The 55,115-nt window shown below is 47.1% G+C and carries 45 protein-coding genes, 4 pseudogenes and 1 riboswitch; of the genes and pseudogenes, 16 read left to right on the top strand and 33 right to left on the bottom strand.

Annotated elements, in window-relative coordinates; all coding sequences use genetic code 11:
* A pseudogene (locus H583_RS37025) lies at positions 1 to 277 on the top strand (ISNCY family transposase); the annotation flags it as partial.
* 173 nt (positions 278 to 450) lie between these two features.
* On the opposite strand, the gene H583_RS0112905 reads toward H583_RS37025, so the two are convergent.
* The 5 genes from H583_RS0112905 to H583_RS35315 form a co-directional block, all read right to left on the bottom strand.
* On the bottom strand, positions 451 to 879 hold the full coding sequence (locus H583_RS0112905) for a hypothetical protein (protein ID WP_154665876.1): 429 nt from the start codon (positions 877 to 879) through the stop codon (positions 451 to 453).
* Between the two features lie 222 nt (positions 880 to 1,101).
* On the bottom strand, positions 1,102 to 1,347 hold the full coding sequence (locus H583_RS32775) for a GNAT family protein (RefSeq protein WP_051236398.1): 246 nt from the start codon (positions 1,345 to 1,347) through the stop codon (positions 1,102 to 1,104).
* 34 nt (positions 1,348 to 1,381) lie between these two features.
* Entirely contained in the window at positions 1,382 to 1,915 is a 534-nt protein-coding gene (gene pyrE, locus H583_RS0112895) for an orotate phosphoribosyltransferase (RefSeq protein WP_028560838.1), read from the bottom strand.
* 172 nt (positions 1,916 to 2,087) lie between these two features.
* The gene (locus H583_RS0112890) at positions 2,088 to 2,432 is read right to left on the bottom strand and encodes a hypothetical protein (protein WP_028560837.1); all 345 of its coding nucleotides are present in this window, start codon (positions 2,430 to 2,432) and stop codon (positions 2,088 to 2,090) included.
* Positions 2,425 to 3,039, bottom strand: a complete 615-nt coding sequence (locus H583_RS35315) for a hypothetical protein (protein WP_051236396.1) — start codon at positions 3,037 to 3,039, stop codon at positions 2,425 to 2,427. The genes H583_RS0112890 and H583_RS35315 overlap by 8 nt, the downstream gene beginning before the upstream one ends.
* 283 nt (positions 3,040 to 3,322) lie before the next feature.
* Here H583_RS35315 and H583_RS0112880 point away from each other — a divergent pair, with 283 nt between their 5' ends.
* Positions 3,323 to 3,973, top strand: coding sequence for an HAD family hydrolase (locus tag H583_RS0112880; protein ID WP_028560836.1), 651 nt, complete (start codon positions 3,323 to 3,325; stop codon positions 3,971 to 3,973).
* A 61-nt stretch (positions 3,974 to 4,034) separates the two neighbouring features.
* Here the strand turns inward: H583_RS0112880 and H583_RS0112875 are convergent, their stop codons facing one another.
* The gene (locus H583_RS0112875; RefSeq protein ID WP_081667193.1) at positions 4,035 to 4,454 is read right to left on the bottom strand and encodes a GNAT family N-acetyltransferase; all 420 of its coding nucleotides are present in this window, start codon (positions 4,452 to 4,454) and stop codon (positions 4,035 to 4,037) included.
* Positions 4,455 to 4,590: 136 nt separating this feature from the next.
* On the bottom strand, positions 4,591 to 6,672 hold the full coding sequence (locus H583_RS0112870; RefSeq protein ID WP_028560834.1) for a TerD family protein: 2,082 nt from the start codon (positions 6,670 to 6,672) through the stop codon (positions 4,591 to 4,593).
* 971 nt (positions 6,673 to 7,643) lie between these two features.
* On the opposite strand from H583_RS0112870, the gene H583_RS0112860 reads away from it, so the two are divergent.
* Positions 7,644 to 11,279, top strand: a complete 3,636-nt coding sequence (locus H583_RS0112860) for a glycosyl hydrolase family 18 protein (protein ID WP_028560833.1) — start codon at positions 7,644 to 7,646, stop codon at positions 11,277 to 11,279.
* 99 nt (positions 11,280 to 11,378) lie between these two features.
* On the opposite strand, the gene H583_RS0112855 is transcribed toward H583_RS0112860, so the two are convergent.
* Positions 11,379 to 11,906, bottom strand: coding sequence for a DinB family protein (locus tag H583_RS0112855; RefSeq protein ID WP_028560832.1), 528 nt, complete (start codon positions 11,904 to 11,906; stop codon positions 11,379 to 11,381).
* A 43-nt stretch (positions 11,907 to 11,949) separates the two neighbouring features.
* Complete coding sequence (locus H583_RS32765; protein WP_036709486.1) at positions 11,950 to 12,492, bottom strand: nucleoside-triphosphatase; 543 nt, start codon at positions 12,490 to 12,492, stop codon at positions 11,950 to 11,952.
* 260 nt (positions 12,493 to 12,752) lie between these two features.
* Here H583_RS32765 and H583_RS32760 point away from each other — a divergent pair, with 260 nt between their 5' ends.
* Positions 12,753 to 13,553, top strand: a complete 801-nt coding sequence (locus tag H583_RS32760) for a 2-phosphosulfolactate phosphatase (RefSeq protein WP_051236395.1) — start codon at positions 12,753 to 12,755, stop codon at positions 13,551 to 13,553.
* 88 nt (positions 13,554 to 13,641) lie between these two features.
* Here the strand turns inward: H583_RS32760 and H583_RS32755 are convergent, their stop codons facing one another.
* The 7 genes and pseudogenes from H583_RS32755 to H583_RS0112815 all read right to left on the bottom strand — a co-directional run bounded on the left by H583_RS32755 (position 13,642) and on the right by H583_RS0112815 (position 21,765).
* Positions 13,642 to 16,341, bottom strand: a complete 2,700-nt coding sequence (locus H583_RS32755; protein ID WP_051236393.1) for a carbohydrate-binding protein — start codon at positions 16,339 to 16,341, stop codon at positions 13,642 to 13,644.
* Positions 16,342 to 16,704: 363 nt separating this feature from the next.
* Positions 16,705 to 16,836 (bottom strand): annotated as a pseudogene (locus H583_RS36120) (ATP-binding protein); the annotation flags it as partial.
* Positions 16,835 to 17,338: a serine hydrolase domain-containing protein gene (locus H583_RS0112835; RefSeq protein WP_028560831.1), complete on the bottom strand. Its 504-nt coding sequence runs from the start codon at positions 17,336 to 17,338 to the stop codon at positions 16,835 to 16,837. The gene H583_RS0112835 and the pseudogene H583_RS36120, both read right to left, overlap by 2 nt.
* 122 nt (positions 17,339 to 17,460) lie before the next feature.
* Positions 17,461 to 18,897 carry an MFS transporter gene (locus tag H583_RS0112830; RefSeq protein WP_081667189.1) on the bottom strand — a complete coding sequence of 479 codons (1,437 nt, stop codon included), beginning with the start codon at positions 18,895 to 18,897 and terminating at the stop codon, positions 17,461 to 17,463.
* 67 nt (positions 18,898 to 18,964) lie between these two features.
* The gene (locus H583_RS0112825; RefSeq protein ID WP_028560829.1) at positions 18,965 to 19,849 is read right to left on the bottom strand and encodes an NAD-dependent epimerase/dehydratase family protein; all 885 of its coding nucleotides are present in this window, start codon (positions 19,847 to 19,849) and stop codon (positions 18,965 to 18,967) included.
* 31 nt (positions 19,850 to 19,880) lie between these two features.
* A complete protein-coding gene (locus H583_RS0112820) occupies positions 19,881 to 20,771 on the bottom strand; it encodes an alpha/beta fold hydrolase (RefSeq protein WP_245585908.1) in 891 nt (296 codons plus the stop codon).
* A 208-nt stretch (positions 20,772 to 20,979) separates the two neighbouring features.
* Positions 20,980 to 21,765: a VOC family protein gene (locus H583_RS0112815; RefSeq protein ID WP_028560827.1), complete on the bottom strand. Its 786-nt coding sequence runs from the start codon at positions 21,763 to 21,765 to the stop codon at positions 20,980 to 20,982.
* A 232-nt stretch (positions 21,766 to 21,997) separates the two neighbouring features.
* Here H583_RS0112815 and H583_RS0112810 point away from each other — a divergent pair, with 232 nt between their 5' ends.
* From H583_RS0112810 to H583_RS37590, 3 genes and pseudogenes are all read left to right on the top strand, one after another.
* Positions 21,998 to 22,606 carry a TetR/AcrR family transcriptional regulator gene (locus H583_RS0112810; protein ID WP_028560826.1) on the top strand — a complete coding sequence of 203 codons (609 nt, stop codon included), beginning with the start codon at positions 21,998 to 22,000 and terminating at the stop codon, positions 22,604 to 22,606.
* Positions 22,607 to 22,622: 16 nt separating this feature from the next.
* Entirely contained in the window at positions 22,623 to 23,372 is a 750-nt protein-coding gene (locus H583_RS0112805; RefSeq protein ID WP_028560825.1) for a (S)-benzoin forming benzil reductase, read from the top strand.
* A gap of 177 nt (positions 23,373 to 23,549) precedes the next feature.
* A pseudogene (locus H583_RS37590) lies at positions 23,550 to 23,713 on the top strand (transglutaminase-like domain-containing protein); the annotation flags it as partial.
* A gap of 50 nt (positions 23,714 to 23,763) precedes the next feature.
* On the opposite strand, the gene H583_RS0112795 reads toward H583_RS37590, so the two are convergent.
* Entirely contained in the window at positions 23,764 to 24,279 is a 516-nt protein-coding gene (locus H583_RS0112795) for an ankyrin repeat domain-containing protein (RefSeq protein WP_028560823.1), read from the bottom strand.
* A 108-nt stretch (positions 24,280 to 24,387) separates the two neighbouring features.
* Positions 24,388 to 25,314 carry a helix-turn-helix domain-containing protein gene (locus tag H583_RS0112790; protein ID WP_245585907.1) on the bottom strand — a complete coding sequence of 309 codons (927 nt, stop codon included), beginning with the start codon at positions 25,312 to 25,314 and terminating at the stop codon, positions 24,388 to 24,390.
* Between the two features lie 113 nt (positions 25,315 to 25,427).
* On the opposite strand from H583_RS0112790, the gene H583_RS0112780 reads away from it, so the two are divergent.
* Positions 25,428 to 26,405, top strand: a complete 978-nt coding sequence (locus tag H583_RS0112780) for a phosphotransferase enzyme family protein (protein ID WP_028560821.1) — start codon at positions 25,428 to 25,430, stop codon at positions 26,403 to 26,405.
* 538 nt (positions 26,406 to 26,943) lie between these two features.
* On the opposite strand, the gene H583_RS0112775 is transcribed toward H583_RS0112780, so the two are convergent.
* The 7 genes from H583_RS0112775 to H583_RS0112750 all read right to left on the bottom strand — a co-directional run bounded on the left by H583_RS0112775 (position 26,944) and on the right by H583_RS0112750 (position 37,900).
* Positions 26,944 to 27,612, bottom strand: coding sequence for a hypothetical protein (locus H583_RS0112775; RefSeq protein WP_028560820.1), 669 nt, complete (start codon positions 27,610 to 27,612; stop codon positions 26,944 to 26,946).
* 200 nt (positions 27,613 to 27,812) lie between these two features.
* Positions 27,813 to 28,109 carry an amidase domain-containing protein gene (locus tag H583_RS36110; RefSeq protein ID WP_281170123.1) on the bottom strand — a complete coding sequence of 99 codons (297 nt, stop codon included), beginning with the start codon at positions 28,107 to 28,109 and terminating at the stop codon, positions 27,813 to 27,815.
* A gap of 556 nt (positions 28,110 to 28,665) precedes the next feature.
* A complete protein-coding gene (locus H583_RS37585) occupies positions 28,666 to 30,759 on the bottom strand; it encodes a glycosyl hydrolase family 28-related protein (RefSeq protein WP_051236392.1) in 2,094 nt (697 codons plus the stop codon).
* 329 nt (positions 30,760 to 31,088) lie between these two features.
* Positions 31,089 to 32,840, bottom strand: a complete 1,752-nt coding sequence (gene atzF, locus H583_RS0112765; RefSeq protein ID WP_028560819.1) for an allophanate hydrolase — start codon at positions 32,838 to 32,840, stop codon at positions 31,089 to 31,091.
* The gene (gene uca, locus H583_RS0112760) at positions 32,837 to 36,514 is read right to left on the bottom strand and encodes an urea carboxylase (RefSeq protein ID WP_028560818.1); all 3,678 of its coding nucleotides are present in this window, start codon (positions 36,512 to 36,514) and stop codon (positions 32,837 to 32,839) included. The genes atzF and uca overlap by 4 nt, the downstream gene beginning before the upstream one ends.
* A complete protein-coding gene (locus H583_RS0112755; protein ID WP_051236390.1) occupies positions 36,507 to 37,181 on the bottom strand; it encodes an urea amidolyase associated protein UAAP2 in 675 nt (224 codons plus the stop codon). The genes uca and H583_RS0112755 overlap by 8 nt, the downstream gene beginning before the upstream one ends.
* The gene (locus tag H583_RS0112750; RefSeq protein WP_028560816.1) at positions 37,178 to 37,900 is read right to left on the bottom strand and encodes an urea amidolyase associated protein UAAP1; all 723 of its coding nucleotides are present in this window, start codon (positions 37,898 to 37,900) and stop codon (positions 37,178 to 37,180) included. Before H583_RS0112750 ends, H583_RS0112755 begins: the two co-directional genes overlap by 4 nt.
* Before the next feature lie 186 nt (positions 37,901 to 38,086).
* Positions 38,087 to 38,196, bottom strand: a riboswitch (guanidine-I (ykkC/yxkD leader).
* Positions 38,197 to 38,428: 232 nt separating this feature from the next.
* Between H583_RS0112750 and H583_RS0112745 the strand changes: the two genes are divergently transcribed.
* Positions 38,429 to 39,757, top strand: coding sequence for an APC family permease (locus tag H583_RS0112745; RefSeq protein WP_028560815.1), 1,329 nt, complete (start codon positions 38,429 to 38,431; stop codon positions 39,755 to 39,757).
* 64 nt (positions 39,758 to 39,821) lie between these two features.
* On the opposite strand, the gene H583_RS0112740 is transcribed toward H583_RS0112745, so the two are convergent.
* From H583_RS0112740 to H583_RS0112725, 3 genes are all read right to left on the bottom strand, one after another.
* Complete coding sequence (locus H583_RS0112740; RefSeq protein ID WP_028560814.1) at positions 39,822 to 40,349, bottom strand: hypothetical protein; 528 nt, start codon at positions 40,347 to 40,349, stop codon at positions 39,822 to 39,824.
* 348 nt (positions 40,350 to 40,697) lie between these two features.
* Positions 40,698 to 41,057, bottom strand: a complete 360-nt coding sequence (locus H583_RS37580) for a leucine-rich repeat domain-containing protein (protein WP_028560813.1) — start codon at positions 41,055 to 41,057, stop codon at positions 40,698 to 40,700.
* A 130-nt stretch (positions 41,058 to 41,187) separates the two neighbouring features.
* Complete coding sequence (locus H583_RS0112725; RefSeq protein WP_028560812.1) at positions 41,188 to 42,024, bottom strand: GNAT family N-acetyltransferase; 837 nt, start codon at positions 42,022 to 42,024, stop codon at positions 41,188 to 41,190.
* A 283-nt stretch (positions 42,025 to 42,307) separates the two neighbouring features.
* On the opposite strand from H583_RS0112725, the gene H583_RS0112720 reads away from it, so the two are divergent.
* Both H583_RS0112720 and H583_RS0112715 read left to right on the top strand, forming a co-directional pair.
* Positions 42,308 to 42,802, top strand: a complete 495-nt coding sequence (locus tag H583_RS0112720; protein WP_028560811.1) for an RNA polymerase sigma factor — start codon at positions 42,308 to 42,310, stop codon at positions 42,800 to 42,802.
* Positions 42,799 to 43,779, top strand: coding sequence for a hypothetical protein (locus H583_RS0112715; RefSeq protein ID WP_028560810.1), 981 nt, complete (start codon positions 42,799 to 42,801; stop codon positions 43,777 to 43,779). The genes H583_RS0112720 and H583_RS0112715 overlap by 4 nt, the downstream gene beginning before the upstream one ends.
* A 77-nt stretch (positions 43,780 to 43,856) precedes the next feature.
* Here the strand turns inward: H583_RS0112715 and H583_RS0112710 are convergent, their stop codons facing one another.
* Complete coding sequence (locus tag H583_RS0112710; protein WP_281170121.1) at positions 43,857 to 44,645, bottom strand: YheC/YheD family protein; 789 nt, start codon at positions 44,643 to 44,645, stop codon at positions 43,857 to 43,859.
* Positions 44,646 to 44,861: 216 nt separating this feature from the next.
* Between H583_RS0112710 and H583_RS0112705 the strand changes: the two genes are divergently transcribed.
* From H583_RS0112705 to H583_RS0112695, 3 genes are all read left to right on the top strand, one after another.
* Positions 44,862 to 46,082, top strand: coding sequence for an AMP-binding protein (locus H583_RS0112705; RefSeq protein ID WP_028560808.1), 1,221 nt, complete (start codon positions 44,862 to 44,864; stop codon positions 46,080 to 46,082).
* A 16-nt stretch (positions 46,083 to 46,098) separates the two neighbouring features.
* The gene (sbnA, locus tag H583_RS0112700) at positions 46,099 to 47,049 is read left to right on the top strand and encodes a 2,3-diaminopropionate biosynthesis protein SbnA (protein ID WP_028560807.1); all 951 of its coding nucleotides are present in this window, start codon (positions 46,099 to 46,101) and stop codon (positions 47,047 to 47,049) included.
* A 293-nt stretch (positions 47,050 to 47,342) separates the two neighbouring features.
* On the top strand, positions 47,343 to 48,242 hold the full coding sequence (locus tag H583_RS0112695; RefSeq protein WP_245585909.1) for a glycosyltransferase family 2 protein: 900 nt from the start codon (positions 47,343 to 47,345) through the stop codon (positions 48,240 to 48,242).
* 297 nt (positions 48,243 to 48,539) lie between these two features.
* Here H583_RS0112695 and H583_RS0112690 read toward each other — a convergent pair whose 3' ends face one another.
* Both H583_RS0112690 and H583_RS0112685 read right to left on the bottom strand, forming a co-directional pair.
* A complete protein-coding gene (locus H583_RS0112690) occupies positions 48,540 to 49,751 on the bottom strand; it encodes a macrolide family glycosyltransferase (RefSeq protein WP_028560805.1) in 1,212 nt (403 codons plus the stop codon).
* 278 nt (positions 49,752 to 50,029) lie between these two features.
* Entirely contained in the window at positions 50,030 to 51,988 is a 1,959-nt protein-coding gene (locus H583_RS0112685; protein WP_028560804.1) for an ABC1 kinase family protein, read from the bottom strand.
* A 263-nt stretch (positions 51,989 to 52,251) separates the two neighbouring features.
* On the opposite strand from H583_RS0112685, the gene H583_RS0112680 reads away from it, so the two are divergent.
* Together H583_RS0112680 and H583_RS0112675 are read left to right on the top strand one after the other, a co-directional pair.
* Positions 52,252 to 53,019, top strand: coding sequence for a class I SAM-dependent methyltransferase (locus H583_RS0112680; RefSeq protein ID WP_028560803.1), 768 nt, complete (start codon positions 52,252 to 52,254; stop codon positions 53,017 to 53,019).
* Positions 53,020 to 53,268: 249 nt separating this feature from the next.
* Positions 53,269 to 53,841, top strand: coding sequence for a cupin domain-containing protein (locus H583_RS0112675; RefSeq protein ID WP_028560802.1), 573 nt, complete (start codon positions 53,269 to 53,271; stop codon positions 53,839 to 53,841).
* A 112-nt stretch (positions 53,842 to 53,953) separates the two neighbouring features.
* On the opposite strand, the gene H583_RS0112670 is transcribed toward H583_RS0112675, so the two are convergent.
* Both H583_RS0112670 and H583_RS38140 read right to left on the bottom strand, forming a co-directional pair.
* Positions 53,954 to 54,769, bottom strand: a complete 816-nt coding sequence (locus tag H583_RS0112670; protein ID WP_028560801.1) for a DUF2935 domain-containing protein — start codon at positions 54,767 to 54,769, stop codon at positions 53,954 to 53,956.
* A gap of 190 nt (positions 54,770 to 54,959) precedes the next feature.
* Positions 54,960 to 55,115: pseudogene (locus H583_RS38140) on the bottom strand (ISNCY family transposase); the annotation flags it as partial.

Here is a 55,115-nt window from a genome sequence, read left to right as displayed (position 1 = left end):
CAAGACAACCGTGGAGGTACGCGAAACGCTGGAAGGTGAGGTATTGCTCTGGATGTACGGACAGGCGTTTGCGCTCCAAGCGACGGACCGTCCAAGCCGTGATCCCGTTCTCACCCCAAAAGAAAAGACGGGTTCTGCGCAGCCACGCAAACCCGCCAAAGATCATCCGTGGAAAACCACGTATGACAACAACATCACTAAGCGTAACACAAAACATCGTTCGTTCCAAGATGCCATGTATTCGCAGCACAATAGCTATCCAGAGGCCTTCTGGTAACAGAGGCCTTCATTTGAACAAGTGACATTTTCATAGCACAATTAGAGTGACGTTTTCACAGACGTTTGTCAAGGATTTTTGTGAATGAGTAGAAAGAAAGATTAATGCCCATGTCGGGCGCACATTAAATAAGCCCTCCATAATCGGAGGGCTTGGCTTGGGCTTCTATATTACTATTGCGTAACTATAAAATAAGAACTGGATGAATAACCGCTAAATGACTTCACTTGAATATCGAGAACAGCATTCGGCAAAATGACATACTCGTAACGGTAAAGTCCAAATTCTGTTTGGACCGGGTTAACTGATAAAATACCGCTGCCGGATATAGAGAAAGGCACATAGTTTACCCCGGCTGGACTTTGAACAATAAATGTGAGATTTCGGGTTACGCCCGTTTGATTTTGGAATTTGAAATAATGTGTATCTCCAGGCGCCAAGACAGGAAAGGACCAGTCACCAACATACAAATTAACTGGGTTTCCTGGACTCGAATATGTGTACGGGACATATGCAGCATTGGCGCTGGCAGGAAGCAGAAGAACTGCAACAAGAGCCAGCATGGTAATTGCGGCAAAAAATTTATTCATTGTCTTTTTCATGATATAATAAATTCCTCCCATAATCAGTTCAATTTGGGATCGGCCGATCTCCTAGATAATATTATGATTTTTTACATTTTTAGTAAATAGATATCAGGTCCTAATTCCTTGTTTTTGTCCACTTCAAATTTCTGCTGATTTCGCTATTTCATACTATAAAACCCGGAAAACTCTGTTTTTTCTACAGCCCAAGAGCTTCCCCCGATTGAAAGCTCTCATCTTTTAAAACAGACTCCGCAACTTCTTAACCATTTTAAAATTAACCAGCAGAATCCCTCTTCGTTTGGCCAATTGGGATTGGTTTTGGCTCAAAGCTTCCTCCCAATAAGCTATTTTCAATTCTTTTTCATCTTCAGGCGCCCACGCATCCAGTTGTTTTATTGAATAATCTTTTGCATTTACAGTATGAACCGTTTCATAGAAGAGGTTAACCAACAGGGCAGTATCTGAGGATTGGAACTTTCGCACGTGTATGATTTCCCCCTCCTTTTCCCGCTATATTTTAATTTGTCTGCGATGCCAGAAGCAATTCTTCCATTTTGAACAAAGAATGGAACGACAAGCCGGCATCCTCCAGGTTGGTTCTCCCTGCTTGCTCCCTTTCAATTACAGCAATCACATCGTTGACGTTCGCGCTATACGTCTTCAGGTCGGCTGCACTCAGCAGAATTTGTCCACCGGTTGTCACGACATCTTCGATAATGGTGACATTTTTGCCGCCAATAGCTGCCCCTTCTGCCAGCTTGCAGGTTCCGTACGCTTTTGCCTTCTTTCTGACGAATACAACGGGCAATCCTGTCCGAAGAGATAACGCAGTCGCAACCGGAATGCCGCCCATTTCTAAACCGGCTAATATTTCAGTATTCTGCGGAATATGGGGAATGAGATGGTCAGCTATGGCAGCCAGCAGCCGTGGATTGGATTCAAACAAGTATTTATCAAAATAGTGATCCGATTCCTTGCCTGATCTTAGCTTGAATGTACCGGTGAGATGCGCGGTCTTGAATATTTCTTTTGCAAGCTCTATTCTTTCCATCTTTCGTCCCCCCATAGATAATGTAAAATATAACCTTGTTAACTGTAACAAAATGACTTCAACCTGTCTATTTCATTATTATCTCGAAATAGATTAGGCGTCTCGGAAGATACTCTTTGTCCCTGAACTTCATCCCGAACGCACTAGCCCTAAGCAGCTTGTCCCTATGAACTTAATGCTTCATACCAAAAAAAATCCGGCAGCTGCCGGATTTTTTCGATATATAGAGCAGTTTATCCCGTGTACGGAACACATAAAGTATAAATTCCAAAATGGCAATGGCGAGGACAGATATCCCGAACAGCGGCATAATAGCAAACGAAATGATAGCCTTGCCAGGCTTTTGTTTCGGAGGAGCGCTCCATTTCCCTTTTGGCCTGCGAATCAGCCACATACGCAAGCCCCAGAATCGGCCCTTGAACAAGTAGGCAATTCCGGTAATGGATAATGTAATGAACAGCCCTGCATAAAAGTGCCGCCTCCAAAAGGGGCGGTTTAAAGACTCGCCTCTAGTCATGTATACGGGTTCTTTCCGGTTGTGATGATAATGTTAAAGCATGCCTAACATCGCTGCGCAGCATATTGTATAGTGCAATCAGAATGATAATATAGACAGCATCCATAAACAGAACCATGATTACCGGATGGTCGCCAATCACCATAACGCCAAGCATGGCCCCCATCATGCCGCCCATAACACCCGATAGAATGCCATCCATTACGGCCAAAGCTCCGAGAGGACGACCAGCCAAAAATCCGATGACAAGCCCGATCAATATTCCGATAACACTGGACAGCATCATCGTAGCCAGCATAATGCCGAGCACCGTTCCTGCTACAAGGCCTCCCGCCATTGCCGTAGCCATAGCAGCCATCATTCCAGTCATTACGGACATATATTCTTTATTTCCGCGGATACGGATAATGAAATAATAGCTGCCCAGTGCAACCAGGAGCAGCGAGCCAACGTACAACACTTGCTCTGCTGTATCATTACTGCCGGACGATGACACTGCACCGTGCTGGCTATGCCCGTCTGCGAATACGGAGTCGACAGGCATAGCCAGCCAAACGAGCATTACACTTAGGATCAAGATTGTACATAACCGGTTTGCAACCTTCATTTCATCCCTCCCTTTAGTCGTAAGGACATCGATTAAACTTCATTCATTATAATGAATCCTTGCTCATCTCAAATCCCTCGAACGGGCTATTTTCACAATGGGATAACCAAGCCGCAGTGTCCATTTTAAATCATATGCAGTAGCTAGCCGATTAGCCGTTTTACACCGGAAGAAATTGCCTGGTAAAAGAGGATTTCAGTGCTTGGGGCGGAATATTATTAGGGATCTTCTTGCATAACAGCAAGATAAATATACGGCAAATCATCAAAAAGGAGATTCACCCATGAGCAGCTACAACGTTATTTTATTCGACCTGGACGGAACCTTGTCTGACCCTAAAATCGGGATTACGAAAAGCGTGCAGTATGCACTGGAAAAATTCGGAATTTACGAACCCGATCTGGACAAGCTCGAGCCCTTTATCGGCCCGCCGCTAGACGAGTCATTCAAGAAATTTTATGGGTTCAATGAGGAACAGTGCAAACGAGGCATTGCTTATTACAGGGAACGCTTCAAAGAGAAGGGAATGTACGAAAATATCCTCTTCCCTGATATTCCGAAGCTGTTGGAGCAGCTAAATGCGGCAGGAAAGGTACTTGTTGTGGCAACGTCGAAGCCGACTGTGTTTGCCGAACAGATATTGAAATACTTTTCGATTGATCATTATTTCGATCTGATTATTGGCAGCAATCTGGATGGAACACGGGTAGCCAAGACAGAAATCATAAGCCATATCCTGGGAGAGATGAAGTCTTACGATAAGAGGGACTTTATTATGATCGGCGACCGGAAGCATGACATTGTCGGGGCGAACAACACTGGAATTCATTCGATTGGCGTACTTTACGGTTACGGCCCTCTGGAGGAGCTGCAGCAGGCTTCCCCTACATATATCGTTGACCATGTAACAGAGCTTGCAGATATTTTGCTATAAACAGATAGACGGATTCCAAACGAAAAGACGGCGAGCCTATCATCTAGTCGCCGTCTTTTCGTTATTTATTCATGACCGTAAACATTCCGGTCATGCCGGGAGCGTAATTTTTAAAGCCAAACTGTTCATAAAATGCTTCCTTGCCCTGGGAGGCAAACAAGCCCACAAACGGGGAGCCCATTGCGCGATGCCGGATATACTGGAGGAGGTTCTCCATAATCCGCTTGCCGATACCCATCTGCCGGTAATTAGGTAGCACGGCAACATCCTGAATATAATAATACATGGCGCCATCTCCCACAATGCGCCCCATACCGACTGTCACTCCATCACAGACCGCTACGACTCCATACACGCTGTTCATTAATGACCTCTCTGTCACGAGTGTATCCACGTCCCCCCATCCTGCTGCTTCCCATAAAGTCTGATGTTCAGCAACAGTCGGACAGCGCTCCACAACTTCAAAACTCATACTTGGCATCTTTAACCACCTGTCTATATAGTTGGCAGCCTCATGCCTGAATGACGATAGCCGCCTTAATGATTATTTGGCTTGATAAATGGATACTCCATTTCATTCAGCCCCCTCTGCTTATCGTAGTTAACATGGTTACAAGTTAGGCAATAAATTCCGCCATTATCCTGTCGATATCGAATGGGGTTATACCCTCATGCGGGGAAAAGACCTGATCGGCGAGCTCCGGCCGCTCTGCCAATTCGCCTCTGGCCGTGGCATGAAGCAGCAGCAATTCATACAAATCGGGCTTGATCAAGGACACCATCGCTTTTCCCATCAGTGCCATGCCGCCACGGTTGCTCTCTATATTATTATAATAATTCGGATGGTTCTTCAGTGCCAGATCGCACCAGATAACCATGCGGTTCTGCAAATCCAGAATGACCGGAATTGAGATTCTTGTATCCGCCGCCACATCGATTTTATCTGCAACCAGCGAGGGCTCGAATACCTCCCCGGAGCCCGGACTCTTGCGTATCATCCATCCGGCAAAGCATTCCGGCAAATTGCAGTAGGGCTGTTCCGTAAAGGAATTCAGTGAAGCGACTACGTATCTTCCACCGTACTTAAGTACAGAAGGAATGTCAATATCAATAAACTCACAGGCACCATGGGGTGCTGACGTAATATCGCCGCTGTGCGCAGCCTTGTATTTCGCCGAGCGCAAATTTGTATAGGAAATGTGCTCCATATAATCCCAATTGCCATCATACATGACAGCCGACAGATCGATATCCACCCTTCCGGTATCCTCCCCGTTGACAGTCCCTTCCTTCCACCACAGGAAAAAACGGATGGTATCTCCTTCCGGCATCGGTACCCGGCTCCCCCGAACGATGGTCCGCAGCGATTTGCCGGCCGACCGCTGCGAGAACGGGACAACATAGTTCTTCAATTGCTCATCAATATACACTTTTCCAAGAGGCGGTAGTGCCGAGAAGCGTTCCATTAAAATACGTTGACACAAGTGTACAATTGCGTCGCAGGCACTTTTATCAATCCGGGGAAGTCTGTTTAGCGCAGCAAAAGCTTTGGATACATTTCCTTTAGGGAAAAACGTCCGCAAGTCCCCGTGCTCATTCCGGTGCTTAAAATGCGTCATCACCTGCAGCAAAACAGGAGTGGATACCTGGTCAACTGCCTCACCAAACCTGGCAATGACCTGCTCGTAATCCGGATGCAGCCGGAGCAGATGATCCAAACGCCGGGCAAATTCGCCAGGGCGGGTTACCAGCAAATTCATGGCAAAGTCTGTGTCCTCATATTGCAGAGACAGCTCAAGCATGGCGCCAAACGTTTCATACGGTTTGCTATTGCGTAAAATATCAAAGGCTTCCAGACATTTCGGATACTGAGTCTTGTATTCTCCGGGGTGAAGCCTCTCCCCAAGACGAAGCCAGCGATTTTTGTACCGGAGCATATCCTCTGCAATATTGCCGCATTGCTCAAGCAATTGCAGCAGCAGCCGTCTTTCCGTCCGCTTGAAGTTTCTGAATCTGGTAACCTCTGCAAGACTGACATCCCCATCCGACATGGAGACAGCAAGCCTCAGTACGTCAGTCGCCGTCTTGAAATAAGGACGAATCAGACTAATATCTGCCTTGCCAGCCCCAAGCAGTGCGCTGACTACGAAGCCGACATTCTCTTTGAGCGGAATTTCTGACGGCAAATTTAGGTCATCGATAGTGGCAATTGCCCATGCCAGATCTTCTTTATCGGTTTCGGAAATGGAGGTTTTGGCCTGAATCAGATTTAGCATGATCCGCTTAAAATCTTCCAAATCGCCCAATTCTATCACTTTAAGTTCCGCTTGATCCCGCATTGGAGGTCTTGTAGCGGGTTCCTGCCCGGGCAGCTTAAGGGTCATATAATGGTGCCTTGCATTCATATAGAGCTCGGCATCACCAGCTTCCATAACTTGTGCCGGAAAGTTCGGATACATGGGCTTGAAGCGGACATGTGCCCCGACAAGCCGCTTAAGATCCTCTATCATCCGCTCGTATACGATTGCAAATGTTTCTGTCGGCAGCGTTCTCAGCGCCTCTATTAATGGCCGGGAAAACGTGAAGCCCAGGCACTCCATATTTTTCATCGCAGTTGCAATATAGAATTTCGGCAAAATGGAATTGCCTTGCTGAATGATGAGTTTACGGCTTCTGCGCAAATAAATTGAATTTATCATAAAAGGTTTCCGGGTGCTTGCGTGCTGCACCTGAATGCCTCCTCTCCGGCTGATCGATAGGCAATCAGGAAATTCGCATCCCTAAAAATCCGAAATTTGTGTAGAAGGAAGGAATGCGATAGCCTGACTGCGTGCTCTCAGGAAAGCTGCCACCCTAATATCAGTGGGTTTAGAAGGAAGGATGGCAATAGCCTGAGGAATTCGAGGAGGTTTCGGCAAATGTGTGGTTTGCTGTTGTCCTCTTGAATCCTATAATGCCAGATGCCGGAGACATCGAACAGGGCAAAAGTATTACGAACCCGAATAAATTAACAAATGGATAGATTAAAACTAATAGGTTAGAAATTTTCCAATGCTTTATCGTATGTTTCATTTCATTTTGTATATGGAAAGCATTCTGCAACAATTAGTAGCAAACTATGATTGCTGTTCTAAAATTTTTCTCTAAATAATCATTAATAAGATTGAAAAAATCAAAAATGATATGTGTTATAGCAAAAAATTTGCATTTCCCCCTTCCGCTTCCTTCCATTTTATTCTATGATTAAGGCAACCCTCAAATTTACCTGCTGAATGAAAACGATTGGCAACTTATTCACAGAAAGGATGTGATATGCGGCTCATTACAGCAGTTTCTGAATTCCCTGGAGCAGTCTTATCACCTTGCTTGCCGCTCAACATGACCCTGCTTACCTCTTGCAAGTCTTACACTTCCACGTACTGTAATCTCTTAAATTATCATTCAACGAGCTGAAGATTTACCGCCACACACGAACTTCTCAATCAACATTTGCATACTTTATGAATTTCATGAAAAACCAACTTGCATCACAGAGTAGAACCTACATATTTCTGCTATCAGACAGCTGTCTAATTCATTCTTCGGGATAACACGCTCTTCTTCAAACAACAACAAGAATATAACGCTTTCATTTTTTATCAGAAACTAAATAACAATAGAGGTGAATAGCTTGCATTACTCCACACGGAAAAAACAGCTTCGCCCGCTAAGCATGCTCCTGTGCGTTGCCCTGCTGCTAGGCTCCATGTTCAATGCATCCATATCCTACGCAGCTGATGATGAGAAGGCTGAACCAGCCGCAGACACCCTGCAGGCTCCCCAAAACTTGCGGATTGCCGAAGGGTCACTTACTTATAAATCGGTAGTTTTGGAATGGGATTTTATCGGAGCAGATCTTGATCCGCCGAACAACAATGATATTCAAATCTGGCATGCAAATGGTGATTATATAAAATGGGGAAATCTTTGGACCCGCGCTATTACCGGTCTCGAGGCCGAGACTACGTATCAAGTGTATATTACTTGGAACGGGCACAATGAGTTAAAAAGCAACATTTTAGAATTCACCACATTAGCAGATACCTCCGAATATCAAGAAGCCCCTTTGGCACCTCCACAATATTTGAAAGTATCTGAGGTCAATGATAAAGGCATCACCTTTGGATGGACAGGGAGCCCGGGTGCCACCGCCTACGACTTCTATGTCAATGGTGAATGGAAAGGCGGAGACTGGGACCGCTCCAACAGTTACACGTTTGAATGGCCTGAGGGCAGTGCTTCAGGAACAACCTATAAATTTGAAGTCGCTGCACAGAAGGATGCAGATGGTGTAAAGGAAGTATCCGTCAACAGCAATGCGGTTCTCATTACTAAAGGCCAGCTTCCCGCTCCCAAGGATCTCCAGGTTGTTACCGCCAACCGGACAACCGCCGTTATTGGCTGGGCCCCGGTTCCCGGTGCGACTGAATACGACATCTACGAAAATGAAAAGCTTGTCGGCACATCTGAATCAAGCCGCTATACAGCTAACGGCTTGACAGAAGGCAAATCCTACAGCTACACCGTTATTGCACGAAATAGCCTGTGGACATCGGCCGCCAGCGATACTGTAGTCGCAGTGCCGGGCGCTAATTATACGAATGTTACTTATTATACGCAATGGTCTATCCATGACCGCAAGTTTCAGCCCAAGGATGTAGATGTTTCCCAAGTTACTCATATCAATTATGCTTTCGCAGATATTTGCTGGAAGGAGACAGGCACGAATCCGCTCAATGTCTGCCAAAATGAGAATCTTCCACTGCAAAAGGGGTATGTTTATGACGGCGAAATGATCATTGGCGATCCTGCAGCCGACCCTGGCAACTTTGCTGCATTTTCAGATATCAAGCAGGCCAACCCGCATTTGAAAATGATGGTATCTGTTGGCGGCTGGTCGTGGTCGAAGAGCTTTTCTGACATGGCGGCCGAAGAGATTACCCGCAGAACATTTGCCAACTCTGCTGTCAAGTACCTGCGTGAGTACAAACTTGATGGTCTTGACATCGACTGGGAGTATCCGGTAGAGGGCGGAGAAACGCATAATATCCATCGTCCGGAGGACAAGCAAAACTTTACGCTGCTGATGAAAACCGTGCGTGAAGCACTCGATGCGGCTGGTTCTGAGGATGACAAATATTATTTGCTGACCATCGCTTCCGGCCAAGGGGATAACTTTGTCGTCAATGCTGATCTGGCGAATTCCGTCTCTTATCTGGACTTTATCAATATTATGACCTATGATTTCAGCGGCAGCTGGGAAATGCTCGCCAACCATAATTCACCACTCTACTATGACAGCAAGCTTCCGAAAAACTCTGCGCCCCGCAGCAATGTCAGAGGCGGTGCAGTCGGCCATCTGAATGGCGGGGTTCCGGAACATAAACTCGTTCTCGGAATTCCATTCTATGGGAAAGGCTGGGAAGGCTGTAACGCCCCGGGACAATATGCGACTTGCACCAGCATCCCTAAAGGTACATGGGAAAGCGGGATTTTCGATTATACGGATGTGGTCACCAATTATTTGGGCAAAAACGGCTATGTCCGCTATTGGAATGATGCCGCAAAGGTAGCCTATCTCTACAGTCCCGTAACTAAACGGTTCATCACCTATAACGACCGCACAACCATGATGTACAGCTCCTCTCTGGTCAAAACACTCAATCTTGCAGGAGTCATGAGCTGGGAAGTGAGCGGCGACCGTGAGAACACATTGCTCAAGCAGCTTAATCAAGATCTGCCTACGAATGGAAAAGTTAATGCGCAAGCACTGAAAGCGCCAGCAAATCTGACGGTGCGCTCAGCAGGATCATATGAATTACAGACACAATGGGATGCAGTTGCCGGAGCGGCAGGTTATGAAGTATTCGTCAATCACGCCTATGTTGGATCTACAACAGCAACCCACTTTAAATTAGATAATCTGAGACCGGGCACCACTTATGATATTTATGTATTTGCCATTCGCAAAACCGATGGCCAAATTGCAGAGGTCTCTCCTGCCAGCAAGACGGTGAAAGGAACAACCACAAATCTCTACTACCCGTCTGGTTCATCCGGACCTGTCGTGGATAAAGACAAGACCGAGCTGGATATCACTACTGCCAAGGAGCAAAATACTTCCCGCCTGACTGTAACGAAGAATTCCGGTGTTCAAACGATTAAAGCCAATAAAGACAAAAATAACTACACCATTACAGTCAAAGATGACGCAGCGAAGTCCGCGGCCATTGAAGTATTTGTTCCAAAAGAAGTTGCGGATGCGCTTGCCGAAAAAGGAAGCCAGGCCACGTTGACTGTAATTTGGAATGGCACCTCTTATCCAATTCCAGCTGCTTCCATTCACCGTTCCGCTGATATTAAAATTACGCTCGCACCTGCTGGCACAGCAGTTACAGCGGATATCACAAAGCTGGCGAAGGACAGCCGTCTGAATCTGATTGCAAATGCGCTGGATCTTAAAATTGAAGCACTTGGAACGGACAACAAGTACGCACCGATTGCTGATGGTGACAAGTATGCCTTCAATCACAGCTTTACACTGGATGGAAAGACCTTGAATGCAGACCGTCTGACGGCAGCTCTTTATTTGCCGGGCAGCAAGGAATTCCGGGCGATTCCGACTACAATAACCAAAGGCACAGACGGTAAACTGAATGTTCTATTCAGCCAGAAGACAGGCAACACCTACGTGATCTTAGAATCCCTCTTCCAGTACGAGGATGTACAGGCAGAATGGGCACGCAAGCCTGTCGAGAGAGCTACGGCCAAGCTGATGACAACCGGTGTAACAGAAAAGAATTTTGGCGCCGCAATAGATATCACTCGCGGTGAATTCATCTCCATCATTGTCAAAGGTCTCGGCGTACTGCCGGATTATTCGGAGCAGCCATTCCAGGATGTTCCTGTCGGTTCAGCTTACGCTGGAGATATCGCCGCAGCGAAGAAACTGGGCATCATTCAAGGCCGGACTACAGATTCGTTCGAGCCTGACACTACCCTGACAAGACAGGAAATGGCCGCAATCCTTGGCCGCGTCTGGCAGCATGCCGGCTTGCAAGCTGCGGCTGACACATCCGCGCTTGACCGCTTTACAGACAAAGCCGCCATCAGCGGTTATGCACAGGCTTCCATCGCGTTGCTTGTCGAAAAAGGCATCTTGCAAGGCGTGTCTGCAAATCGTTTCAGCCCGCAATCGAATTTGACGAAAGCACAAGCAGTCGTCGCCATTATCCGATTGCTGGATGCTGCCCAGCAGGGCAAATAGACATAACGGTAAACAGCAAATGAAGAAATAAGAAAGAGGCAGTATCCGCGGCGCTTAGCGCTTAAGGATACTGCCTCTTTTTGACCCATATGGAGACGGTCAGCCCCTGTTTAAAATACCCAGATATGCCTTCCATGGACCCACGTCGTCGTTGTATCTCCGTGCCATTACCCGGACAATTTGGACAATATGACTAAGATCATGCGCAACCCATGTTGAAATTAACTCTCTTGCCTTCACTTCTCCGAAAGCAGGATGAATGCCTGTATGTTCAAGATGCAGCTCCGGATTTATAAGTGATTTCAGAGTGCTTATGCTTTCCGCCCTGACCGTCTTGAATCGCTCCAGCTTTTGCTGAATAGATTTCTCTTTCTGCTCTGTCAAATGTGCATAGCGGTCAAATTCGGGGAATGGCTTGCCTGTGCCTTCTGCAAGAATGAACTGTAAACGGGGAATCCAGTTCGTCCGCTCCCCTTCAATGAGATGGTCCATAACCTCTGTCGCATTCCATGTTCCCTCCCCCTCATTGCATTGCAGCCAGCCATCCGCTAATCCGGACAGAAGATGCTCCAACGTCTGCGGCGTACGCTCCAGAACCTGTATCGCTTCATCCAGTTTAAAATTCATCATGCAATCTCTCCTCCCCCGCGGGAATCCGACTTTTTGAAAATTAATTATCAATCAAATTTAAAATATCCGTTACCAGAATTTCAGACATCCGGTCACGGTTGAATGCATCGATCTCAATCAGCTTTACTTTTTGTGAATGTTTGAGCTTGTCTATTGCAGGATGGCTGTTTAAAGGAACAGTTCCCACAACCACATTATGGCCAGCAATAATTTCTTGAACTTTTTTTTGAAAAGAATCGGATAGCATCTGCATAAACCCAATTTCATCAATGACGATGATTTTCCTGGAGCCCACAGCACTTTGCAATGCTTTCAGAGCAAATGTTTCAAATGCTTCTATGTGAACTCCATACCTTCCAATCCGGGTTGTGCTGGTGCTGTCTACATGCGCTAGTTCCACGCCTTCCCCTTGAATGGACACACATCTGAAGCCTGCCCGGTCGCTTGCTCCCGGTATTTCCTCTGTATAAAATCCGACAAAATGATTGGACCCAATATCATAAATCAAATTTTTGATCATTGTGCTCTTCCCGATTCGGGGTTCTCCTGTAAGTAAAAAAACATGTTTGGAGCGTTCATTCATTCCCATGACACCACCAATTAATTAATAGAATATCATTATGTTCATTGAATACAATTGCTGCTGCAGATACAAAATGTTTGGGGACCATCTGACAACCTCCAATTATTAATGAGATATGTTTTGTTACTTTTAATCATCATACAACTATGAAATAAAATAATATAAAGATATAATTATAAATTTAACATATTACCCACTTTTTATGATAGTCTATATCATATTAATATGATGACTTTTAGCAACTAATAAGGAGAGAAGCAATGTATTTTGATCAGTCACCCTATGAAATTAAACTGGAATGGGGACAAAGGGGCGCGCGTGAAGCTTCTGGGCGGGGAGATATTATTATTATTGTCGACGTGCTCAGCTTTTCGTCCACCGTTGTCACAGCTCTGGACTATGGAGCGGAAATATTCCCATATCCTCCCCCGATTAATGAGAAGGCGAAGGCTTATGCCAAGTCCGCGGGTGCCCAGATGGCATGGGGAAGGGCAGAATCCGCAATGTATGGCGGCCACTCCCTGTCCCCCGTATCTTTCAGTCCCGCCGATAATGGAAAGAAGTTCGTGCTTTGCTCATTGAATGGTGCAGCTTGCACATGGATCGCTTCCAAGGTCCCCGCACTTCTCATCGGATGCCTGCTGAATGCAACCGCTGTTGCAGAACAGGCAGACAACTTGAGGATTAAGCTTGGTTCCAGCATTACGGTTATTCCTTGCGGCGAGAAATGGCCAGGCGGATTGGAGAATGAAGATCAGATGAGGCCCGGAATTGAAGATTACTTGGGCGCTGGAATGATCCTCTCCCATTTGTCAGGCAGCAAATCTCCCGAAGCCGAGGTCTGTATCGGAGCCTACGAATCTTCTAAAAGCAAACTGGCGGATTTGATCCGGGATTGTGCAAGCGGAAGGGAATTGCGTGAGCGGGGATATGAACAAGATGTTATCCATTGTTCTCAGCGGGATGTAACGACGATGGTTCCGGTATTAAAGGAGAACAGATTTATACCACTTGATAACTCCCCATCCTCAAACAACGGAACGGGAGGAAATACATTTTGATGATGTTTCTTTTACCCAAATAGAAGCGCCGGACATCTACAGATGTCCGGCGCTTCTCTTCTCTTCAGCAGCTTGACTGCCAGAGAAATTAAGGCGTGATTTTAAAGAGCTTGGATTGTGCAGCACCGAGCTGAACGGACAGTTGACCGCCGGAATGCTGTGTTGTTGCATTCGTCCACAGATCCTGCACTGTATAGCTGGATGCTCCAGAGATGCCTGCACGGGCCAAATTCACCGTTTTGGTAACTGGAGAGTGGGTGAAGTTAAATACTGCCAGGTAGTAATCATTGCCGTCCTTCAATATGAACTGATCCGTAGAAGCCGTACCCGTATTGCCCTCAATTGGACGGAACGCCTTTCCTTTTGCAGCCAGTTCGTTAATTCGAGGATTGGTCAGCAAGGTTTGCATGTACTGTTGTGCAATCGGTTTGCTAACGTTATCGGAGTTCAGGAACACAGTACCCGAAATGGCTGCCGCTGTAACACGGGATTGCGCGCCGTTTAAGGAGCCGCCTTTTTCCAGCGTCATGTAATCCGGATCGGTGTAATGATAGATCGTTCCGTTTTGCCACCAGCCATAAGTCAGGTTATTCAGCTGGTATTCGGTTGAATCAAGCGAACCGTAAATATCGCATGAGATCCGTCTTGCATGTGCATATTGGCTCGGGAACAGTGGCGCAATGGAGGCGCTGATGAACATTTTGCCGTCCAGCACCTGATTAATGAATGCCAAACCTTGGTTATAAGCTTGAATTCCCGTCTTCACATTCGGGTCATAGTGCTTTCCTTCAAAGGATGCATGGCTCAAGAAGTCGATTTTAATGTACTCAAAGCCAAGAGAAAGGAAACGATTATACAACGCCTGGGTTCTCATTTTTGCACCCGGGTGGGTAGGGTCGATCGCATATGCCCCATCTACCTTAGGCAAGATATTGCCGCTGTAGTCTCTAAGGACGATATCACCATAGGTGTACTGGCCGTTCGTTCCTTCTACAGTCTGCTGCATGTTGTCGCCCCAATAGACAAATGGACCATCATAAATACCCGGCTTTTGCCCGTTGTCGCGAATAATATCGGCTACATCCGCAAGCTCCTGTGGAGACAACCAATCCCAGTAGGAATCCAAATTAATGTAAACGTTTCCATTATTGTTGAACGAATTATCCTGCAAGTAATCTTTGAAGAAGTTGGATACATCTACAACTTTGCTGAAAGACAGCTCATGGGCGTAAGCACCCCAGCTGTTCCAGCCAAATGGAACACCTTGCGGAATATCCGGTCCAAATGCAAGCGGCGGCGCCACAGCTGCATTCGCACGGCCATAGCCTTCCATACCGTTGCGGTAGTCATCATAGTACCCGACAAAAATTTGCGGCGACTTCAGTGTTGTACCCGAAATTGCACCGTGCGCAATGGTATCGTGGGTCTGCTCGACCGATGTAAAACCGCCAAACACGTTCAGCTGGTTCAAGCGGTTGTTGGAGCCGCCCCAGGAAATGCCTGTTTTCCAGGTATCATGAGTGATTGAACCGACTACAAGTCCTTTTCTGCTGCTGTTGTCATAAATAGCTGTTACTTCAGAGCTGATATATCTGTGCGCGTTCAAATACGTATTCATGGAACGGGCCTGATATCTGGACCACATATCATTGTCGAATGGGGTGATCAACACGCGGTTATCCCCGTAGCTGCCAAGATCAACACCGCCTGCGGCATTGATGACGATTGGTGCCATGTTGTTGGTCTCAATCGTAGACGAGCTTTGAACCTCCTGACTGGCGACAAAATAAGGCAGGTTCTCATACACATGATAAATCTGCTTCATCGTCGGCAATCCGTTTTTCTTATTCTCGATGACGACTTTAATCCCTGTGCCGTGGCCATCGTTAACGCTTTCAATACTGCTCATGGAGAAATTGTGATGGGTATAATCCGTATTGGCCAGTACGGACGTACCCAGCTTCACCGTACTGTAAACACCTGTAGCAATGCGGCTTCCATTCCAGTCATAAGCAGAAAGACCGGTATTGGTGTTGTAGGTTACCGTATATGTGCCGTTGGAAATCGCGACACCATTGCTATGCTTATTGACGGTAACGCTTCCAAATTGCTGTGTATTTACAACCGGTCCAATGTTGCCGATTGCACCGTTATTTCCAGGGTTTGGACCCGGATTGCTGGACGGTCTAATTTCGATCTTGTCAATATCCGGAGACCAGCCCCCGTTATCATCAAACTTAATTGCGTTATTTCCGGCATTCAGTTCAATTTCCAGTTCAAACGTGCCAATTGTATCCCAGTTGGGTGTTGTTGGCGGAGTAAACAAATCCGGCTCCCCGTTATTTACAGTCAGCTTTAAAGCACGTGAATCCTCAGAAATGTAGAACAGCTTCAACACATAAACACCGGCTGTCGCCACGTTAACATTATTAAATGTTACCGACGATCCACCCCAGAGGTTGCCGATTTTCTTGCCGCCGGAGCATGCTGCAATTGCACTGCATGTATGAATTCCCGCATTGCCGGTAAACGTATTGCCGGGGGCTTCGCCTTCATAAGATTGGACAGGTCCAAGTGTGTTATTTAATGCTTCATTACCATTTCTCAGCTGTGCCAAATCCAAGCTCTCATCCTCTTTCGCCGGGACTTGCTCTGAGTCCGCTGTAATTTCAATTTCATTCGGGGTCTCGTTTCCGCTTTCTGCCTGCACTTTCGTCATATCCCCAAAGGTAAGAAAAGCTAATAGAAATGCAAGTGAGATCGCTGTAAACTTTCTGGTCCGCTTCATAAACACGCTCCCTTTTTAGGTCATATCTTGTTAGCGCTTACAAAATTGATTTAAAGCATTCGCCTTACATGGAACTCACCTCCTCTCGATAGTTGAAGAGCAAATTCTATAAAGACTTGAAAGCTTGCCCAAAATGGCTATGGGCTTTGTTTGATTTTCAGTATATTTCACTATGTTTAACAAGTAAATATTAACTGTTTATTTATTTAAACATCATATTACCAGACAAAAGTTGGTTTTTCAACCCATTTTTTCAGTTATTTTTGTTTTTTATTTTGATAAAGTTTTACTGAATATTTTATGGATGTTTATCAAAAAAAAGCAATGTGCTGATGCGCACATAGCCTTTGCACTGATATGGACTTACTTTTGCCGGACAGGCAAATGAACGGTTACTGTCGTACCCTTGCCAGGCTGGCTCTCTATTTCGATTGTGCCGTGATGCAAGGTTACGATTTTCTTGACAATCGCAAGCCCAAGTCCATTGCCGCCGCTATAGGAGACGAAAATGCCGATCTGCTTTTCGGGTGGCATATTTCATTTCCAGAGGATTAAAGATGTATTTCTGGATGTAGTCATTATAAGCAAGACCGCTAACTTCCTCGACGATTAATCCCGCCAGTGCCGTTCCATAGTTGGAATAGGCGGACATCTCCCCCGGGGGCTTCACCCGTGCCGGCATGTGCCTGCCAAGCGTCTCCGAAATCGAAACTGGCAATTTCTCAGGATCTGTAGTGATTTGATAGCCGACTCCCCCGCCCTCAAATCCGGCCGTATGGGTCATAAGATGTCGCATCGTAATGGGCTCGGAATAAGTATCGGGTATTTTCAACGTCTTCAGATAGGTGTTGATATTCGTATCGAGATTAATCTTGCCCTGCTCGGCCAGTTGCATCACTGCTGTCCAAGTAAACAGCTTCGTTGTTGAAGCGATTCTGAACAGGCTCGTTTCCGGACGGAGAATGAACCTGAGGTGACAGCCTTGTGAGAGCGCCAATTTTTGTCCTTCACAAAAAAGAAGCCAGCACTGTCAGATAACAGTACTAGCTTGCACTTAAGCATACATTTCATTTCTAAATAAATGGAGTTAAACAAATGGATATCCTGAATGAGCAGCCATTATTCTGATTGTGCTGTCTTTGGGGAGCCAATTGTATCTGACTTGCCCGCTCCAAAACGCCAGACATATGCCACACCGACCACCGCAACCACCAATGCCATAATGACACTGATATTGCTGAAAGCTGTTCCAGACTCATACAGTCGCAGCGGATTGAGTGTCAACCCGGAATGCTCAAAATCCAGCACTTTACCGATTAATACCGTAGATACGGCACCGGATAAAAACATATTCATCGAATACAGGCCCATCCCAATGCCGACCTGATCAGGAGACAAGGTGCGCGAGATCGTATTGGATAAGCCGATTTGCATGCAAGTTTGTCCCAGATTACCACACAGGAGCACGATGGAAATGATCCATGGCGGAGCACCTGCTACCCAGGAAAGGAGCGCAAAGCAAATGACAAGCAAAGACATCGCAATGGCAACCACGAAAGGACTTCCCTTTTGATCTGCGAGCCTGCCCGCTTTTTTGCCGATCATGGCGGAACAGATTGCACCCGGAAAAAGCACAAATCCGATGACGCTTGGCGACAGTCCGTTCACATCAGCCAGAAGCTGCGGAGCCAGGAAAGGGATGCCGATAATGACAGCGGTACTGAAGAATCCGATCACCAGTGCAATGACGTAGGAAGAATTGCGCATCAGGCTGGGCTGGATGAATGGATGGGCTGCCCGGTTGATCCGCCAAATAAACAACAGCAGCACGGCAATGCCAATGACAGCAAGCAGCAGATTGCTAAGCGTGATTGCCAGCAAAAGCGAGCCGACCGTTCCCGCCAGCAGGACCGCTCCGATAACATCAATTGGAGTCGGGTTTTGCGGCTCGTCCTTCAAGTATTTCCGGTAAAAAGGAAGTGTAATAAGTACCAGCAGTGTCAATCCGAACAGAAAGCGCCAGTGGAATGAACCTGCTATAAAACCGCCGACAATCGGGGCCGCTGCTGTTCCGATAGCCAGCCCCACTGCAACAGTCCCGAGCGCACGGCCGCGTGACTCTGGACTAAAGTATCGGACAGGAATGATCATTCCAATAGCAGGAATAACGGAGGCGCCGGCAGCCTGCAGAACGCGTCCCAGTATAACCATCCAAAAGTTTGCCGACAGCAGCCCGATTATGGAGCCGCCCGCAAAAAACAGCAGTCCGAATGTGATCAGATTTTTCAGCTTGTACCGATCCGACAGCTTGCCGAAAATAACAGTGCCGATGGCATAAAGTATGGAGTAGCTGGTCATCACCCAGCTTACCTGAGAAGGCGCGAGTTGAAATTCATCCCGGATCTGCGGCAGCACCACGTTGAACATGGTAGCGTTCATAACAGACAAGATAAGGGTGACCATCAGAATAAGCAGCAGCTTCTCCGCATGGCTCCCCGATGATGACTGTGATGCTTGTCCGGAAGATGCGGACGGGATTGAGTTCGTGTTTGACATGGTGTTCCCCTCTCTGGTCGTATTAGGTTTGTATTTTAACTCGGGGAATTAACTTTGATTGCAAGTATCACACCTTTTCAGCTGCGATATGTTTCGTTAATTCAGGAAGCCAGTCCATTACCCTTTTAAAAGAAAAGCCTGCACCTTCAGCCATGGAAGTATCCAGCACCCATGAAGCCGGCACGCCAAAAGGGGAACTATCCTCTGGCTTGGCATCTTGTATAAGAATTGCACTTTGCCCCGTCTCCTGTTCAACAATCGCAATCAGTTGCCGAAGTGTCAACGGATCACTGGAGCTTGCTTGAATGGGACCTGTAACGTCAGATTTTCCAAGTTGAAAGAGGAAGTCAGCAGCTTCTGCAGACGAAATAAAAGAAAGCCTGGCATCCAGATCCGGAAAACCAATCGGCTTGCCTGCCTGAACACGCTCCACATGAAAATGAAGCCTGCGTGTATAATCATCCGGTCCCAAAACGATCGGAATTCTCACTGCGGCTACAGGAAAATCCGCCTTTTGAAAAAGCGCAGCTTCTGTCAGACGCTTTCCTTCTGCGTAGCTGAGATCCGGGGCATCCCCTTGGCTTAAATCATAGGTATACGGGTTAAAATCCTCTTCCACAATAGGAGATTTTCCAAAGCCGTACACGGATTGGCTGGAAGTCACAATGTACCGCTTTACCTGGCCGTCAAATGCCCTAGCTGCAGACAAGGCATCCTCCCTCGTCATGCAAATGTTATCAAATACGATGTCCCATTGCCTGCTGCGGGCCAATTCGGTCAAGGCCGCCTCATCCTGGCGGTTCAGGCTGACATGCCTTACACGGGGCTGGAATTCTACCGGATTAAGCCCTCTCGTCGCTATAGTAACATCATGCTCCCCGCTTTCTGCCAAAAGCTTGACCAGTCTTTTCCCGAAAAACCGGGTGCCGCCCAGTACAAGTACGTTGCCCATGTGTATCCCTCTTTTCTAGCCGGTCATTTTGTTATGGATTAATCCCTGGCAGCAGGAATGAAATAATTACATCGCGATACCGGTCCGGCTGCTCTGCGTGTGGTGTATGTCCACAGCCTTCGAAAATAATGCTCTCCCCATCCGTCTGATTGTAAGCCTGAATATGTCTGGGACAGGTTACCGGATCATGCTCCCCTAAAATTAGCATTGATGGAACCGAGATATCCGGCAGCAACGGCACAATGGATTCAAACATACTGCCTTCTTTCTGCAGCCTCTCCAGATGAATCTCCGTTCTGCTGCCATACTCGTCCCATTCCTCGTCTGAATAGCTTGAGTAATCCGTCCAAGACATGGGCGTTGGATTATAAATGACCGATTTCTTTTCTCCCAAAGCCTCACCCAAACGGATGTAATGTTCAAAAAGCTCTTTATTTGTTAACAAGGCTTCGGATAATTTCATGCACTCATTCGAGTTTTGAACATCGCCCACTGATAAAAAAACAGAGGATGCTTTTTTCAAAAGACTTCTGGAGGTCCAGCCAAAGTTGAATGTCGGGCATTCAAAAACAAGCCTGCTCACTGACTTCGGGTAGCGGGAAGCATAGATCAAAGCCAAGTAACCACCAAACGAATGTCCAATCACAGACCAGTGGTCAATATTAAGCTGAAGCCGGAGAGCCTCAAAATCCTCTATCAAATCATCCAGCCGAAAATCTTCTTTCGGCTGAACCATCTCTGACCGGCAGACACCCCGCTGATCAATTGCTATTAACTGAACATGCTCTGAGAGTCGGTCTGCCTGATGATAGACAAACTCATAACAGCTTTCTCCCGGACCTCCATGTAAGAAAAGGACTGCCGGGGATGATTTTTCCCCAAAAATCTCTACATGCATTTTTTTGCCTCGTACGATATACACAATCACTCCTCCTTTCAAGCCGCTTAAATAGCTCTATCACACTCGAACGCTACAATTGCAAATATGTATAAAGAAAAAAGAGGTCTCTACGACCTCACTAAATCTTATTTTACCATATCAAAGGAATAACCATAAGACTCTAATATCCAGAAATCCCCTCTAAGATGATATGTTCATCATTATACAAGAGCGGATGAACACTTCTAATCTATTTATTTGAAAAAGGCAAATTCAAAAGAGCTGGTGCTTCCGCAGGAAAGTCTGAAAGCCTTATACTCATCTCATATTCATATAATTTGAAATGAAGTGTACCGTCTGTTTCACTTTCATATGGAATATCCTTCTCAGCGAGACGGGATCTAATTTTATTCATATATTCGGAGCTACTTGCGCCGAAGCTGATTTTCATAGGCGGCACTAATGCTCTCATGGCAATCGGAATCCATTTGCGCTGCTTGGATACAATCACCATATGCGCGGTTCCGCCAATCGCAAACGAAAAATCATCCGCTACCTTATCCAGCTTGAAATCAAATACCTCTACCATCAAATTTCGAAAATCAATGACGCTGTCGACCGGAAAACCGATCTCTCTTAAATAAAGAACTTTGGTTTCTCCAGCGGCAGGGAGAATTCCCTCCTTCACATAAGGGTGCGCAATGATTTCAAGCAGATTGCCGTCCCCATCCCGAAAATAAAAATTCCTTCCCGTAGCATAATTGTCGATTTTCCGCCCGTCCGGCCATTTCAACAACGCGATAGATGCCCGATCAAATACATCAACAACATGGTCAAATTCAGAATAAGGCACTTCAAAGGCCAGATGAACAGGAGAAAGCGGCTGCCCCGTTTCATGAGTATGTTCACTTAGCTGGAGGGTAATTTCTCTATCCGATTCATAAGCAACCGGAATGTGAAGCTGGTCATGATAAAATCGTTTGACGCCTTGAATCGATACCGTATGTAACTGCAAATGCTCAAAATGGGTAATCATTGGCGCTCACACCCTTTCGAAATGATCCGTATGATGAGTTAGCATTGAACTTATTATACCTTTTTGTTTAAAAAGTAACAAGTACTAGTATTTCGGGATATTGTAAATGACTGCTTTCTTCTGAATATGAGCTCTGAAATTACTTTTTAACTATCGGTAGTTAAATTATTGACGGGAAATTTTGCTAGCGATTATAATAGGGATAACCACATTATGACTGGGGTGTTATGAAATGAAGAAAAAGGATCTTACTTCCATCCAACTGGTTGAAGCTGCTTTTGAGCTTTTTGCAGAGCATGGGCTGGAAAGGACAAGCATGGCCATGATTGCCCAAAAGGTCGGGATGACGAAGCCGTCTATCTACTACCACTTCTCTACCAAAGAGGAGCTGACCGGGCGGGTTTTCGATTACCTGTTTCAGGATCACTCGTTCAACACCTACTTCCATACCGCTTCAATCAACAAAAATGATTTTGCGCAAGCTTTGTATCAGGGAGGCCTGGGCATGCTGCCACGCAATGAAAATGATCATGTTGCGGTTATGCGGGTGATTAATGAATTTACAATCCTTGCCGAACGTGAAGAGCTGTACAGAGAGCGCTTGACCCGAATGCATCAGGAATTTGTGGGCGGGTTCCGACAGCTGTTAACCATTGGTGCAGAATGGGGGAATGTTCCAGCGGAACAACTTGATCACAAAGCTCACTTGCTTGCACTGGTCATTGATAATTTATCCCGCTGCATGTTAATGAGATTCGAAATGGATTACCCCGGTATTTGGAGAGAAACGGTGAATAGCGTTTTGAATGAGGAATGGAAAATCAGCGAAGCGAATTTGTGAAGGAGTGTATTATCTGATGAACGTATTTATTATTACAGGCACGTCAAGAGGAATAGGTGAAGCACTGGCCGCACAGCTGCTGGATGATTCTCATCATATTTGTTGTATTTCAAGAGCTGTCAACGACAAGCTCATCAATCTGGCAAAAGAGAAAAACAACCGGTTAAGCTATCATTCTTTTGATCTGAATCATATAACTGCAATGGATGAACTCTTCGCGGAGTTAATGGATACCATTCAACAACTGCCGGAACTTCATGCCATCTACCTGATCAACAATGCCGGCATGCTCTCTCCTATTGCTCCAATCGAGCACATTGATGCGACCGGCATAGCCGAGAATGTGACCGTGAATCTGCTTGCTCCAATGGTGATGACATCATGCTTTATCCGGCATACGCTAGCGCTGCCTATCGACAAGCGAATTATGAATATTTCATCGGGCTCGGCCAAATATTTGCTGCCCTCACAAAGCTGTTACAGCACTTCGAAGGCAGCATTGGATTCCTTCACCAAAAGCGTGAGTCTGGAGCAAATGAACAAGCCGCATCCTGTCAAGGTGGCATCTGTTTATCCGGGAATGATCGATACGCAAATGCAGGCTGAAATTCGCTCCGCAAGCCGGGAAAGCTTTCCCTATGTGGATCAATTCATCCAGATTGCAGATCAAGGGCAATTGCAGACAGCTGAATATACAGCCGGCAAGTTAATCGATATTTTGCTTCGCTTTGACTTTGGCAGTACAGTGGTGATTGAGGAGTTATAGCAAGCTCAGCATGACCGGGACAATTGGATATGGAAGTTTTAAAATTGCATATATATTCATTTAATTGGATAATAATTAAGATTATTATGATTACTATTAGAAGGAGAATCATGATGCAACTGATCTGTGAATCCGACTCTCTTGATGATTACTTAAAAGAAACCGGGGAAGTAGTGCTCCCTTCAGAAGTGGATTCGTCTGGATTCCAGAGGAAATAAGCCAGGAGTAGACGCGCAGTTCTCCCTTGATGAAGAAAGGTTGGCTTTTGAACTATAGAAGCATTGCATAAAAATACGGACTGTATGCATATGTGTCTCTACGGCTTGCCTTCAGCTTTGTAAAGCAGGTTGTTCCTCACTATCCACAAGCGAGGAAGCCTGCTGCAACAAAACTAAGCTTCAAGTCGGCGCAAAAGCTCGGCTACTTGCATATTCCCCTGCTGGACAGCCAGGCTGAACGGCGTTTCACCGCTTTCAATTTTTGCATGAACATCCGCTCCATACTCCAGAAGCAGATGGATAATCTCCTGATTATCATCATGGAAGGCCGCCGTATGTAAAGCCGAATGCCCATTGCTGTCCAGAATATTAGGGTCGGATTGATGCTGTAAAAGCAGTCTGATCACATCCGCATTGCGCTCCCCTGCTATTGCTGAATGCAGCGCTGTATTGGATGGAATATAAGAAACCTTGGAGCAAGATATGGCATTAACCTCTGCTCCGTAGTCGATTAATAGCTGTACAACCTCAAAATTGCCGAAATGGGATGCATAGCCCAGTAATTTCATCCCGTCTTCATTTTCGGAATTAGCCAGATGCGGCTCAGATTCCAAAATAATCTTGAGCCTCCGGGCATCACCCGACTGTGCTGCCTGGAATGCATGATGCAGTATATCCGTTATCCTCATATCGATTCCCCCATTTCGCTGCTTGTGCTGCATAAATTGAACAACTGTACAAATACACAAGCTATACCTCACATTATAAAGCTTAGCAAGATATCTGCTTCTTCAAAATCACCTATTTTGCCGAAACCTTGACGGTGATGTGGAAAATCGCCTGGAAAACAGACTGCTGAATGAACCGGGACTTTGAAATCCGATTTGCAAACAAATATCGGTTACCGATTGATTTGTAGTCAGAAGAAGCCTCTTGGACTCTTGCAGCCTCTTTTCAATTAAATACTGATGTGGCGACACGCCGAATAACTGCTTGTAGCTTCTAAGGAAGTGGTTTGTCGATAAACATGCGGCCTTAGCTATATCGCCCAAGCCAATCGGCTGATCAAAATAGGCGGAGATAAATTCATGTCCGATGTTTAAGCGCTTGTATAATTCCATTTGCGTGGAAACCTTTAACGATTGGAGCTTGGACATTTCCGTATGTACTTGCCGATGCGTTTCCAAAAGACCTTGAGCCAGCTCATACAGCCTTTCTTCCAGCCACATCCGTTCCACCTGTCTGTTTGTATAGACGGTTTTTATCTCAGATATAGTAGACGCCAGCCATTGATCCCCATAGGTTTTTTCCACAAATTCAACGGACATAAGCTTGGGCAAGCCGGGTTCATCCAATAATTGCTCATGGGATGCTAATAAGCTATGATACACCTCTTCCGCCATCTTCTCGGGAAAAAAGATACAAAAGGATTCCACAGGAGCTTTAGCTTCAATCGTAATTGAATACTCTTGATCCTGGTTCAACAATAGATAGCTTCCTTCACCCACTGCAAAATGTCCGCGACCCGCTTGATAGATAGCCCGGCCGTGTCTGAATGTTTTAATCGATAATGCACCTTTTCCCTTCCAAAAAAACGTGTTGCTTTCGGCATGCAAAATGGGATTGAAGGCTCGAACCGGATTATTTTCGGGCAATATACTCACCTTATCGAATGAATTTGTTTCCTCTTTTATTCTTCTTGGCTTTTTTCTCTTTTCCTGCACGGAGCCCGAATTCCATAAGCCAAAAATAATTTATAATCAAAGTATCCATCCTGTAATTATCATTATTTATGATACGATCATACTAAGCTAAACCATAAAGGAGAGATGCCCGATTGAATCAAGATTCAAGTATCGTCCAGGAGGCGTTGCATGACTACTCCATCAAATATAAATCATTCGAATGGATTGGACAGAGCGCAAATACGATTTACAAAATTACCGATCAAGAAAACAATAGCTATAGTCTTCGAATTCATACATCCAAAAGCGGGACCCTCGACAGCACCTGGATAGAACGAGATGTGATCCATTCCGAGATGATATGGCTGGAGAACTTATCCTGCGATTCGGATTTGACCGTACCCGTCCCTGTCAGAAATAGTCACGGCGAATTTATTACAGAGATTAAAAGCACCTTTTGCACCCTTTTGAAGTGGGTGAACGGGGAACAAAAGCCATTCATCACATCTGTTGATGAGGCCGGTTCCATAGGTGAAATGATCGGCAGATTGCACAAGCATTCTTCCATGCGGGGAGTACCCCGGCATTTCCATCGACCTTCCTTTGACACCTTCCGTATTTTGCAAGCACTGGAAAAGCTCAAAGCACTTGCAGATACCGGACAGCTTGAAGCTGCTTATGCTGAAACTCTGCAGCTTGCAGGGCAACGTATCACTCAGATGATGGATTCACTCCAGCGGACACCCTTGAACTGGGGAATCATTCATGCGGATTTAATTCCAAGCAACATTGTATTCCATAACGGAGAGGCCAGGCCGATTGATTTTGGCGCTTGCGGCTTCGGTTACTTTTTATTCGATCTGGGCTGGTGCTTCTCATATATTCATCCTGCATTGAGGCAGCCGCTGCTTGCAGCTTACTCCAAGCATTACGAATTGCCCGATAATTACATCGAGCTGTTAGAGGGCTTCCTGATTGCCGGGCAACTGGAAACGATGAACTTTTGGCTTGGGCTTCCGGATTTTGAACAATGGCTGCCGCAGCATATCGGCAAATTATGCGAAAGAGAGGTTGCCTCTTTTCTAAAAAATGATTCGTTCCTTTTCAGCGGCACACCTTACTGGGAATGATAGATAGGGAATAAAACACTCTTGTTATTTCAAACCTTTACGATTTGATCTTAGTACGGATACATGGGTATATCTTTTCAAAATCAAAAGCAATCAGGCATTCGGCAAACACAGGCATACCTTCAGGTCTGTAATCAGGTATATGGATTGTCAACAGCTGTACCGAAAATGAAAAGAAACATTTAACGAAGCTTCGCGGAAGCTAAACAGTTCCACGGGTTTCGCAATTGTCTGCTGCGGGGGTTGAACAACCTCATAGAATACACGTTGATGGCCGTGTTGTTCAAAATATGAAGAAGATCGTCCTCCACCTCGATAAGAGGGCACAAGGGGGCTTAACCCCTCTCATTCGCCTCATGAATTTCCAAAAACAAAAGAGAAACCCAACGTTTTCATTAAAAAAACGTGGATTTCTCTACAATCTTAGCAGGGAAATTCCTGCTTTGATTCTATTTTTATTCCATGGAATGAATCTATAAAAGTAGCGTCAGGAAAATGCGGATTTACAACGCTAAGCCCATTTTCCTGACACTATCCCTTATCGAGTAGAAAAATTCAATTTTATTATACCATCTAACTTCTTTACCCATTCACTATTATTCCAAATATCGGGGTTGTTAATCGTTTGATTTCCTCCACGAACCATGAAATCATAACTATCTTTTCTACCCGTATACCAATCAACAATGACTAGCTTGCCGTTTACATTGCGTACAAGAAACTCAGTAACTTCAGCAAAAGCACCCACAGTCTTAATAATTTCCGCAGGTAATTTTAAATAAAGAAAACCTCCATCCACATCATCCGTATACTCCACTTCCCAATCGTCAATCTTAATATCTTTCACATCATTAAGTTGGGCATAAATATCATATTCAGATTGAATTTTCTTTTGCGTATACTGTTTAAGGTTTTCGTTAGCTATAAATGTATCCAATTCAATATCGGTGCCGTTCCAGACCGCTTTATAATAGTCACTCAGAGCCCTCTCACACATTTCATAAGCCGTTTCAGAATCCTGAATCGATAGTTCCCCTTCATTTACAGCTAAATATTCGGGGGATTCTTGAACTTCATTCGGTTCAGTACTGGGCGCAGGCTCATTCTTTATAGGTCTTTCTTCGTTGTTTTCTTCCAAGACTGCAGATGTACATGAACTCAGTGTAAATAAGGCTATTAAGACTACGAACAGATAAGCAAATTTCATTGTATTTCCTCTCATTCTAATAGGAATAGATACTTTGATGCTACGAGTACTGTTAAAATATGTTAACACGATTCGTCGCCAATTTTCCCAATTCTTTATGTGCTTAAAAGTACTTAGACTAAGATTCTTCCCTCTAACAATTAGAATAGAATGTGTAAATACACCACTACAACCCGAAGATAATAGTGGAAAGTCTCCAATTATTGTAACTTCCACTTTGATAAAATTGCAGGATCTCCAAGTTCATAAGGGTGATTAGAAATAAACCAATCAAAAGTTGTATAATTAATAGAAGTTCTAGCTGGACCTTTTGTTGTATTGTTCACCAAAAAATTATGAAGATTTGGTACACCTGAAAATGATGAGGAACGATTACTCAAACGCCGATAATACCAACCAGTAGAAGAAATGCCTGTTCCATTTGTGTCATAGACAACTGCACCACCAGCTAGCAGTGCATGCGACACGAAATTTGTACAGTCCCAGTTACCAGATATTTGAGAAAATCGTTTTATTTCATGAATATATTATATTAAATTCAAAAAAATGTAAACCATTTTTTTGTATCCAATTCCCTATCCAAGATTACGATTACGGTTAAAAATATGAACACAATGCGGACTCTACACAGAAATCAGTGCTTGCCACCAACTCGGGGAGAGCGCTGCGACGTCAGGCTTTCAAGCACTGATTCTTAGATTGAGCCAGTATTTTTGGAGCTTTTTTCTGGACCTTGCTAACCGTTATGTTACGACTTGTTTAGTGAGCCTAAGTTCTGTAAGAATTTCTTTATAGGACTTATCCTATTGAACATCGCCTTAGCGGCCTACGCATCTGCCGCGGAAGTACACCGATCCCATAGTTTATCCAACCAGCCCGTACCCGCTTGTCTGTCGTTAAGGTGAAGAAAAACGATTGAAAGAGTTGCTAGTTTTTTAAAGTTGTGAAGAGGAGCTGCTGCGGCAGCTCCTCTTCTGTATTTGTTGCCAGGGATGGGTTTATCGTAAGATGTTCAGTGTGAAGCAGCATTTCTTGTGGATTAAATGAAGGCGCTTACTTCTTTACTAATTCAAAACTGTCAAATGCTGCCCAGTTATTGGCGTTGGCATCGTTCCAGATACCGATTTCGACTTGGCCGTTATTGACCATAATATTGTCGATGGTGTACTTGGTATACCCCGTAATCGGGTTGCTGCCGATTTCGGCCGTCAGTTCCGCAAAGCCGTAATTTCTGGCGAAAAGCCGCAACACATTCTGTCCTCCCCCGGAGCGGACCCATACACTAGCCGAGTATGTGCCGTTCGGTACGCTTACCTGCTGGTACGTTAATTGCTGGTATGCGGCGGAGGCCCAGTGGGTTAATTTGTAGGTTCCTTGGTGAGGAAAATCAGTATCGACTTTTTGCGCAAGGACACCGTTGTCCCACCCGGTCCATCCGTTCAGATTCCCCTGTTCAAAGCCTGGATTTGTCAATAGATTAACAGGGTTGGGATTAGGGTTTCCCCCGCCGGCCAATCTCTTGGCTTTTTGGTCCAGATACAACGATTGCGGCATCAAATCTGCTGCTGTGCCAATCCCTTCGACAAAATCCTGTGGCGCCGAGGGATCGCTGGCGGAAATTAGATATTCCACCGCATTCGCCGGTCCGCGTGTACCGATAACATAGCCGTTGCCGAACTGCCTTGATTTGACTACGGCGGATTGGCCGGATTGGTATGAATTCCCGGTTGTATTCCAAAACACCGATTGGGTCGTGGTCCATCCGTGCTGAACGGTTCCGTATGGCCGGTACACAGCCTCCAGATAATCTCCGTTCATCGTCATGCTGTCGAACAGGTTAGCTGCAGACAGATGCATATGGAAGTCTGAAGCGAGGCTTGGCCAATTGGAAGTGTTGTTAAAAAAGACGTTGCCGTTTGTCCACATGCTGGACATGGTGAAGCTGTGTCTGGCGTTGGTAGCAACAGAGTTTTGAATCAAGTTATCGCTGCCTTGAACATGATACAAGTATCCGTTTCCGCCTTCTCCCCGGTATTGGGGCTTTTGAAGATTCGAGTTCTGGATTGTGATGGAGCGGGATTGGTTGATTACCACCCCATGGGACAATACGTGAAAATCCGAGCTGTTGGAGCTTGGCCTATAGGAATTCACGTTGTCCATCCAGCTGTTCCTGGCATGGGTGAAGGTGACAGCTTTGGAGGCATGGACATCAAAAGCGCCTGTACCGGGTTTGTTGAAGTCCAAGTTGCCCCACCCTGTTCCCGTATGCTGCCTCATGCCGATGGCGAGATTTTCTATGCCGGCCTCGGTGATGGCTTCACCTACCTTGTAGACGCGGGCGTTATCCCTCGTCTTCAGTGTATACCGGATCGGAATGTCTACAATCAGTGTGTTGGTAGCCGCGTCAATGCCGGTTATTTGCCGGTAGAAGGTCTGTCCCCTTAAAGAAGAATTCCACAGACCGGTCATATTGTGATCGGCGATGAAGGCATTCGTGGCATCGGAGCGGACGATGACAAAATCGTTAATTGTGTATCCGCTTACACTATTCACTGGAATTCTTGTGGCCAGAGGCTGAATATCACTGCGGATGGAGGTGGGGGTATTCGTAGGTGTGAACCAGTCTCCGGAGTTAATGGGCGCTACACGAATGACTGATTTGTCCCGCATGCTGGTGGAGTCATTAAAAATATAAGTGGACGACTTGCCCGCTCCCCGGAGCACCACATTGTTCCTGTTGATATGGATAGCGGTGTTGCTGGACCCTTGCGGTCTGACGCGATAAGTGCCCGGAGGCAAATATACGATGCCGCCGCCTGCACCGCCTGCAGCATTAATAGCATTTTGTATCGCATTGGTGGAATCAGCGCTACCGCTCGGGTCCGCACCGTATTGGGTTACAACATTATAGGTAGCTCCAGGCGGATTTGCGGGGATATTTTTCTCGCCCCGCCAGTAGCCTGCATAGCTGAAATCTTGCAGAAACCGGCCTTGAGCATCCTGGTAGCCGGGAGTCCAATTATCCGGATACAGCGAGCTTCTCCAAGGCGGTCCTGCACTGGCTGTATCAACAGGAATGACAGTCGTGATAATCAGGGCGCATATCGGCAAGATTGCGATTAGTTTGCTAAACCATTTTTTCTTCATAAGTTAAGCCTCCTTATCGTTTTCAAAAGGTCCTTACCATCGTCTTGCCTGCTATTCCATTTCCATCACCCCCTTCATAGAAGCTTATATTGTTTTCATGAGGAATCCACGACCATTTCGCATGATTCTATTCCAATTTTTCAAAAAAATTTTTAAGAAAACGATTACATTTTAGTATACAGCAATATAAAATTTCCTCCAAGTCCCATTATAACCTTTTTTCGTATTTAATTAAGTATGACGTTTTGTTAATGCAAACTCAAAAAAAGAACGCCGCATTCAATCGGCGTTAATCGGCGTTCTTTTCTGCTTTTAAAAATCCTGTTGCATCAACGAATAGCTCCGGGAACGTTCAACCAGTTTCTCCATCCGCCTGACACGGTAATATTCAACCCCGCTTCCGTCGCATAGCTTTCGCACAAGAAACCAGGTACAACACGCCCGTCCGCCAATTCGATCTTGCCAATGCCAAGCGGAGCCGGGATCGAGGCTGTAAATCTTCCGAAGGCATCAAGCGGCATCTTCCATAGCTCCACCAAAATCGCAGCGCCTTCCCCCTCCCCTCCTGCCCGTACGAGCCCGGGTTTGGGCGGTGTCGTGGGAAGCTGATACATTTCATACAATGGAGCCGTTTGTGTTTCTTCTATAAAAACAGCTCCCAAACCCAGCATCTGCTGCTCCAGTGCCATCCCCCTCATATGCAGTCCACATACGGCTGCTGTAATGCTCTCTGCTTGCCGCAGGAATGTCCGCGCAGCAGGGCCCAAATTCGCCTCTTCATCCGCAAGTGAAAACAGTGTGATGCCAAATGGGAGTTTATCATCCGCTTCACCGGCAGGAATTGCAATCGCGCTCAAATCGAGCAGATTGCAATGATTCGTATAAAGCCCCATTTTGCGATTCGTCCCGACAGGATCGGCTTCAACCTGCCCGCGTGTCCAGGTGCCACCGGCTGTAGGCATAACCAGAACAGCATTCTTTAGCAAAGTCTCCGTCTTGCGCCTGATTTCTGCCAATCGATGACGGGCACGATACAGTGCCGAAGCTGTATAAGCTTCTTTTGTGCCGGAGCGGAGTATCTCTTCCGTAACCGGAAGAGATGACCCCGGATGACCAGACACAAAAGTCTCCAAATCGGCCCACCGTTCTGCAACAAGCGGCCCCTCATACAGTAATGCCGAAGCTTCCAGCAGCATGGAAATATCCGCTTCCACTACCTCGCACCCGGTCTCGGTAAGCATCCGTTTGGCCCGCTCCCAAGCTTGCTCATAAAGACCTGCGAAGGAGCCGAAAAATTCCAGCGGCCCTTTAGGAACAAGGAAGAGATCAGGCATAACCGGGCGTCCCAGAGGGCGATCAGCCGAATAGGGATCACTGTCCGCATAGCCCCTTGCCTGCCGGTCAGCAGCCAGACAGTCTTCGACAGAATGAGCGAACACAGTCACACAATCCAGACTGCGGCAGGCCGGAATGACACCTTCTGACGGCCAAGAACCGACAGCGGGTTTGTAACCGACCAGGCCGTTTAAAGCCGCCGGTACCCGTCCGGAGCCAGCCGTGTCTGTTCCCAATGCGAATGCCGCCTGCCCACAGGCTACTGCGACGGCAGAACCGGAGCTCGAACCTCCGCTAATCAGTTCAGGACGCAGCGCGTTATGCGTCCCTCCGTAAGGACTTCGCATACCGACAAGCCCTGTAGCGAACTGGTCGAGATTGCCTTTGCCCACCGGGACCGCACCTGCAGCAATAAGCCGCTCGACTACGGCCGCATGGCCCGTTGCCGAATAGGCAAAATCTGGACAAGCTGCCGTTACCGGCCAGCCTGCGACTTCAATATTGTCTTTTACAGCGAAAGGAATTCCCCATAACGGGTACTTATCCGGATTAACGCCCTCCAGATCGTCGAGGTAAGGACGAATCCGTTCCATTGACGGAGGCATGATCCATATATGACGCTCTGCAGTTGCCTCCGATCGTTCGATAATCGCCCTGATAACATCCACCGGGGTAAAGCTCCCGTTCCGATAACCCTGTCTTATGGCATCAATGGTCAATAACGAAGGTACAGCTTGTTTGCTCATGATGCAACTTCCTCCTCTTCCGGAAAAATGGCCGCAATACAGTCGCCAGCGCGCACCTGGTCGCCAGGAGAAACGAACACGGACGCAATTACACCGCTGAATGGCGCCTGCTGGTGAAACTCCATTTTCATGCTTTCTTCTATAACAATGGTGTCGCCCTTGTTAACCCTCTGCCCCGGCTCCACAAGCACTTTCCATACAATGCCGGACATCGAGCTGTTCATGGCCATGCTGCCCTCCGGCAATATCTCTTCATCCTGGGCAGCCGCCGCCTCTGATTCATCAATATGCTCTGCAATACCAAGCTGCTTCCATAGCTCTCTTTCCTGCTGAAAAGCGGCTTGACGCGATTGCCTGAACTGGCCGGACTCTCCCTGAACCGTCTCCAGCCAGGCCAAATACTCGCCCAAACGGAACGTTGTCTCTTCCGTTTCAATGATAAAATCTCCCCGCAGGAAATCCTCTCTCATCTGCGGCAGCTCTTCTTCGGTTACCGGGTAGAAGCGGATTTGGTCAAAAAAGCGGAGCAGCCACGGCTTGCCAGGCTCAAAATTGGCAGTGGAACGAAACTTGTTCCACATTTGCACGGTTCGCCCCACAAACTGGTAGCCGCCCGGGCCTTCCATCCCATAAACGCACAAGTAAGCCCCGCCAATGCCAACAGCATTTTCCGGCGTCCATGTCCGGGCAGGATTGTATTTGGTTGTGACCAGACGATGGCGTGGATCAAGCGGCACCGCAACAGGCGCCCCCAAATATACATCCCCAAGCCCCATGACAAGATACGATGCGTTAAACACCACCTCTGCCACTTCTTCAATAGAGCCTAAACCGTTAATCCGGCGGATAAATTCCAGATTGCTCGGGCACCATGGCGCATCCGGGCGAACATTTTGATGATAGCGTTCAATGGCCAGCCTTGTCGCCGGATCATCCCATGAAAGCGGCAGCTTTACGATTCTTGACGGCACCTCGATGGATTCCAGGGAAGGCAGTGTCAAGTCCAGCTCCAGAACACGGTCTGCTGCTTCCTGCACAGTGATACGCTTCCGGTCCAGGTGAATTTGCAGAGAGCGAATGCCCGGGGTCATGTTGATATACGGAATGCTGCCGCTCTCCCTGACAGCCTGCATGAGCACATACACCTGGAAGCGATATAATAAATCAAGCTCACGGTCGCCATACTCAACCAGTATGTTCTCATCGCCCGAGCACCGGATGGCAAGCTTGAAGCGTCTTCCCTTTTCCTCGTATGCAAGCAAAGGACGGTAATTTCCGCTGGAACGCACAGGCAGAAGAGGCAGAACAGGCGCCAGCTTCGAGCCAGCAGCCAGCTCAGAATGATTAACCGGCATCCCCATCCCGCTAATCGCACGCAGAAAACACTCCTGTTCCTGCCGCAGCATATCCGCTTCTTCAACCGTAATCAATTGAAAACGGATATTGTCACCCGGGCGAAGCTGCCCGATCTTCCACAATTCAGCCGATGCCGTTGTGACCGGACAAACAAAGCCTCCAAGACTCGGACCATCCGGTCCCAGAAGGATCGGCATGTCGCCTGTCAAATCCAACGCGCCGACCGCATATGCATTATCGTGAATATTGGATGGATGAAGCCCGGCGTCACCACCGTCCTCTCTGGCCCATAATGGAGCCGGACCGACCAGCCTCACCCCCGTCCGGGAGCTGTTAAAATGCACTTCCCACTTCGTATCAGCCAATTGTTCCAAATAAGCGGGAAGCAAATATTCCTGTGTGCAATGCGGACCCGGAATAACGCCGATCGTCCATTCATTCACTAGATCCGGACGGGACTCTTCAGGGAGGGATTGCATGCGGACTGGCTGTATTTGATCAAATTGCGCTTCCGGCTTGACCCGCAATACCGCTCCGGGGCGCAGTGCGCTGCCGCCATGGCCGCCAAAGCCCCCAAGCGTAAACGTCGAGGCACTCCCGAGAGTAAGCGGCATATCCAACCCGCCCTCAACCAGCAGATAGCCGCGCATCCCCACTAAAGATTCGCCAACAGCAAGCACCGCACCCTGCGCTGCTTTTACCGGCGTATAGAGGGGGACCGGCTCACCGTTCAGCTCCGCTGACATATCAGCCCCAGTCAGCACAAACAGCAGGCTGTCCCGGAACCGGTAGGTGCCTCCGCGAAGGGTCATTTCCAGGCCTGCAGCAGACTCATCATTGCCAAGCAGCAGGTTGCCCAGCCTGAATGCCAACGCATCCATAGGACCTGACGGCGGCACCCCGATATCCCAATAGCTGATGCGCCCCGGATAGTCCTGCACCGTCGTCTGGATTCCTCCATCCATAACTTCTATCGCCCGCTCGACAGGTGCGAAGCCGCTAAGCATATTTGTATAGACATGACCGGATAGAAAGCTGTCCGTTCCAAGAAAAGCCTCAATGTAGGCCTGATTGGTCGTTATGCCGTACACGCGCAGTTCCCTCAGACATGCAGCCATCCGGACAATTGCGTCTTCCCGGGAATCCGCATGGACAATCAACTTCGCCAGCATCGGATCATACAGGGTAGTAACCCCGGCACCAGGCTGAATCCATGTCTCCACCCGCACATTTTCCGGCCAGACAATGCCGTCAATCTGCCCGTCGCTCGGACGGAAATCCAAAGAGCAGTCCTCGGCATAGAGACGAACCTGCAGGCTGTGTCCCTGCGGCTCCCGCAGCCTTTCCGCCAGGCTCCGCAATTCTCCGGCAGCCTCCAGCACCATCCATTCCACCAGGTCAATGCCCAGCACTTCCTCCGTCACCCCATGCTCCACCTGCAGCCGGGTATTTACCTCCAGAAAATAGTAGCGCATGTTATCAGCGTCGTACAAAAATTCTACCGTCCCCGCATTTCTGTACGATGCGACAGCAGCCAGCCTTCGGGCACTCACATGCATTTCTTCGCGAACAGCCTCCGGCAGCAGCGGAGCGGGAGTTTCTTCAATAATTTTCTGGTTGCGGCGCTGCACAGAGCAATCCCGCTCTCCCAGCGCCACAGCCTCCCCACAGGAAATTCCAAAGATTTGCACCTCAATATGTCTCGCACGCGCAATATATTTCTCCAGAAACACGCCGCCATCATTAAAATTGACCGCTGCCAGACGCGTCACAGACGCATATGCTTCTGCCAATGCGGCTTCGCTGTCACAGATGCGCATTCCAATCCCGCCGCCCCCTGCTGTGCTTTTCAGCATGACCGGGTAGCCAATTATCTTCGCATGTTCGGCAGCCTCATCCAGACTATTCATCAATCCAGTCCCTGGCAGGAGCGGCACGCCTGCCTGCTGCGCCATTTCCCGGGCGGTATGCTTCAGGCCGAACAGCTCAATATGCCCGGGAGACGGCCCTATGAACGAAATGCCTTGCTCCGCACAAGCTTTGGCGAAAGCAGCATTTTCACTTAAAAATCCATATCCGGGGTGAATGGCATCCGCCCCGCACGCAACCGCAGTCTGTAAAATCAGCTCTGCATTCATATAGCTTTCCTTTGCCGGCCCTTCACCGATCTGAACCGCTTCATCCGCCAGTGTCACATGAAGGCTGTCCCGGTCAGCACGGGTATAGACAGCTACGGATGCAACACCCATTTTTTTCAGCGTACGGATAATCCGCACCGCAATAGCACCACGGTTGGCAATCAGTATTTTGTTATACATGGCTGTCTCCTCCTTCCTTGTTCCAGATCAGCACACGGGCAGGTGTCGGGTTATAGGCGTTGCACGGATTATTGAGCTGCGGACAATTGCTGATCAGCACGGTTACCGAAGCAAGCGAAGTCAGTTCCACGTAACGGCCGGGCCCGGAAATGCCGTCTGCAAAGGCAAGCTTCCCTTCCGGAGTTACGGGCACATTCATAAAGAAATTCACATTGGGAGCCAAGTCGCGCTTGGTAAATTCGCTGCGGCCGGACAGCATCAGCATAAAGGTATCCCGGCAGTTGTGCATAGGAAGCGTGTCATGGGAGTAGCGAACCGTATTGCTTTGCGCGGAGCAGGCACCGCCAATCGTATCATGCCTGCCGCATGTGTCCGCGGTAATTTGCAACAGCCCTCGCCCTGATTCCGCCAGCAGCACTGAGCCTGCTGTCAGATACAGATTTTCCTGGCCTGTAATTGTACGGATTGCACTGTAATGGTCCGAGGGGTCTTCCGTGGAGTAAAACAAGGTGTCCACCGCCTGGTTGCCCTCCATATCCACAATTCGAAGCACCTGTCCAGGCAGCAGATCATGCAGCCAGCCTTCTCCGGCCAGGATCATATGGTCATAGACGGCATCCTTCGGGTCAAGCTTGCTGGTTACAGGAATAAATGTGGCTATTGTCATGATCGGTTGGCTCCTCTCATCAGCTCGTAAGCGTTCCAGGTATTTTCAAAAGCACGCCGGTTCTCGCCGCAATGGTTCAGGCAGCTGTCATCCTCAAGCAAGGATGGCGCATCTCTCACTTCAATCTCAATGGCACTGTCAGGATATCCGGTATCCGGGTCCAGCGGGTTCGGCGTATTTGAGAGAACGATCAGCACATCCATCTCTGTCCGCAGTGTCACGGTACGCCCCTTCGTTTCCTGGCTGACATATCGCATGGAACCGTCCGGCTCGCATACGACCTTGGAGAAAAAATTGACCGGAGCCGTCAAATCCCTTGGTGTCAGCTGGTGTCTGTACATTTCCGCCGTCAAATTCTCCGCGCCGCTGCGGTACCAGCCGTTGCGCTCTGTCTGATAGCGGGTCAATCCGTATTTGGCATCCGTTCCGCTTCTCGTTGTATAGCCGGATAATGGATCATGCCAGCCGACAGAATCTGCCGTAATTGATACCATTGCCTTGCCCTGGTCGCTCATCAGAATGTGGCCTTGGGTCAAGTAAGCGGTATGCTGCGCCTTTAAGGTGTCAGGCATATTGTAACGCTCCGAAAAATATGGAGCATGGTACAACAAAGCCGAAAGATTGGCCCGGCTGCCCAAGGCTTTCATGTCAATTAACTTCCCCCGGCCAATGATGCCGGACCATTTTCCCCCTGCTTGAATCGTAAAAACCGTTGCCATATGGCATCCCTCCTAAAAATAAGCTGACAAGCGTGAACGACTTTGGCGTCCTTGGAAAAGACGGGTAAAAGCTTCGTTTTGCGTAGAGATATAAGCTATTTAAAAAGTGAAACTTATAAACGCTTATATCTTAAAAAAAGATAAAAGCCCGGGAAGAAGCTACAAAGCATGCGATGCTTTGACAGATTCTCCCGGGCTTTTATCCCGCCGTGGACACCGGATCTTATGTCATCCGATGCGTTTTCTCTCGGACCAGCCAGCCGCTTTTGCAGCCCGGAACCCTAGAAAACATTATTATTTTGTTTATGTTAGAAATAGTAACATCAAAAATAAATTGACGCAACAAAAATATTTTTACCGCCTTGAATTTCTGTGTGCTTAGAAGAAGAAACAGAATTTTTACACAAAAACAAACATATGTTCTTATTTACAGCAAGTTATTGAGCTTGTTATATTCAAACTATTCAAATTTATGTTAGGTATAATAACATTATTAAATTGAAATTAGCATCGAAAGAGGGGAACACAATGCCAACTAATCACGCGTTAAAAAGGGATTTGTCTTTAGTACATGTCGTTACGATGGGGCTGGCCTGGATGTCGCCGATGATTTTTTTCACCAGCTTCGGGGTTCTCTATGAGGGATCTGGAGGGATGCTGCTTGCCGCTTATATGCTGGCTTTTGCTGCAATCATATTTACCGCATCCAGCTACGGGCAAATGGCTACCGCCTTCCCGGTATCCGGTTCGGCATATACGTATGTGACCAAAGCCATGAATCCTCTGCTTGGCTTTGTAGTCGGCTGGGCCATATTGCTCGATTATCTGTTCTCCTGTATCGTTGCCGTGCTGATGTTCGGAATTAATCTGAATGCTCAATTCCCCTCCGTTCCATCTTTCATCTGGATTTTATTATTGACGTTAATTATTATGGTCATTAATATTATTGGGATTAAGACGTCAGCTAACATCAGTAAAATATTCGTGTTGATGCAGATTCTGTTTATAAGCGGTTTTTGCGCGTTGCTTGTCTATAAGGCGATGAACGGCGGGATTGCTGCGGGGTTGAATCCTTTTGCTGCTGCCAAAGGCGTCTCCTTGACCTCTATACTTGCAGGGGCTTCACTCGTATGCTTTTCATTCCTTGGCTTCGACTCCATTACAACGATGGCTGAAGAAACCAAGGAGCCGAAGAAAACCATCCCCCGTGCCATTCTGATCATCGTCCTCACCGCCGGCCTGCTCTACTTTATAACGGCTTATCTCATTCAGCAATTATACCCCCGCTTTATATACTCAAATGTCGACTCCGCAGGCTATGAGCTGATGCAGATGATCGGCGGCGGGACGCTCGCGGCAATTTTCACCTTCGTTATTATCTTTTCCATCCTCTCGCAGGGCATGTCGTCCATGACGACCGTTACCCGGCTGCTGTTCGTGATGGGACGTACTTCTCTGCTGCCCGGGAAGTTCGCCGCTGTCCATGCCCGATACCGTACACCTGTTTTCAATATCATCATTGTGAGTATCATCTCATTATCGGCTCTGTTCATCAGCCTGGAGACGGCGATCAAATTCGTGAGCTTCGGCGCATTAACCGCCTTCCTGTTCGTTAATTTGTCCGTCATCTCCCATTACATCTTTCGCCAAAAGCAGCGCACGCCGCGTGATTTGCTTCTGCGTCTCGCCTGCCCGCTGCTCGGTGCCGGATTCATTTTATACCTGATTACACAATTGGACAGAGCCTCCCTGATGCTCGGATCAGGCTGGATTGTGATCGGTCTGATTTACTATTCCCTGCAAAAAACAAAAGCGGCTTCTCTGCAAGAAGCCACTTTGAAGGCAACCGAAGGCTAATGGATTCTTAAAGGCCTCCTCCCGAATGCTATTGGCGGCAAAACCAATATGTTCGTGGAGGAAGTCAAATTGGAGCAACAAACCAGGCGTTAGTTAGAAACTCATTCCAGTGAAGGGTGAAGCCCTCTGCCTGCACTTTCCACTCACAAAATTGATCGTCAACACCAAAAATTTTATATAATTTACCTGTTTCCTGTTCAACACAGTCAAACTGAAGAATTTCCAATTGTTTAAAGTCCGTACATATCATCGGCTCAGGCGTCCCGTCTGGAGCAAATATAGCGGCAGCGCTTGCTAAGGGATTTGTGAAAATCAATCGGCATTCACCCGTGTTTTTGGCCACCTTAAAAGGATTGAGCGGATGCTGCGGGAGTATGTTGACAGATTCGATCTCAACGATAATTTCCGAATCCGTCTGATGAATGCTCTTCACAACAGCATCATGAAAGTCCACATCGTCCAAATAATTGTCATCGGTAGAATAAACCCAGTCCTCCACCTGATTCACCACCATTTCCAAGAAGTCTTTTTTTTGAACCCCGGCTTCCCGGCTCAGACACCAGCTCACGCACCAGGATTCAATAGGTCTCATAAATGAGCTCGCGATCTATTTCCAGCTTATTGCTAAAAACCACATAGATGATAAGCTGCCCTGCGGGAGTATCCCCTGCATCATACCCTAACCGGAATGTGCCGTCTGAATGAAATTGAAGCTCAGAGAGGAGCAGTTCGCTTACATTTTCATTAGGGTGCATATCCGCAATCAAGGCGCACTAGGTGTACATTCCGGTCCAGGCTCAGATTAAACATGGAATTATAGCTGCAATTCAGCTCCGTCAGGTTCACATTTTGATCGATATTCAGGTCTGAAATGATGTTCCAATAACAGTCCAGCCTGGTCAGCATCGTGTTTTGGCTGACGTCCAAATTACGAATCCGGTTAAATCCGCAGTCCAGCATCACCAGCTTTGTATTGGCCGTCAGATCCAGATCGCAGATTCTCCAGGCGCGGATTATTTTCTGTTTCGAGAGCGGTTAACTTGTTTCCGCTGCAATTTATCAAACTCAGACTTGTATTGTTGCTAATATCCAACTCTGTCAGGTGATTATTTGAGCAGTCCAGCTCTTGTAGAGCTGTGAAATACTCAATTCCCTCCAGACTGGATAATTTACAACCCGCAAGCTGCAACGATTTGATCTGATTCACATCGCTTGCAAAAATATATTCGCGATTTCCACAATATTTGTCGAGTATGTAGGCTTTAAATGCCTGATCTTTAAAATGATTCGTAATATCCATAAGACTCCTCCTGGGGGCAGGGGCTACCGCCGGACTTTCTGACAGTTTCTTTCTTAATTATAGCTTTCACAATATTAAAAAGGCAGGTGACGATTTACCTGCTTGCTTGGGCGGTTATGGGAATTTCGGCTTAGTTTTTATCAAATGAAAAATAATAGCCTTTGTAATTAAACGTGTTCGAAAATCCCAAGCTTTCAACAACGGCGACAGACGGTTTATTGTCCTCCATACAGTCCCAATACGGAGTCTGATGATTCGCAAAGCAATCCTGCACGAAACGATGAGCAGCCATGCGCGCCAATTTTTTCCCCCTATGGGCCTCAAGCGTCTCAATGTCTATACAGTGCACGCCTTCAGCAACAAATCCCGAAAAACATACACTTACGATCTGTTTACCGTGTATTACACCATAACCTATCCCCCTGTCAAAAAATGAATCTGGCGTTGACCAGAATTCTAAAATTTTCGAACGGAGAAATTCTATGTTACTAATGGAGTTGTTATGGTTCTCATAGAGAGCCTTATTCATTTTTACAATGGTATAACCGGGTTCAATTTCCGGCGTGCTATCCTGTTTATATTGCTCTTCTCTTAACCGGTACACCCTTTGCCGCCAGCTTCTCAATTCACGATGGGCAAACAAGTCTTCAATAACCTGATCCCACTTGTGATGATTGCTCAGTCCTTCAAAGCATCCCAGCCCTATCTTTTTCGCATCGGGCACTATGACATGATCAATAAGATCATTCAATTTGCTATTGAATGGCTCATTATCTTCCTTCCCAATAAAGATAAACCCGTCATTATTCCCCAGCCAAACCAGGCCGGATTGCGGGTTTTCCGGACTATCCACAAATATCCTCCCGGGATTAGCTAGTGCAATGACAGCTTTAGCCTCTACTTGCCCCTGTTCATTTAACATCTTCATGCATTTATGAAAGTCGCTTTTTTTTAATTCAAAAATCATGATTTTTTCCCCTCTCAAAGCAATTGTAATGCCTTTTTTAGGTGCACTCCAATTTCTAATTCTATCCCTTGTATTAATATACTATATTTTGTTAAATATTTCATTTCATTTTAATCATTCTCTCCTATACCGCTGCAAATGGTCCTAATGAACTTTTCGTAATAAAAAAAACCGGCATGTTCCCTATGAAAACAATGAAAATGCCGGTTCCTATTCCTCAATAACAAAATGTGACCAATTGTCGTCCTTAATTGTGTTAAAGGTAAAGGAGGGCAGATCTACCATGCAGCGATCCATGACCCGGCCGGGAAATCATGTGATGAAGAGCTATGAGACGTATGCAAGCATGCTGTTCCGAATTGCCATGGTTCATCTGGGCAGACGTCAGGATGCAGAAGAAGCTACCCAGGATACCTTCATCAAGCTAATGGAAAAAGCGCCCGTATTCAAGGATGCCGAGCATCAAAAGGCATGGTTGATCCGGGTGATGACCAATCATTGTAAAACACTGCTGGGCAGAGGGTGGCGCAGACGTGAAGTCAAACTGGAAGGAATAGAGCCGATGCCGGATCAGACTGCCGAGGATATCGCCCTGCTCCAGCTTGTCATGGCACTGCCTTTAAAGTACAAGACCGTCATCCATCTCTACTATTACGAGGATTATCAGGTTCAAGAGATCAGCCAGATATTGCAGATAAGCCAATCTGCGGTGAAGATGAGGCTTCAGCGAGGCCGGCAGCTATTAAAGCTGGAGCTGGAAGGAGCAGAACGTCAATGAAAGAAGAACAGTTCAGAACTGAATATAAGAAGGCGGCGGATACAATGGTACCTGATGAGGAGATGAAGCACCAATTGGAAAACAAGCTGCGCGCACATGGGATGAAGCGTCCGCGCAAGATGGTTTATATCGCAGCAAGCATCGTGCTTGCTGCCGGTATCGGACTGGCTGCACCTGTCCTTTGGCAGCAGGTGAACGGACCCGCTGCACCGGACAATCCGGGTGACCGGCAGGTTATAACCGACACCTCTCCTGTTATCTCAACGGGGAGCGTCACCATCCCCAAAATGGAGCTGCCGGACATGAACTCAGGAGCAGCGATGGATATGATCGGGCTCGTCGTCTATCAGGGCAATATCTACACCCAAACAGCAACCCGTATCGAAGCAGCTGATGCCGCCGCGCTGCGCGGCAGCAAGCTTGGACAGACAACAGGCGGTATCGATGAGTGGAGCGGAAAAGATAAGTATATCGAACTGGCATCCACTATCGGTGAGACGGATATTTATGCTGTAAAGGGCTATGATCCGGATTTCCGGATTATGTCATATAAGGAGATCAACGGCGAGGTATACGCCGAGCTGTATGAGCATATGAACGGCATTACAGTGGGGAGCGGTGCTGATCTGCTTGGCAAGCTCAATCTTGAAGGCCGGATCGCTTCGGCTGAGTGGGAGAGCTTCCAAAGCTGGAACAATGGCCTGCAGCAATATGCGCCTCTGGCCAATGACGGGACACTCGCCAGCTTCATCGCTGACCTGTTGGAAGCCCAACCGGTTGATGCACAGTCACTGATGAAGGAGCACATTTATGACGATGAGGACCGCAAGGTCATCTACCTGAAGCTGGAGGACAACACACGGGTAGAGTTGACCCTGTTTGGCAAGGGACTGGTGCGCTATGGCAATGCTCCCGTCTTCTTTGTCCCGGAGTCCGGGACGTTCCAGGCATTTTGGGAGAGCATGCATCCATTATAAAAAAATGGCCAGACAGCGGCTTGTCCTTAGGGAGCAGGCCGCTGCTGCTTTTAGCAGGGGCATGAACGCTCCACTTGCTACGTACCGCGTTTTGCTTTTTTGCAGACCAGCCTATAAGTTTTCCCGTATGCCTTGCCATACCGGACGATGCGTCTGATGATGCTCTGGTCTTTCAGCAACGTAAACGGACAGGCATCCGGGAGCGTATTCACTTCAAGAATCCACGGCTTCAGCTTGCTGTCGATCGCGTAATCCATCCCCAACTCCTTGATGCCGGGCGCTGTGCTTCGCAACAGTTTGATCGTGCGCTGCGCCAGATCGTCCATCCGGCGATACAATTTTTTACGCTTTGCCGGATTGGCATATAGGCGCAATACATGGTCTGTCGCATAGATCGATCCGCCCTGGCTTCCATTCGTCACGATCTTGCGGGGATGGGCCACTCTGCTGAACATGCCGGTTGTTTTCCACCCGCCGCGGGGTGCCTTCTGAATCATAAGCCGGATATCGAATGGGCGTCCCTTGTGCTTGAGCAGCCGGATTCCTTTTTGTGCCACATGCCGCTCTCCCTTTATCTTCCTGGATATCGATCTATAGGCCTGCTCATAGGTTGCAAAGGTCCGCTTGCGTTCCCCAAGCTGATACGCATACCTTCGCATTCCGCCTTTGCGCTTCTCCATTCTCATGACCCCCCTTCCCTGCGACCCTCCGGAAGGCTTCACATAAATCATCCCGTACTGTGAGAGCATACGGCGTAACTGCCTTTTCGTGGCGACAGCTGTCGGCGGCATATGCTGCCGAAGCAGCTTTTTCTTACGCATGAGGACTGTCTTCTCCCATTTATCCACTATTCTGCGCCTCACCATCGATCCCTCCATTTCCCGCTTTCTTCTGCATAAGTTGGAACGAATGAAATTTTGAGCAGGGCCGGCTCCAGTTTCTTTTGTTCAACTTATATAGCATACGTTCCAACAGAAAAATGGATGTAGGCTGCTGTCGTCACGAGACAAACCAAATCGTCATATGCTTTAAACATTAGCAGCTTAATTACCCACTATTTTATTGAGGAGGCTTGCAGCGAGATGCCCCTTCCCTCTTCGCTTCAACAGCATTTGACACGCATCGTGCAGATGCATCCCGGCTATGGTGCCCTGCTTGCGAGAGAAGGCGTCCTTCCGGGTACTGCCGTCTTGTCCGAGCTTCCGCTTCTGACCGCAGAGCACCTGGATGCCATTTATTATAATCATGAGCTTGGGACGGAGAAGGGCCTGTCTGTCTACCATACCTCAGGAACCTCAACAGGTGTCCGCAAAGCAATCTATTATTCAGATGAGGATGAAGCACATTATCGGATGGATAAAATGTCCAGCTATCGTGCTTGGCTTGCAGCCGGCTCTTTACAAATACGCAGAGCGTTTGCAGATGTAGGTACCGGACATGCGGCAAGCACGGCTGAAGCGATTTTCCGTGGGTTTGGCCTGCATACAGCGTCCATTTCCTTCTCTCTGCCAATTGAAGAGCATGTCACCCGCCTTGAATCCTTCAGGCCTGATCTGCTATATACGATGCCTTCCATTCTGGAAGCCATCGCCCGGGCTGCCCCAAAGCCCGCTTCTCTGGGCATTCGCAAAATCATTCTCGTCGGCGAAATCGCTTCTCCCGCCTGGCAGGCGAATATGGCAGCACGATTCGGCATCGAGGTTTGCGATATTCTCGACACATACGGCTCCATAGAGGTTGGAGCGATTGCCTCCTACTCGCACGAACATGGTGTCTATCTCTTCGCTGATGGAATACATGCCGAGACCGTGCGGGCCGAACAGCTTGATCCCCGCTTCGAGCCGCTGGAGGACAATGAGGGCGTGCTCGTCCTCACGTCTGCCAAGCGCAGCATGTTCCCTGTCATCCGTTATGTCACCTACGATGTTGTGCGCGATTTCGGTACAGTGGAGATTGACGGGAAGGTTCGGCAGTCGTACAGCTGCATATCCAAGCGAATCGGCAACGAACTCAAGCATGGCGAGAAAATCAGCCTGTATGACATTGAAAACGTGATTCATACTTTCGTACAGGATGCCGAGTTGCGTGTGAGCGTAAAAGACAACAGGCTCACTGTACGTATTCGAAGCAAGTCGATATGTAACGGGCTCATCAATGATATCCGAAATGCAATCGAGCATAAAATTGAAGCGATTGGACAGATGATTGAAGGACGCATGCTGGACCGCATTGAGGTTATTCACGCAACAGAGAATGAGCCTTGGGAACATGGCTCCGTGAAATCCAAAAAACTGTATAACTAGGAGGCTTAATGCCCCCATGGACAAAAACTGGATCTCCTATATCGGCAATACTCCGCTTGTCCGGCTCTCCCGGTTATTTGACAATGAGCGCGGAATTGCCGTCTATGCCAAATTGGAAATGTTGAACCCGAACGGAAGCGCCAAGGACCGCTCTGCTAACCGCATGATTTCAGCAGCACTGGAGCAGGGCTTGATCGGTCCCGGCTCGGTCATTATCGAGTCCAGCTCAGGCAATATGGCAATCAGTCTGGCTGCCATCTGCTCCCGGCTGGATATGCGTTTTATTAGCGTTGTCGATCCGAAAACAACACCGCAAAACATTCGCATCATGCGCGCCTATGGAGCCGATATCGAACTTGTGCAGCAACCCGATCCTGCAAGCGGCGAGTTCCTTCCGGCAAGGTTAAGCAGGGTCAGACAACTCGTTGAGGATATCCCGAACAGCTTCTGGCCCAACCAGTACGAAAATGAAAACAACTACTTGTCGCATCAGGACGGAACGATGCAGGAAATTGTCACAGAGCTCGGCCATGTCGATTATGTCATCGGGGGCGTCAGCACCTGCGGGACAATGCTGGGCTGTGCCTCCTACGCCAGGGAGCACCAGCTCGACACCAAAATCATCGCTGTCGATGCCGCAGGCAGCGTCATTCTGGGCGGTAAGAAGGACAGGCGCCTATTCCCCGGGCTTGGTGCCGGCATTGTGCCCCCATTTGGCCAAAGCAAATTTATGGACGATGCCATTCATGTCCAGGAAGCCGATATGGTTGCCGGCTGCCGTATGCTTGTGCAGCATGAAGCGATTCTTGCCGGGCCTTCCTCGGGCGCTGTTATCTTTGCGATTAATAGCTTGCTTCACAGCATACCGGACGGCTCGGTATGTGCCGCTATTCTTCATGATCGTGGCGAGCGTTATATGGATACGGTCTACAACGATGAATGGGTAGAACAGCATTTTAAGAATTAAGCAGCGATTGGCGCAAAATCATCATCTCATGCCATCGGTTTATACTGGGGGAACTGCAAAATTGTATCAGTGGATTGTCCGGCTTCTAATAAGTAGAGAAAGCTCAGTCGCTAAGAATTGGGGTGAATTGGGGATGTGTGATAGTCAGACGAAACACATTTATTTCTTTCGCGATAGAACAGCCGATTATATTTTCTCATGTCCGGTAGGTGTCCGTGTCTTGCCGATCAAACCCGACATACGATGTCTTAGCAAAAAATACCCTTTGAAAGGAAGCGATGAAGTTGCCCAAGGTGACGGTGTTGATCTCATCGTATAATTCTTCCGGCTATATCCAGGCTGCCGTACAAAGCATCTTAGACCAGACATTTGAAGACTTTGAATTAGTTATCATTGACGACGGATCAACCGACGACACTTTAGCACAATTGCAGCAATTTAAAGACCCTAGAATAAGGCTCATTATTCACGAACACAATCAAGGCTTGATTCGCTCCCTCAATGAAGGGATTGAAATGGCTACCGGAAAATACATTGCCAGAATGGACGCTGATGATATCGCTGTCCTCGATCGGTTTGAACATCAGGTAGCTTTTCTTGATGCCAATCCCCAAGTAGGGGTACTGGGAGGACTTATGGCGTGGTTGCACAATAACGTGCTGATCCCCAAACCAATTACTCATCATGGAATCCGCTGCTGGCAAATGTTCCACACTTCCCTTTGTCATCCAACCATCATGATGCGTACAAGTGTCTTGCATGATCATGGCATCCGTTATGATCAACAATACCCGCACGCCGAGGATTATGAATTGTGGGACCGTCTTGGCCGGTTGACCCAGTTGGCTAATCTCCCTCAGTGTGTTCATTATTATCGGGCACATGACGGACAAGTATCTAGGCAACATGTACTTTTACAAGAGCAGAGTGCAAAAAAAGTACATTATAACCAATTACACAGTATGGGAATTACTCCGACTGAAGAAGAATACGACATTCATATGCAATTAGGCCACTTTCAGGTTCCGGTCTATAAATCTGAAGCCTACCACAAAGCTATCGATTGGGTCAGCAAGCTTATTCTGAATAATCATTATTCACAGGTTTATGATGCAAAGCAGTTGGAAAGTGTACTGACCAGATGCCTGACCTATTCCGGAAAAATTCCAGAAGGAGTGTATGAGAAGGATTAAAATGAGAGCACTTGTTAACCCTTTAAAGATATTCACTTGCGGTTAGAGACAGCCTCTGTACCGCCTTATCGAATGCCAATTGAGAAGAGTTAACTAAAAACAACCAGTCCGGCTTAGTGATATGCTCCCGCTGATTATATCCAGATTTTTATTCCTCTGTCTACTTTCAGGGAGCATATCACGCACACACAGATTATGTTCTCATATCAACTTAGAGGTTTCCCACCCCAACTGCTTCCCCTCAGACGGCAACTCATGCTGTAAGCTATACTTCATACCCTATTCAATTATTCCGCTTTATACTTTGGAAAATAAAGATTGAATTCGCTCCGCGGCTTTTTGGTAGCCGCCGGCATTACGTAATGAACCCCCGATCTGTTTGGCATGTTGTTTGTAAGAAGCATCGCTTAGCACTTGCAGCAAGGCCGATTTCAAAGCTTCAGTCGTTAGCTGGCTGCGATCCAAAACGATTCCCGCCCCCAGTTCCTCAACCCGCTTGGCAACAAGAGGCTGATCCGAGCTCAAAGGAATCATAACAAGCGGCACATCATTGAATAAACCTTCACTTGCACTGTTCATACCGGCATGAGTTATAAAAGCATCTGTGTGCCTGAGCACTTCCAGTTGGGGAACAAACGGCTTAATAATGAAATTTGAAGGAATGTCGTCTCCCAAAGATTCCAGATTGGTGTCCCTGCCATAGGATAATACAAATTGCGCCGGAACCTCCCGGAACGCTTCAAAGCAAAGCTTGTACAATTCAAAATCCCGGGTCAATATACTGCCCATAGAAATATATACAACCTTGTCATATTGGGATCGAAGCTGCTCCAGCGGAAAAGAAGGCGCGTCATGTCGTGGTGAAATTGAAGGTCCGGTGAAAAAATAGCTGTCATCCAGCATATCGGCATTCGGCTGAAATTCACGGCTTGTAAATATAACCTTTAACTGACCGTATTGGAGGGTAATATCTTCGAGGGCCGGTACCGGAACGTTGTAGGTACCCGCAATTCTCCGTAAAGTGGTTGTAACTCTTTCATGCAAAGTGCCAATATCCAGACCGCTTGGATCAAACAGTTCGACAACATGGCTAAGCGGCTCCGTAAATGCGAAATGTGTCACCGAACAAATTGTCGGGATACCCAGCTTTTCACCTAAAATTGTTCCACCCCAACCCAGCATAGAGTCAAAAATCAAGTAGTCAAACGAATCATTTTCTGTCTGCTTCAAAATATCAGCAAGCCGGGGTTCAATGATGCCGCGAAGAATAAAATCAATGAAGTGAAGCGGGTGTTTAAACTCCCTCGGATCAGATCCAATCTCCCGAATGGCTTGATCATCTGTCTGATAGGCCCGGAATTGCGCCCCGGTCTGTACGAGCCTGCCCCGGTACTCCTCCGAGCACATATACACAACCTCTTCCCCATTCTCGACCAGCTGCTTCACCAATCCTAAGGTAGGATTGACGTGTCCTTCTGCTGGAATCGTGACATACAGTACACGTGCCATTTCACCGCACCTCCATTTTGATACTATATTAGGATAGATTCCCATTTTATTATACAACTCGGCTCCAATTAACGTCGAGACAAGTGCTGATCCTTTCACGAAAATGTCACATAGCAGCCTGCACCTTCCATTTGTCGCCTCCTCTCAACTTGCCGATACTCATCGTACAAAAAAAGAACGCCTTGTGTGGCGTTCTGAACATGCATTATGTAATTTAGGACTATTGAAAATCGGCAGCCGCACAGGAATTGATGCGCCCTGTAATAGCCGCCTCCCCGCTATTCTTTGATTTGTTTCAAATGCCGCACCGCATGGATTGCAACCCGGATGAGCAGGACAGCACTGATTAAAATGCCGGTGTAACCAAAAATGGAGATCAGATTAAATTCATTCTTACCGGAATGGCTGCCCAAACTTAGCAATCCGATGGAAATCCCTCCAAATGCAGTCCCGACGAAAGCTAGCAACACTTGGGAAACCCATTTGGCCACGAATGAGGTATTGGCCTTGTCGGAGAAAAAGCCAACCTTAACCGAAAACTCGCCTTTCTCCAGCATTGACCCCAGATGGTCGAGCCGTCGCGGCAGCCTGCGAATTACAGGAAGCAGCTCCAGCAGTTCGTTCGTTGCCGTCTCCTTCAGGTCAGCTGAAGCGCTGATTGGCATGAATTCCACAGCATGTTCCCTTGCAAAACGCCGTGATTCTCCCATCAGGCTAAATGAAGGATTTAATTGCATCATGGTGCCTTCGAGGGTAATCAAAGAACGAAACGCGCCAGCTACATTCGGGTAAAAAGACAGGCCAAATTCGCCGATCATCCGAAAGAGCCCCTGTATGAACGCATCTGAGCTGCCGGTTGCATCATAGGCTGTCTGAACAAGCAGTTGGCTGAGCGCCTGCTCCAAATCAGCCTGATCGATTTCTTGTTTCGTCTCGACCAACTGCAACAGTGCATCCATGATAATATACGGACTACGCTGCTCGAATCCGATTAGCAATCTCTTGAGTGCATCAAGCTGCAACGTACCGAGTCTTCCGACAGAGCCGAAATCCAGCAGTGCCGGAGTTCCGTCATTCAAAATATAGACGTTGCCTGGATGGGGGTCGGCATGGAAAATGCCTTTGAAGAAAATTTGCTCCAGCATACAATCAAATATTCGCCGCCCAACCTCCTGCCGGTCAATGCCGCGTTCGTCCAGAATGGCCGTGCCGCTTTTAACACTTGCTCCCTCCATAAACTCCATAATGAGCACCTTTGCATTGCTGAGCTCCCGGTAGACATGAGGGATTTTAACCTTGGACGGACTATTAATCAGAGAAGCCGTCACTTGCGCAAAATTTCGGGCCTCAATCCGAAAATCGGTCTCTTCCTTCATCGAGGAGGAGAACCCCTTCGCCAAATCGAGGAAGCCGATATTTCTGACCCAGGCAGATTTTTTAGATGCCCAGGCTGCAAAACGTACCAGAATATCCAAATCGCGCTGCAGCTTGGAGGAAATATCCGGGCGAAGCAACTTGACGACAACTTGCTTCCCGTCCTCCCGCAGAGTAGCGCGGTGGACTTGTCCGATTGAAGCCGCCGCAAGCGGTTCCATCTCGAACGTTTGGAATATTTCGTCTTTTGGCCTCTCCAGCTCCTTGGCCAATATCACTTCCACTTGTGCCGTCGTCAAACGAACGACATTTTCTTGCAAGTGCGACAACTCTTCAATAATTGCCGGTGGCAGGAGATCGGAACGCGTCGATAGTACCTGGCCGAATTTTATGAAGAATCCGCCGCAGGCCTCAAGCGTCTTGCGAAGCGACACCGCCAGCTTTTGATCCGAAGCAGGGGTTCGCTTGAGTGTCAAATTTTTGCCTACACCATGCCGAAGCGCGATGATCAGCACTTGAATGTATCTTCGTTGTCTGCTCCACCACGCAGAAAGTCTCCTGAACGGGTTTCTTGTGTCGGTAAGACGCTCACCCCGTTCTCCGATCGGAATCGGATCAAACATCTCGAAGAACAGATAAAAGATCAGCGAAACGATAACCATACTGAGCAGCCATATCCAGCCGGCGACCCCAAATTCATCTGCTTCATCATAACGCAAGTAGGCATACCAATAGACGGTAGACGTCACGATGACGCTGAACAGCGAAGCCATAACCTGCTTTATAAAGCTGATATTCGTCCCGATCAGTCTGCCAATGATAAAGATCATGATAACAGCCAATAAAATATACTGAGAATACATCTGTCCACTCCTCTAAAGTAAAGGGTTGCCTTTTTATTATACATAATTTTGGTATCGGCAACACGATCCCCTATTTGAAGTGAACTTAAAACAATCCCGCCTATTCTTCGGGCAAGTGTCAAAGCAACGGGTTTCAATAAGAAAGAACGAGTATACTTATTTGTTCCATTGACCGCGTACCTGCCGATGTCTATAATCGGAATAAATTTACATAAAGGACAAGTGAGCTTCATGTCACTGTTAACAAGGAGGGATAAAAGCATATGTCGTTTAGCAATTACGGTGAACTTTGTACAGAGGTATATGATTTTACCAAAAAAACAGGGCAATCTTTAAGTGGTGATATTGAATTTTATCAGAATCAACTTAAATCATGCAGGGGACGTATTCTCGAAGCAATGGTTGGCTCCGGAAGGGTCATCATCCCGCTTCTGGAATCGGGTCTTAAGGTTGATGGGGTTGACTATTCGCCTGACATGCTCGCTTCTTGCCGTCAGCGTTGCCAAGAACGCGGACTTGAAGCCGATTTATACGAATCCGATCTGCAGGAACTTTCCCTGCCCCATAAATATGAGGCTATCATTATTCCGGGTGGTTCATTTTTATTAATTGAAGACCGTCAACAATCCATCAACGTCTTAAGACGGCTTTACGAGCATCTTGAGCCCGGCGGATGCCTGATCCTTGATCTCTTTCTTCCCGAAAATAACTTTGATATCGGCAAGTATGAAGGTACTTCAACTTTCCATTTGCCCAACGGTGACATCATTACAATGGAAGGCAAGCTTGTTGAAGCAGATTTATTTAACCAGTATAAGGTCTCCTACTTGAAGTATGAGAAGTGGCGGCACGGAAAGCTAATTCAAACCGAATTGCAACGTCTTGCGATACGCTGGTATGGAGTTGAAGAATTCAAGCTCATTTTACAAAGTGTCGGATTCTCTGATGTAAAGGTGTTTGCTGATTTTGTTATCTGGAAAGAGCCAAGTGACGGAAAACAAAAGTTTGTATATGAAGCGGTGCGGACATAAGACTTGATTAGAAAGAGCAGCTCAGGTGCTGCTCTTTTCATTTTCTCACGTCTGGATATAACCATGCCACGTTCCTGGAACCGGTCCATACTCACACAAAGGTGATTTTCTGCAGGGTTTAACTCTACTGTTTTCCTTTTGATTAAAGCGCTAGGCAATTGTCCGTGTCATACCGCCGCCCGGGCGAATATCATGTGAATTAGGATAATGCCTAACCATATTCATTTGTTTAAAAGGAGCACACTGAAAATGAGAAATATGCCATACACGTATCCATATCCGTCTCAACAACCGCTTTATAGCAACAATCAGCTGAAGGGCTATTCAGGACGGCCAGTTTACTGGGTTTATGATCATGAGCTGGGACCGCTCAACCGGTCTGAGCAGCAGCAATCCTCTAAAAACGCTTCCCCTATTGTGTTGAAGGACTATGGCCCTGAACCATTTACAGTCAATATTAAAGAGGCAACAGAAGAAAACAATACGTTTCGTACTGCTTTATGGACCGGAGACCACCTCCAAGTAACTTTGATGAGTCTTCATGTCGGCGAAGATATCGGCTTGGAAATTCACCCGGAGGTTGATCAATTTTTGCGTATTGAACAGGGGCAAGGTTTAGTTCAAATGGGCAAGAGCAAGGATCAATTGGACTTCGTCAGGCGGGTTCATGACGATGATGCCATTATGGTCCCAGCCGGAACCTGGCATAATGTTACCAATACAGGGGATATTCCACTTAAATTATATTCAATCTATGCCCCTCCCAAGCATCCGCGCGGCACCGTACATGTGACAAAGGCCGATGCTATGGCATCTGAATAAATCAGCCTATCATATCGACGAATGAAGACAGCCTCTGATCGATTGCTATTTGAAAATAGCCAATCGATCAGAGGCTGTCTGTGTACGTGCATGTTCCTGATATACTGCTACCTCAATCAAAGTGGATATGTTGGACAGGTGTTCCGGTAAGAGTATTTTCAAACATATCGATGATTAACAAAAATCTTTCAGCCTCGCGGTAGACATGGTCTGCCAACAATGGATGTATAATGCTTTTTATACGACAAGCTTCAATTAAATCACGGGCAGTTTTCTTAAAATCCCGTAACGATTTTACCGATACTCTATTTTCATCCAAAAATTGATCTAATAAAGGCACAGTCTGAGATTGTGGACGCATAGAATCCAGGTCCCTCGCCTGGAATAACAATTGGTCAAATTCATCACTAAAATTCCTCGCTTGATCAACTAATTTCCTCTCGGAAGGGTCAAGAAGATGACCAATAAACTTGGCGTGATCAGCCATTATTCTTAAAAAGAAGACATTTTCATTAATAATTGCATCCGGCAACGGGTCTAAATTTCCAGCATTAAGTTGTTCTAAGCGATTTCTAAAATAAAAGGCTTCTCTGCTCGTATGATCCACCAGCAAAGGAAAGTTATTCTGTCCCGGAAGTTGACATTGTAAAATCAAACCGAGCACTTTTCTTTTAAAACCCCATATATGGGAAACCGCAGTATGAACTTCAACATTAAATCTCTGGATGGTTTGCGGGTCGGTTGCAGCGTCAAATGCATGCGCCCTGCTTTCTATGGCTTCAAATGTGGAATAAAAATGATTCGCTTCATTAATTAATTGGGTGTCTTCACATCGGAAGCCTAATCTAAGAAATAGTGAATGCTCCTTCATTATTCGGGACCAAAACCGTATTTCATCCAAAGAACGGACTACAAATCCATTTGACACTTAATCCCCTCCCGGTCGCAAATACCCTTCGTAGATACTGTATTTCGATCCGGTAGTCCTTTATGCCTGATATGCCAAAGCATTCTCATAATCACGATGGATAAAAACGTGAAAAAGTATGTCAAACGTCTGTGAAAATGTCACTCTAATTGTGCTATGAAAATGTCACTTGTTAAAATGAAGGTCTCTGTTACCAGAAGGCCTCTGGATAGCTATTGTGCTGCGAATACATGGCATCTTGGAACGAACGTTGTTTTGTGTTACGCTTAGTGATGTTGTTGTCATACGTGGTTTTCCACGGATGATCTTTGGCGGGTTTGCGTGGCTGCGCAGAACCCGTCTTTTC

The sequence above is a fragment of the Paenibacillus pinihumi DSM 23905 = JCM 16419 genome (assembly GCF_000422505.1).
Classification (GTDB): Bacteria; Bacillota; Bacilli; order Paenibacillales; family Paenibacillaceae; genus Paenibacillus_D; species Paenibacillus_D pinihumi.
Note: the sequence above shows the minus strand (reverse complement) of the source record. Positions and strands in the feature narration are given on the sequence as shown.

What these genes read in the sequence shown, in the direction of transcription:
- H583_RS0112905 (WP_154665876.1), bottom strand. Translation starts at nt 879, where the DNA reads ATGAAAAAGACAATGAATAAATTTTTTGCCGCAATTACCATGCTGGCT.
- pyrE (WP_028560838.1), bottom strand. Translation starts at nt 1,915, where the DNA reads ATGGAAAGAATAGAGCTTGCAAAAGAAATATTCAAGACCGCGCATCTC.
- H583_RS0112890 (WP_028560837.1), bottom strand. Translation starts at nt 2,432, where the DNA reads ATGACTAGAGGCGAGTCTTTAAACCGCCCCTTTTGGAGGCGGCACTTT.
- H583_RS35315 (WP_051236396.1), bottom strand. Translation starts at nt 3,039, where the DNA reads ATGAAGGTTGCAAACCGGTTATGTACAATCTTGATCCTAAGTGTAATG.
- H583_RS0112880 (WP_028560836.1), top strand. Translation starts at nt 3,323, where the DNA reads ATGAGCAGCTACAACGTTATTTTATTCGACCTGGACGGAACCTTGTCT.
- H583_RS0112875 (WP_081667193.1), bottom strand. Translation starts at nt 4,454, where the DNA reads ATGCCAAGTATGAGTTTTGAAGTTGTGGAGCGCTGTCCGACTGTTGCT.
- H583_RS0112870 (WP_028560834.1), bottom strand. Translation starts at nt 6,672, where the DNA reads ATGATAAATTCAATTTATTTGCGCAGAAGCCGTAAACTCATCATTCAG.
- H583_RS0112855 (WP_028560832.1), bottom strand. Translation starts at nt 11,906, where the DNA reads ATGAATTTTAAACTGGATGAAGCGATACAGGTTCTGGAGCGTACGCCG.
- H583_RS32765 (WP_036709486.1), bottom strand. Translation starts at nt 12,492, where the DNA reads ATGAATGAACGCTCCAAACATGTTTTTTTACTTACAGGAGAACCCCGA.
- H583_RS32760 (WP_051236395.1), top strand. Translation starts at nt 12,753, where the DNA reads ATGTATTTTGATCAGTCACCCTATGAAATTAAACTGGAATGGGGACAA.
- H583_RS32755 (WP_051236393.1), bottom strand. Translation starts at nt 16,341, where the DNA reads ATGAAGCGGACCAGAAAGTTTACAGCGATCTCACTTGCATTTCTATTA.
- H583_RS0112830 (WP_081667189.1), bottom strand. Translation starts at nt 18,897, where the DNA reads ATGTCAAACACGAACTCAATCCCGTCCGCATCTTCCGGACAAGCATCA.
- H583_RS0112825 (WP_028560829.1), bottom strand. Translation starts at nt 19,849, where the DNA reads ATGGGCAACGTACTTGTACTGGGCGGCACCCGGTTTTTCGGGAAAAGA.
- H583_RS0112815 (WP_028560827.1), bottom strand. Translation starts at nt 21,765, where the DNA reads ATGATTACCCATTTTGAGCATTTGCAGTTACATACGGTATCGATTCAA.
- H583_RS0112810 (WP_028560826.1), top strand. Translation starts at nt 21,998, where the DNA reads ATGAAGAAAAAGGATCTTACTTCCATCCAACTGGTTGAAGCTGCTTTT.
- H583_RS0112805 (WP_028560825.1), top strand. Translation starts at nt 22,623, where the DNA reads ATGAACGTATTTATTATTACAGGCACGTCAAGAGGAATAGGTGAAGCA.
- H583_RS0112795 (WP_028560823.1), bottom strand. Translation starts at nt 24,279, where the DNA reads ATGAGGATAACGGATATACTGCATCATGCATTCCAGGCAGCACAGTCG.
- H583_RS0112775 (WP_028560820.1), bottom strand. Translation starts at nt 27,612, where the DNA reads ATGAAATTTGCTTATCTGTTCGTAGTCTTAATAGCCTTATTTACACTG.
- H583_RS37585 (WP_051236392.1), bottom strand. Translation starts at nt 30,759, where the DNA reads ATGAAGAAAAAATGGTTTAGCAAACTAATCGCAATCTTGCCGATATGC.
- atzF (WP_028560819.1), bottom strand. Translation starts at nt 32,840, where the DNA reads ATGAGCAAACAAGCTGTACCTTCGTTATTGACCATTGATGCCATAAGA.
- uca (WP_028560818.1), bottom strand. Translation starts at nt 36,514, where the DNA reads ATGTATAACAAAATACTGATTGCCAACCGTGGTGCTATTGCGGTGCGG.
- H583_RS0112755 (WP_051236390.1), bottom strand. Translation starts at nt 37,181, where the DNA reads ATGACAATAGCCACATTTATTCCTGTAACCAGCAAGCTTGACCCGAAG.
- H583_RS0112750 (WP_028560816.1), bottom strand. Translation starts at nt 37,900, where the DNA reads ATGGCAACGGTTTTTACGATTCAAGCAGGGGGAAAATGGTCCGGCATC.
- H583_RS0112745 (WP_028560815.1), top strand. Translation starts at nt 38,429, where the DNA reads ATGCCAACTAATCACGCGTTAAAAAGGGATTTGTCTTTAGTACATGTC.
- H583_RS0112740 (WP_028560814.1), bottom strand. Translation starts at nt 40,349, where the DNA reads ATGAGACCTATTGAATCCTGGTGCGTGAGCTGGTGTCTGAGCCGGGAA.
- H583_RS37580 (WP_028560813.1), bottom strand. Translation starts at nt 41,057, where the DNA reads ATGGATATTACGAATCATTTTAAAGATCAGGCATTTAAAGCCTACATA.
- H583_RS0112725 (WP_028560812.1), bottom strand. Translation starts at nt 42,024, where the DNA reads ATGATTTTTGAATTAAAAAAAAGCGACTTTCATAAATGCATGAAGATG.
- H583_RS0112720 (WP_028560811.1), top strand. Translation starts at nt 42,308, where the DNA reads ATGCAGCGATCCATGACCCGGCCGGGAAATCATGTGATGAAGAGCTAT.
- H583_RS0112715 (WP_028560810.1), top strand. Translation starts at nt 42,799, where the DNA reads ATGAAAGAAGAACAGTTCAGAACTGAATATAAGAAGGCGGCGGATACA.
- H583_RS0112710 (WP_281170121.1), bottom strand. Translation starts at nt 44,645, where the DNA reads ATGGTGAGGCGCAGAATAGTGGATAAATGGGAGAAGACAGTCCTCATG.
- H583_RS0112705 (WP_028560808.1), top strand. Translation starts at nt 44,862, where the DNA reads ATGCCCCTTCCCTCTTCGCTTCAACAGCATTTGACACGCATCGTGCAG.
- sbnA (WP_028560807.1), top strand. Translation starts at nt 46,099, where the DNA reads ATGGACAAAAACTGGATCTCCTATATCGGCAATACTCCGCTTGTCCGG.
- H583_RS0112690 (WP_028560805.1), bottom strand. Translation starts at nt 49,751, where the DNA reads ATGGCACGTGTACTGTATGTCACGATTCCAGCAGAAGGACACGTCAAT.
- H583_RS0112685 (WP_028560804.1), bottom strand. Translation starts at nt 51,988, where the DNA reads ATGTATTCTCAGTATATTTTATTGGCTGTTATCATGATCTTTATCATT.
- H583_RS0112680 (WP_028560803.1), top strand. Translation starts at nt 52,252, where the DNA reads ATGTCGTTTAGCAATTACGGTGAACTTTGTACAGAGGTATATGATTTT.
- H583_RS0112675 (WP_028560802.1), top strand. Translation starts at nt 53,269, where the DNA reads ATGAGAAATATGCCATACACGTATCCATATCCGTCTCAACAACCGCTT.